This is a genomic window from Microvirga sp. CF3016 (assembly GCF_036314085.1).
GTDB lineage: Bacteria > Pseudomonadota > Alphaproteobacteria > Rhizobiales > Beijerinckiaceae > Microvirga.
The window spans coordinates 1-55,114 of record NZ_JAYGGM010000004.1; the positions used below are offsets into that span (position 1 = coordinate 1).

Annotated in this window: 57 protein-coding genes and 1 tRNA gene (1 of these 58 cut by a window edge); 29 read left to right on the forward strand and 29 right to left on the reverse strand. The window is 63.5% G+C overall.

Annotated elements, in window-relative coordinates; genetic code table 11:
- The first annotated feature begins 932 nt into the window (after positions 1–932).
- From VB672_RS06420 to rnd, 5 genes are all read left to right on the forward strand, one after another.
- A complete protein-coding gene (locus VB672_RS06420; RefSeq protein ID WP_329783350.1) occupies positions 933–1,076 on the forward strand; it encodes a hypothetical protein in 144 nt (47 codons plus the stop codon).
- A 111-nt stretch (positions 1,077–1,187) separates the two neighbouring features.
- Entirely contained in the window at positions 1,188–1,568 is a 381-nt protein-coding gene (locus VB672_RS06425; protein ID WP_329783351.1) for a hypothetical protein, read from the forward strand.
- A gap of 151 nt (positions 1,569–1,719) precedes the next feature.
- Positions 1,720–1,941, forward strand: a complete 222-nt coding sequence (locus tag VB672_RS06430; RefSeq protein WP_329783352.1) for a hypothetical protein — start codon at positions 1,720–1,722, stop codon at positions 1,939–1,941.
- The gene (locus VB672_RS06435; RefSeq protein ID WP_329783353.1) at positions 1,938–4,112 is read left to right on the forward strand and encodes a peptidase domain-containing ABC transporter; all 2,175 of its coding nucleotides are present in this window, start codon (positions 1,938–1,940) and stop codon (positions 4,110–4,112) included. The genes VB672_RS06430 and VB672_RS06435 overlap by 4 nt, the downstream gene beginning before the upstream one ends.
- A gap of 156 nt (positions 4,113–4,268) precedes the next feature.
- A complete protein-coding gene (gene rnd, locus VB672_RS06440; protein ID WP_329783354.1) occupies positions 4,269–5,429 on the forward strand; it encodes a ribonuclease D in 1,161 nt (386 codons plus the stop codon).
- A 239-nt stretch (positions 5,430–5,668) separates the two neighbouring features.
- Here rnd and VB672_RS06445 read toward each other — a convergent pair whose 3' ends face one another.
- The 6 genes from VB672_RS06445 to VB672_RS06470 form a co-directional block, all read right to left on the reverse strand.
- Entirely contained in the window at positions 5,669–6,292 is a 624-nt protein-coding gene (locus VB672_RS06445) for a 2OG-Fe(II) oxygenase (protein ID WP_329783355.1), read from the reverse strand.
- A 126-nt stretch (positions 6,293–6,418) separates the two neighbouring features.
- On the reverse strand, positions 6,419–7,939 hold the full coding sequence (gene ppx / locus VB672_RS06450; RefSeq protein WP_329783356.1) for an exopolyphosphatase: 1,521 nt from the start codon (positions 7,937–7,939) through the stop codon (positions 6,419–6,421).
- 1 nt (position 7,940) lies between these two features.
- The gene (locus tag VB672_RS06455; protein ID WP_329783722.1) at positions 7,941–10,109 is read right to left on the reverse strand and encodes an RNA degradosome polyphosphate kinase; all 2,169 of its coding nucleotides are present in this window, start codon (positions 10,107–10,109) and stop codon (positions 7,941–7,943) included.
- A 146-nt stretch (positions 10,110–10,255) separates the two neighbouring features.
- A complete protein-coding gene (locus VB672_RS06460) occupies positions 10,256–10,948 on the reverse strand; it encodes a DnaA ATPase domain-containing protein (protein ID WP_329783357.1) in 693 nt (230 codons plus the stop codon).
- Entirely contained in the window at positions 10,941–12,056 is a 1,116-nt protein-coding gene (locus VB672_RS06465) for an AI-2E family transporter (protein WP_329783358.1), read from the reverse strand. Before VB672_RS06465 ends, VB672_RS06460 begins: the two co-directional genes overlap by 8 nt.
- Positions 12,057–12,085: 29 nt before the next feature.
- Positions 12,086–12,616: a CDP-alcohol phosphatidyltransferase family protein gene (locus tag VB672_RS06470; RefSeq protein ID WP_329783723.1), complete on the reverse strand. Its 531-nt coding sequence runs from the start codon at positions 12,614–12,616 to the stop codon at positions 12,086–12,088.
- A gap of 200 nt (positions 12,617–12,816) precedes the next feature.
- Here VB672_RS06470 and purM point away from each other — a divergent pair, with 200 nt between their 5' ends.
- Together purM and purN are read left to right on the forward strand one after the other, a co-directional pair.
- Positions 12,817–13,887, forward strand: a complete 1,071-nt coding sequence (gene purM, locus VB672_RS06475) for a phosphoribosylformylglycinamidine cyclo-ligase (protein ID WP_329783359.1) — start codon at positions 12,817–12,819, stop codon at positions 13,885–13,887.
- On the forward strand, positions 13,887–14,534 hold the full coding sequence (purN, locus tag VB672_RS06480; RefSeq protein ID WP_329783360.1) for a phosphoribosylglycinamide formyltransferase: 648 nt from the start codon (positions 13,887–13,889) through the stop codon (positions 14,532–14,534). The genes purM and purN overlap by 1 nt, the downstream gene beginning before the upstream one ends.
- Before the next feature lie 25 nt (positions 14,535–14,559).
- Here purN and VB672_RS06485 read toward each other — a convergent pair whose 3' ends face one another.
- The 4 genes from VB672_RS06485 to ndk form a co-directional block, all read right to left on the reverse strand.
- Complete coding sequence (locus VB672_RS06485) at positions 14,560–15,831, reverse strand: lytic murein transglycosylase (protein ID WP_329783361.1); 1,272 nt, start codon at positions 15,829–15,831, stop codon at positions 14,560–14,562.
- Between the two features lie 65 nt (positions 15,832–15,896).
- Positions 15,897–16,262 (reverse strand): hypothetical protein, encoded by a 366-nt coding sequence (locus VB672_RS06490; RefSeq protein WP_329783362.1) that lies wholly within the window; start codon positions 16,260–16,262, stop codon positions 15,897–15,899.
- 91 nt (positions 16,263–16,353) lie between these two features.
- Complete coding sequence (locus tag VB672_RS06495) at positions 16,354–18,507, reverse strand: molybdopterin-containing oxidoreductase family protein (protein WP_329783363.1); 2,154 nt, start codon at positions 18,505–18,507, stop codon at positions 16,354–16,356.
- 174 nt (positions 18,508–18,681) lie between these two features.
- Complete coding sequence (gene ndk / locus VB672_RS06500; RefSeq protein ID WP_329783364.1) at positions 18,682–19,104, reverse strand: nucleoside-diphosphate kinase; 423 nt, start codon at positions 19,102–19,104, stop codon at positions 18,682–18,684.
- 168 nt (positions 19,105–19,272) lie between these two features.
- Between ndk and VB672_RS06505 the strand changes: the two genes are divergently transcribed.
- Together VB672_RS06505 and VB672_RS06510 are read left to right on the forward strand one after the other, a co-directional pair.
- A complete protein-coding gene (locus tag VB672_RS06505; protein WP_329783365.1) occupies positions 19,273–19,677 on the forward strand; it encodes a DUF2147 domain-containing protein in 405 nt (134 codons plus the stop codon).
- Positions 19,678–19,788: 111 nt separating this feature from the next.
- The gene (locus VB672_RS06510; protein WP_329783366.1) at positions 19,789–20,169 is read left to right on the forward strand and encodes a hypothetical protein; all 381 of its coding nucleotides are present in this window, start codon (positions 19,789–19,791) and stop codon (positions 20,167–20,169) included.
- Between the two features lie 38 nt (positions 20,170–20,207).
- Here the strand turns inward: VB672_RS06510 and VB672_RS06515 are convergent, their stop codons facing one another.
- Positions 20,208–20,915 (reverse strand): glutathione S-transferase N-terminal domain-containing protein, encoded by a 708-nt coding sequence (locus VB672_RS06515; protein ID WP_329783367.1) that lies wholly within the window; start codon positions 20,913–20,915, stop codon positions 20,208–20,210.
- A 187-nt stretch (positions 20,916–21,102) separates the two neighbouring features.
- On the opposite strand from VB672_RS06515, the gene VB672_RS06520 reads away from it, so the two are divergent.
- The gene (locus tag VB672_RS06520) at positions 21,103–21,351 is read left to right on the forward strand and encodes a hypothetical protein (RefSeq protein ID WP_329783368.1); all 249 of its coding nucleotides are present in this window, start codon (positions 21,103–21,105) and stop codon (positions 21,349–21,351) included.
- A 128-nt stretch (positions 21,352–21,479) separates the two neighbouring features.
- Here the strand turns inward: VB672_RS06520 and VB672_RS06525 are convergent, their stop codons facing one another.
- Positions 21,480–21,938, reverse strand: a complete 459-nt coding sequence (locus VB672_RS06525; RefSeq protein ID WP_329783369.1) for a GNAT family N-acetyltransferase — start codon at positions 21,936–21,938, stop codon at positions 21,480–21,482.
- A complete protein-coding gene (locus tag VB672_RS06530) occupies positions 21,935–22,576 on the reverse strand; it encodes a glutathione S-transferase family protein (protein ID WP_329783370.1) in 642 nt (213 codons plus the stop codon). Before VB672_RS06530 ends, VB672_RS06525 begins: the two co-directional genes overlap by 4 nt.
- A gap of 107 nt (positions 22,577–22,683) precedes the next feature.
- Between VB672_RS06530 and VB672_RS06535 the strand changes: the two genes are divergently transcribed.
- Together VB672_RS06535 and VB672_RS06540 are read left to right on the forward strand one after the other, a co-directional pair.
- Entirely contained in the window at positions 22,684–23,094 is a 411-nt protein-coding gene (locus tag VB672_RS06535; protein WP_329783724.1) for a DUF4345 domain-containing protein, read from the forward strand.
- A gap of 205 nt (positions 23,095–23,299) precedes the next feature.
- Positions 23,300–24,712, forward strand: coding sequence for an adenylate/guanylate cyclase domain-containing protein (locus VB672_RS06540; RefSeq protein ID WP_329783371.1), 1,413 nt, complete (start codon positions 23,300–23,302; stop codon positions 24,710–24,712).
- 81 nt (positions 24,713–24,793) lie between these two features.
- Here the strand turns inward: VB672_RS06540 and VB672_RS06545 are convergent, their stop codons facing one another.
- The 4 genes from VB672_RS06545 to gatB all read right to left on the reverse strand — a co-directional run bounded on the left by VB672_RS06545 (position 24,794) and on the right by gatB (position 27,815).
- Entirely contained in the window at positions 24,794–24,979 is a 186-nt protein-coding gene (locus VB672_RS06545; RefSeq protein ID WP_329783372.1) for a hypothetical protein, read from the reverse strand.
- Positions 24,980–25,144: 165 nt separating this feature from the next.
- Positions 25,145–25,651 (reverse strand): GNAT family N-acetyltransferase, encoded by a 507-nt coding sequence (locus tag VB672_RS06550; RefSeq protein WP_329783373.1) that lies wholly within the window; start codon positions 25,649–25,651, stop codon positions 25,145–25,147.
- Positions 25,626–26,282, reverse strand: a complete 657-nt coding sequence (locus tag VB672_RS06555; protein WP_329783374.1) for an SGNH/GDSL hydrolase family protein — start codon at positions 26,280–26,282, stop codon at positions 25,626–25,628. The genes VB672_RS06550 and VB672_RS06555 overlap by 26 nt, the downstream gene beginning before the upstream one ends.
- A gap of 57 nt (positions 26,283–26,339) precedes the next feature.
- A complete protein-coding gene (gatB, locus tag VB672_RS06560) occupies positions 26,340–27,815 on the reverse strand; it encodes an Asp-tRNA(Asn)/Glu-tRNA(Gln) amidotransferase subunit GatB (protein ID WP_329783375.1) in 1,476 nt (491 codons plus the stop codon).
- A gap of 356 nt (positions 27,816–28,171) precedes the next feature.
- Here gatB and VB672_RS06565 point away from each other — a divergent pair, with 356 nt between their 5' ends.
- A complete protein-coding gene (locus VB672_RS06565; RefSeq protein ID WP_329783376.1) occupies positions 28,172–28,492 on the forward strand; it encodes an LPXTG cell wall anchor domain-containing protein in 321 nt (106 codons plus the stop codon).
- A gap of 152 nt (positions 28,493–28,644) precedes the next feature.
- Positions 28,645–29,172 carry a hypothetical protein gene (locus VB672_RS06570; RefSeq protein ID WP_329783377.1) on the forward strand — a complete coding sequence of 176 codons (528 nt, stop codon included), beginning with the start codon at positions 28,645–28,647 and terminating at the stop codon, positions 29,170–29,172.
- A 5-nt stretch (positions 29,173–29,177) separates the two neighbouring features.
- Here the strand turns inward: VB672_RS06570 and VB672_RS06575 are convergent, their stop codons facing one another.
- The 5 genes from VB672_RS06575 to VB672_RS06595 all read right to left on the reverse strand — a co-directional run bounded on the left by VB672_RS06575 (position 29,178) and on the right by VB672_RS06595 (position 33,331).
- Complete coding sequence (locus VB672_RS06575) at positions 29,178–30,098, reverse strand: DMT family transporter (RefSeq protein WP_329783378.1); 921 nt, start codon at positions 30,096–30,098, stop codon at positions 29,178–29,180.
- A gap of 121 nt (positions 30,099–30,219) precedes the next feature.
- A complete protein-coding gene (locus VB672_RS06580) occupies positions 30,220–30,528 on the reverse strand; it encodes a hypothetical protein (protein ID WP_329783379.1) in 309 nt (102 codons plus the stop codon).
- The gene (gene gatA / locus VB672_RS06585; protein ID WP_329783380.1) at positions 30,525–32,039 is read right to left on the reverse strand and encodes an Asp-tRNA(Asn)/Glu-tRNA(Gln) amidotransferase subunit GatA; all 1,515 of its coding nucleotides are present in this window, start codon (positions 32,037–32,039) and stop codon (positions 30,525–30,527) included. The genes VB672_RS06580 and gatA overlap by 4 nt, the downstream gene beginning before the upstream one ends.
- Before the next feature lie 107 nt (positions 32,040–32,146).
- Complete coding sequence (gene gatC, locus VB672_RS06590) at positions 32,147–32,434, reverse strand: Asp-tRNA(Asn)/Glu-tRNA(Gln) amidotransferase subunit GatC (RefSeq protein WP_329783381.1); 288 nt, start codon at positions 32,432–32,434, stop codon at positions 32,147–32,149.
- Between the two features lie 195 nt (positions 32,435–32,629).
- On the reverse strand, positions 32,630–33,331 hold the full coding sequence (locus VB672_RS06595; protein ID WP_329783382.1) for a metal-dependent hydrolase: 702 nt from the start codon (positions 33,329–33,331) through the stop codon (positions 32,630–32,632).
- Between the two features lie 130 nt (positions 33,332–33,461).
- Between VB672_RS06595 and VB672_RS06600 the strand changes: the two genes are divergently transcribed.
- The 6 genes from VB672_RS06600 (at position 33,462) to VB672_RS06625 (ending at position 38,671) form a co-directional block, all read left to right on the forward strand.
- Positions 33,462–34,727: an ABC transporter substrate-binding protein gene (locus VB672_RS06600; protein ID WP_329783383.1), complete on the forward strand. Its 1,266-nt coding sequence runs from the start codon at positions 33,462–33,464 to the stop codon at positions 34,725–34,727.
- 2 nt (positions 34,728–34,729) lie between these two features.
- Positions 34,730–35,701, forward strand: a complete 972-nt coding sequence (locus tag VB672_RS06605; protein WP_329783384.1) for a carbohydrate ABC transporter permease — start codon at positions 34,730–34,732, stop codon at positions 35,699–35,701.
- Positions 35,698–36,522: a carbohydrate ABC transporter permease gene (locus VB672_RS06610; protein ID WP_329783385.1), complete on the forward strand. Its 825-nt coding sequence runs from the start codon at positions 35,698–35,700 to the stop codon at positions 36,520–36,522. Before VB672_RS06605 ends, VB672_RS06610 begins: the two co-directional genes overlap by 4 nt.
- Positions 36,523–36,540: 18 nt before the next feature.
- Positions 36,541–37,674, forward strand: a complete 1,134-nt coding sequence (locus tag VB672_RS06615; protein WP_329783386.1) for an ABC transporter ATP-binding protein — start codon at positions 36,541–36,543, stop codon at positions 37,672–37,674.
- A gap of 217 nt (positions 37,675–37,891) precedes the next feature.
- Positions 37,892–38,452 carry a Holliday junction resolvase RuvX gene (gene ruvX / locus VB672_RS06620; RefSeq protein ID WP_329783387.1) on the forward strand — a complete coding sequence of 187 codons (561 nt, stop codon included), beginning with the start codon at positions 37,892–37,894 and terminating at the stop codon, positions 38,450–38,452.
- Positions 38,453–38,597: 145 nt separating this feature from the next.
- Positions 38,598–38,671, forward strand: a tRNA-Gln gene (locus VB672_RS06625).
- A 269-nt stretch (positions 38,672–38,940) separates the two neighbouring features.
- Here the strand turns inward: VB672_RS06625 and VB672_RS06630 are convergent.
- Complete coding sequence (locus VB672_RS06630) at positions 38,941–39,144, reverse strand: hypothetical protein (protein WP_329783388.1); 204 nt, start codon at positions 39,142–39,144, stop codon at positions 38,941–38,943.
- 852 nt (positions 39,145–39,996) lie between these two features.
- Between VB672_RS06630 and VB672_RS06635 the strand changes: the two genes are divergently transcribed.
- Positions 39,997–40,902 (forward strand): calcium-binding protein, encoded by a 906-nt coding sequence (locus VB672_RS06635; protein ID WP_329783389.1) that lies wholly within the window; start codon positions 39,997–39,999, stop codon positions 40,900–40,902.
- Between the two features lie 248 nt (positions 40,903–41,150).
- Here VB672_RS06635 and VB672_RS06640 read toward each other — a convergent pair whose 3' ends face one another.
- Positions 41,151–41,624 carry a hypothetical protein gene (locus tag VB672_RS06640; RefSeq protein ID WP_329783390.1) on the reverse strand — a complete coding sequence of 158 codons (474 nt, stop codon included), beginning with the start codon at positions 41,622–41,624 and terminating at the stop codon, positions 41,151–41,153.
- A 1,025-nt stretch (positions 41,625–42,649) separates the two neighbouring features.
- Here VB672_RS06640 and VB672_RS06645 point away from each other — a divergent pair.
- Positions 42,650–43,858, forward strand: a complete 1,209-nt coding sequence (locus VB672_RS06645; protein WP_329783391.1) for a polysaccharide lyase family 7 protein — start codon at positions 42,650–42,652, stop codon at positions 43,856–43,858.
- A gap of 41 nt (positions 43,859–43,899) precedes the next feature.
- On the opposite strand, the gene VB672_RS06650 is transcribed toward VB672_RS06645, so the two are convergent.
- Positions 43,900–44,226, reverse strand: a complete 327-nt coding sequence (locus VB672_RS06650; RefSeq protein ID WP_329783392.1) for a hypothetical protein — start codon at positions 44,224–44,226, stop codon at positions 43,900–43,902.
- 771 nt (positions 44,227–44,997) lie between these two features.
- On the opposite strand from VB672_RS06650, the gene VB672_RS06655 reads away from it, so the two are divergent.
- The 4 genes from VB672_RS06655 to VB672_RS06670 all read left to right on the forward strand — a co-directional run bounded on the left by VB672_RS06655 (position 44,998) and on the right by VB672_RS06670 (position 50,129).
- Positions 44,998–46,743 carry a cache domain-containing protein gene (locus tag VB672_RS06655; protein WP_329783393.1) on the forward strand — a complete coding sequence of 582 codons (1,746 nt, stop codon included), beginning with the start codon at positions 44,998–45,000 and terminating at the stop codon, positions 46,741–46,743.
- 216 nt (positions 46,744–46,959) lie between these two features.
- The gene (locus VB672_RS06660) at positions 46,960–47,940 is read left to right on the forward strand and encodes an ABC transporter substrate-binding protein (protein WP_329783394.1); all 981 of its coding nucleotides are present in this window, start codon (positions 46,960–46,962) and stop codon (positions 47,938–47,940) included.
- 143 nt (positions 47,941–48,083) lie between these two features.
- Positions 48,084–48,809, forward strand: coding sequence for a Crp/Fnr family transcriptional regulator (locus VB672_RS06665; protein ID WP_329783395.1), 726 nt, complete (start codon positions 48,084–48,086; stop codon positions 48,807–48,809).
- Positions 48,810–49,778: 969 nt separating this feature from the next.
- The gene (locus VB672_RS06670) at positions 49,779–50,129 is read left to right on the forward strand and encodes an STAS domain-containing protein (protein WP_329783396.1); all 351 of its coding nucleotides are present in this window, start codon (positions 49,779–49,781) and stop codon (positions 50,127–50,129) included.
- On the opposite strand, the gene VB672_RS06675 is transcribed toward VB672_RS06670, so the two are convergent.
- A complete protein-coding gene (locus VB672_RS06675; protein ID WP_329783397.1) occupies positions 50,121–50,384 on the reverse strand; it encodes a DUF6894 family protein in 264 nt (87 codons plus the stop codon). The two genes, VB672_RS06670 and VB672_RS06675, sit on opposite strands and share 9 nt — an antisense overlap.
- A 241-nt stretch (positions 50,385–50,625) precedes the next feature.
- Between VB672_RS06675 and VB672_RS06680 the strand changes: the two genes are divergently transcribed.
- A complete protein-coding gene (locus VB672_RS06680) occupies positions 50,626–50,880 on the forward strand; it encodes a hypothetical protein (RefSeq protein ID WP_329783398.1) in 255 nt (84 codons plus the stop codon).
- A 147-nt stretch (positions 50,881–51,027) separates the two neighbouring features.
- A complete protein-coding gene (locus tag VB672_RS06685; RefSeq protein ID WP_329783399.1) occupies positions 51,028–51,477 on the forward strand; it encodes a PilZ domain-containing protein in 450 nt (149 codons plus the stop codon).
- A 10-nt stretch (positions 51,478–51,487) separates the two neighbouring features.
- On the opposite strand, the gene VB672_RS06690 is transcribed toward VB672_RS06685, so the two are convergent.
- The gene (locus VB672_RS06690) at positions 51,488–51,775 is read right to left on the reverse strand and encodes a hypothetical protein (RefSeq protein ID WP_329783400.1); all 288 of its coding nucleotides are present in this window, start codon (positions 51,773–51,775) and stop codon (positions 51,488–51,490) included.
- 368 nt (positions 51,776–52,143) lie between these two features.
- Positions 52,144–53,154 carry a threonine-phosphate decarboxylase CobD gene (cobD, locus tag VB672_RS06695; protein ID WP_329783401.1) on the reverse strand — a complete coding sequence of 337 codons (1,011 nt, stop codon included), beginning with the start codon at positions 53,152–53,154 and terminating at the stop codon, positions 52,144–52,146.
- 11 nt (positions 53,155–53,165) lie between these two features.
- On the opposite strand from cobD, the gene cbiB reads away from it, so the two are divergent.
- A complete protein-coding gene (gene cbiB / locus VB672_RS06700) occupies positions 53,166–54,152 on the forward strand; it encodes an adenosylcobinamide-phosphate synthase CbiB (protein WP_329783402.1) in 987 nt (328 codons plus the stop codon).
- Here cbiB and VB672_RS06705 read toward each other — a convergent pair.
- Positions 54,139–55,114, reverse strand: partial view of a cobyric acid synthase gene (locus VB672_RS06705; RefSeq protein WP_329783725.1) — the 3' portion only. 470 nt of this gene lie beyond the right edge of the window; the window shows 976 of its 1,446 coding nt (coding positions 471–1,446); its start codon lies off the right edge, out of view; the stop codon is at positions 54,139–54,141. The two genes, cbiB and VB672_RS06705, sit on opposite strands and share 14 nt — an antisense overlap.

A 55,114-nucleotide genomic window follows, 5' to 3' on the forward strand; every position in this document is an offset into this window, starting at 1 on the left:
ACACCGACTTCTTCGTCATCTGAGGCAGCCTGCTCGGGCTGTATTCAACTCACTCCCCGTCATCACCTCCCCGGACTTGATCCGGGGACCGTGCCGGTGATCCCGATCTTGTGGAGCGCCGCACCTTTCCGATCGGGATGGCCGGCACAAGGCCGGCCATGACGTCGAGGGTATGGCTGGGCCTGTCCCGGTGGGCCCGCTTCCAACACCCTCTTACCTCATCCTGAGGAGCAGATGTCAGTCTGCGTCTCGAAGGAGCGTTCAGCGGGCGCTGGACACGCCTCGTCCTTCGAGACGGTGCTAAAGCACCTCCTCAGGATGAGGGCGGTGTTCCTTGAAGAGATGGATGGCTGATACGGATCCCGGATCACGTCCGGGGCAGCCATGACAAGGGTGGAGTGCCATGTCCCGCTGACGTGCGGAGAGTCTCGAGGCCGCGCCCGGGCATGGATGCGACATCAGCCTGAGGCCGTGCAGCAGGCTTTTCCCGCTCCCCTGCCCTTGGCCTCGCGCGTCTCGTGCCGGAACGTTCAATGGATCGTCAGGCCGACCACCGGACCCATGAGGTTCGTCAGGCTGACGATCAGCATGAAGGCCGTCAGGGTCACGCTCAGGAAAAGAGAGGCGATGAAGAGGGCCTGCATGGGTCACCTGTCATGGATATGAGGGGAATTCTGTCCTGTTCTAGGCGTCCCAACAATCGTCCCCCCGGGAGTACCCCCTTCTCGTGTGCGCCGGAGCACATCCGCCAAGGGCGGCCCCCTCTCGCAACGGAGCACCCTTCGTCCGCCGCGGACTTTTCTGCATCGCCCAAGCCGTCAGCGAGCCCGTCAACCATCGAATCGGCTCACGAGGGTTTGAAGCTTGGCCTTAACACAGGTTAACGCCAGCCTGCCCTGTCTTCTCTAGAACCGTTCTAGAATGAGGGGATCATGAAGCGGCGGCCCGAGGATTTCGTCGATTATCTTTTCAGGTTTCTCGTGATCGCAAGCGGGGTCCTCACCGCAATCCTCCTGGTTTCGGCCCTGGCCCGATTGCTGGAGGCGGACGCCGGCGGCCTCGGCCAACAGCCCTGATGTCCCGGCGGCACCGAAGAGGCCTCCTCTTGCTTATTTTCCAACGATTTTCTTTGATTTCGGAGGCCTGAAATCCTTGCAGAACAAAGGGTGAATTCCCATATTCTTCCTATGGTTACGACCCTTGCCACATCCCTGTTGAGACCGGCCCGGAACGCTCCCGTGGAGGAGCGGATCGAGGGCAATTGGCACGTCTATCCCTTCGAGGGCGCGCTGGAGCTCGACTATATCGATCAGGCCGGCAATGCGAGCCGGCGCTGGGTGCTGGCGCGCGAGCTGAAGGTGGGGCCCGGCAAGATGCTGCTCGGCGGCATCGACATCCTGACCGACGACGGCTATCGCGGCTTCCGGGTCGACCGGATCCAGCGCCTCGAGGATGCGGAGACCGGCCTCGTGGTCGAGCACAACATCCTCGACTGGCTCATGACACGCGCCGAGCGTCAGGCGAAGGCGCGCAAGAAGCATCTCGCCCGCATTCAACCCAACGCCTGACCTGCACCGTCCCGTTCTGGCGCCCGCAGAACGGCCGCCCCCGTTCCGTAAGCTTCACCTTGCGCTACCCTGGCCTTTCTGACACATAACGTCATAACGTTTTGCGCAGGGAGTCGCGGTGGCTCAACGGCCCTTATTCCGTCCACAGGCCATGACCAGGGCCACGGACGAGCACGCGTCCGTGTCGTTTCCGGCTGCGCCCCTCTCCTGGCAGCTCATCGGTGGGTTCGCCGTGGCCTGCGCCGCGGCAATCATCCTCTTCCTCGGAGCAGTCGCCTATGCCCGCAAGGACGTTGCCGGCGGGGCTCTTGTCGCGGCGGGCGGCGCGGTTCGCGTGGTCCCGAAGCGCAGCGGCGTCGGGGGGCGGATGTGAGGTTTTTCGCCCGGCTCGGCTCTTTCGGCACGCCGCGCCTGCCGGCGATCATCCAGTCGGAGGCGGCCGAATGCGGCCTCGCCTGCCTTGCCATGATCGCGACCTATCACGGGCGCGAGGTCGATCTCGCGGCTTTGCGGCGCCTGTTCTCGGTTTCCCTCAAGGGCGTGACCCTCAAGGACGTGCTCGCCATGGGCCAGCGGCTCGGCCTGACCGGACGCGGCCTGAGACTCGAGCCCGAGCAGCTGGAACGGATCGCACTCCCCTGCATCCTGCACTGGGACATGAACCATTTCGTGGTGCTCAAACGGGTCGGCGGCCGAACGATCACCATTCACGACCCGGCTTCCGGCGTCCGGACCCTGACGCTCGACGAAGTCGGACGCCGCTTCACGGGCATCGCCCTGGAACTGACGCCGACCGCCTCCTTCGAGCGCAAGAAGGAAACGTCGCGCCTGCGCCTGACGGCCCTTTGGGACGGGATGCGCGGGGTCGGGCGGGGGCTTGCACAGGCGCTCGTCCTGTCGGCGGTGCTGCAGGCGGCCGTGCTCGCCGCTCCGTTCACCATGCAGCTTGCCGTCGACGGGGCGGTCATGCAGGGCGATCAGGGTCTGCTCGCGGCCCTCGCGCTCGGCTTCGGGCTGCTCACGCTGATCCGCATCGCGGCGGATTGGCTGCGCTCCCAGGTGCTGCTGTTCCTGGGCGGCGCACTTCATTTCCGGATGGGCGCCAATCTGTTTCACCACCTCGTGCGGCTTCCCTTGAGCTGGTTCGAGAAGCGGCATGTCGGCGATCTCGTCTCGCGCTTCCGTTCGGTGGAACCGGTGCAGCGGCTGGTCTCGGACGGCCTTGTCGCCGCCCTTGTCGATGGGGTGACGGCGATACTCACCCTCGTGGTGATCCTGGTCTACAGCTCAACGCTGTCGGGCATCGTGCTCGGGGCGCTCGCCCTCTGCATCCTCCTGCGCCTCGCCTTCTATCGGGCCCTGCATCAGCGTCAGGAGGAAGTGATCGAGGCTGCGGCCCGGGAGCAAACCACCTTCATCGAGACCGCACGGGCCATCCAGAGCATCAAGATCTTCGGGCGCGAGGCCGACCGGGAGGCCCTGTGGCAGAACCGCCATGCGGAAACGATCAGCTGCAGCATCCGGTACGGCCGCTTCACCATCGGCTTCAAGAGGGCGAGCGATCTGATCCACGGGATCGAGAACGCGCTGGTGCTCTATTTCGGGGCTCGCACCGTCATGGCGAACGAGCTCACCATCGGCATGCTCTGCGCCTTCCTGGCCTACAAGGAGCAGTTCCTCGGCATGGCCACCAACCTGATCGAGACCGGGATCCAGCACCGCATGCTCGCGCTCCATCTCGACCGGCTGTCCGACATCGCCCTCGCCGACAGGGAGCACGAGCGGGACCGCGAGAGCCCTGGGACGCGGCAAGTCGCCGGCGCAGTGGACCTGGTAGGGGTCAGCTTCCGCTACGCGGATACGGAACCGGAGGTTCTATCAGGCGCGTGCCTGCAGGTTGCGGCGGGCAGTTTCGTCGCCATCACCGGACCTTCGGGAGCGGGCAAGACCACGCTCCTCAAGATCATGCTCGGGCTGTTCAAGCCGACGCAGGGCTGCGTGCTGATCGACGGCACGCCGCTCGAGCATTTCGGCGTCCAGGATTTTCGCGCGCAGATCGGCGTGGTGATGCAGGACGACCAGCTTCTGTCAGGCAGCATTGCGGAGAACATCTCCTTCTTCGACGCAAACCTCGATCTCGCCTGGGCACGCCAATGCGCGGCGGTCGCCGGGATCGACGACGAGATCATGGGCATGCCCATGAACTATGACACGCTCATCGGCGACATGGGCACCACCCTGTCGGGCGGACAGCGCCAGCGGGTGCTGCTGGCGCGGGCGCTCTACCGGCGGCCGCGGATGCTCTTCATGGACGAGGGCACCTCGCACCTCGATCTCGACAAAGAGCGCGAGGTCAACCGGGCGCTGTCCCGGCTGAAGATCACCCGCATCGTCATCGCCCACCGGCCCGAGACGATCCGCGCGGCGGACCGGATCGTGGTTCTGCGCGACGGCCGCCTCTCTGCAGCTATGGACAGGGGTGCCCTCGCCTTCGCCGAGGCGGCCCGCCCGTCGCTGGGCGCAGGTGGATTCCAGCGGGCATGACGGCATCGGCCGGCGGTCTCCGACCCGGCCGTCGATCTGCAACAACGATGCGCTGGCGCAGCGATGTCCTCCACGGCTTTACCTTATCCTCCGACAATCTGCGGATCCGGCGACGGCGGACTCGCGGGCCCTTTCCTGATGGGTTATGTACGCTTCATGGACCTGATCACCTCCACCGACGCCCTGGCGGCCGTCTGCAATCGTCTCAGCCAGCATCCGTTCGTGACCGTCGATACGGAGTTCCTGCGCGAGACCACCTATTACCCGAAGCTCTGCCTGATCCAGGTGGCGAGCCCCGACCCTGCTGAAGCCTCCCTCATCGACCCGCTGGCGGAGGGCATCAGCCTGGAGCCCTTCATGGCCCTGATGGCCGACAGGAGCGTTGTGAAGGTCTTCCATTCGGCCCGGCAGGACCTGGAGATCATCTGGAATCTCGGCGGCATCGTGCCCGAGCCCCTCTTCGACACCCAGGTCGCCGCCATGGTGTGCGGCTACGGGGACTCGGTCTCCTACGAGCAGCTCAGCAACGATCTCGCCAAGGCCAAGATCGACAAGTCCTCCCGCTTCACCGACTGGTCGCGCCGCCCCCTGACCGATGCGCAGCTCACCTACGCGCTCTCCGACGTCACCCATCTGGTGAAGGTCTACGAGGCGCTGCTGACCCAGCTGCAGCAGAACGGCCGCCTCGAATGGCTCGCCGAGGAGATGGCGATCCTCACCTCGCCCGAAACCTACCAAGCCGATCCGGACAACGCCTGGCGCCGCCTCGCCGGACGCCTGCGCAAGCCGCGGGAGATCGCCGTCCTCATGGAGGTGGCCGCTTGGCGCGAGCGCGAGGCTCAAGGACGCGACGTGCCCCGCGGACGCATCCTCAAGGACGATGCGGTGATCGACATCGCCACCGCCGCTCCACGGAGTGTGGAGGCCCTGGGGCGTCTGCGCACGATCCCCAACGGCTTCGAGCGCTCCCGCACCGGCGGCGAAATCCTGGAGGCGGTGGAGCGGGCACTGGCGCGCGATCCCGCCACCATCCCCATGCCGGAGCGCAGCCGCGGCCGCGCCAATACCGGCTCCGTGGTCGACCTGCTGAAGGTCCTGCTCAAGGCCGTGGCCGAGCAGGAGGGCGTCGCGCCCAAGATCATCGCCACCGTCGAGGAGCTGGAAGCCATCGCTGAGAGCGACGATGCCGACGTCCCCTCCCTGCACGGCTGGCGGCGCAAGCTGTTCGGTGAAAGGGCGCTCGCCCTGAAGAACGGTCAGCTCGGCCTGGTGCTCGAGCGCGGGCGTGTGAAGATCAGGGGGATTGCCGAGGCCTAGGATCGTCGTAGGTCATTTGATCACGTCATAGCCGCCAATAACTTGATCCGAGGATCAGTCCCGGCCATCCCTCGCTCGCACCCTCCACCGATGGTCGCTCTCCCTTTGCCGACTATCGTTTCCCTCCCCGTCATGGCTGGGCTTGTCCCGGCCATCCCAATCCTAAAGGCACGGCGCTTTGCGCCATCGAGATCACCGGCACAAGGCCGGTGATGACGTGATTCCGAAGGAGGCGGTGCTCACCGCCCGAAGATCCCCTTGAAGACCTGGGCGAGCTTGTTGTGCTTCTTCTTGCGGTCCACATCCGCCTGGCTCTTGACCCAGGCGATCTGGACCACGCGGCGTTCGCCGGCAAAGGGCAAATGGCCGTGCCAGGAATGGTCCGAGCGCAGGAAGGCGAACATGGTGCCCATGGTGGGGGGCACTTCGAGCTTGTAGCGGTCGTAGTTCTTGTCGTCGTACAGCACGCGCAGGCGCCCGCCCTCGTCCTGCTGCCACGCGTCGTTCATGTAGACCAGCATGGTCATGACTTTCGAAGGGCCATCCGTGTGGATGGCGCCGTATTTCGGCTGCGACTTCCTCATGATGGTGGTGAGGCGCGGATAGGGATGCAGATCGATGCCGAACTTCCTGGACAATTCCTGGGTCAGCTCCGGACCTTCCAGCTCGTCGATGAGCTGCTTGAACCGACCCTGGAGCTGGACCTCGTCCACGGTGAGGTAGCCGGGCTTGTCGATGGCCGGGAAGTCGCGGCGAAGATCCTCGATCGCGTCAGGCTTCAGCAGGCTGGAGGCAAGAAGGTAGTCGTAGGGCTCCGACGAGCGTTCCGCATTGCGGACGGCCCCGAGGTCGATCAGCTGCATGGGCGTCCCCTTGGGCTTCGACATCCTATGCACGTACGTTACCCAGCCGAGTCAGGGTACAAATTAACACATGTTGGCTTTGCTTGCGAAGCACCGGTCGAGGCCTTAACGCCCGACGACCGGGCGCTATACGATCTCGATCACCGCATCCATGTTGAGGAGCTTCCCGAGGCCCCGCAGGCGGCCCGTCAGCCGCTCGTTGGCCAGCGGCTCCAGATGCACGGGCAGGCGCAGCACGATCTGGCCGTCCCGGGCCGTGAGGGGCGCCTGCGGCAGGACGCCTTCCATGGCGACGGAAATCGGATAGGCGATGCGCATCAGGGCCGCGAGCAGGCGCGCGCGCTCCAGGAGGCGCGGGCCGGCGAGCGTCTTGATGCGCGAACTCACCTTGTCCGGTGAGAGGCCTTCGTGGCGGAAAAAGATCGACAGGGCGAGATAGGCGCGGCCCGGATGGTCGAGCCCCGCGAAGGCCCCATAGGCGATGAGGTTCAGGCTCTGCTCGCCCCGGTAGTCGGGATGCGCCCGCCAGCCGATATCGGCCAGCAGGCAGGCGGCCCGGCGAAGGCGGGTGTCGTATTCCGTCTCCGGCAGGCCCAGGCTCTTGATGAAGACCTCGGTCCACTGGCACAGCTCCACCCCGTGCCGCGGCGAGCGGGAGCGCAGGAGGTTGAGATCGCTGGCGGCAGCGAGCAGCGGGTCGCGGTCGCGTGTCTCCGGATCGAGCCGGTCGAACAGCACGCCCTCGCGCACGCCGAAGGCCGAGATGGCGACCTCGATCGGTTGCCCGAGGCGGATGATCTCTTCCAGGACGATGGCCCCGTAGGCGAGCAGCGGGCGGCGGGCTTCCGAGACGCTCTCGATATCCTTCAGGGTCTTGGAATCGGCCTCTTCCACGAGTTGCAGGAAGTCGAGGCCGTCATCGGGCTCGATGATGTAGCCGTGCATTACGTGCAGCGGATAGTCCCGTGCCGCCTGATGCAGCCGCGCCAGGGCGCGCCACGTGCCGCCGACGGCATAGAAGGTGCGGCCATGCAGGTTTTCGAGATATTCGGGCGCGCGCTCCAGGGTGTCGCGCACGATGCGCTGGGCCCGCTTCAACGAGCCGCCGCTGAGGTCCTGCAGGGCGAGGCCGCCGAGAGGCATGGTGACGCCCTGCCCCACCTGCGAGCCCTGCACCTCCACCAGTTCCAGACTGCCGCCGCCCATGTCGCCGACGATCCCGTCCGGCTCGTGGAAGCCCGCAATGACCCCGAGCGCGGACGCGCGCGCCTCCTGCGCGCCGGAGAGCAGGCTGATCGGCTGGCCGCAGGCCCTGGCCGCCGCCTCCAGGAAGGCCGGGCCGTTGGAGGCATCGCGCGCGGCAGCGGTCGCGAGCACGAAGATCTCGGAGACATGCATCGTGTCGCAGAGAACCCGGAACCGGGCGAGCGCGCGCAGGGCCCGGTCCACGGCCTCGTCGTCGAGGCGGCCGGTGGTCGCCACATGGCGCCCGAGGCCGCAGAGGACCTTCTCGTTGTAGATCGGCGTGACGGCCCGGGAGAGGCCCTCATAGGCCACGAGGCGCACCGAGTTCGACCCGATATCGATGATGGCCACGGGGCGGCCGATCTTGAGCCGTCCCTGAGCCTCCTGGCTTACGGCCTGCATGTCAGCGCTGCCCGCGCTTGGCGAGCGCTTTGGGACTGGAGGTCTTGAGGGATTTGCCACGGCCGGACAGACTCGGATTTGTCATGAAATACTTGTGGGCGTTGAATGGTTCCTCGCCCTTGGCCGGCACCACCCGCTGGCTCGAGCCGTCGGGAAGCACGGTCCAGCTCTGCTCGTTGTCGAGCAGATTGGCGAGCATGATCTGATCGAGCACCTGCTGGTGCACCGTCGTATTGACGATCGGCATCAGGGCCTCGACGCGGCGGTCGAGGTTGCGCGACATGAGATCGGCCGACGAGATGTAGACATGGGCCTTGGGATTGGGCATCCCATGACCATTGCCGAAGGCATAGATGCGGGTGTGCTCCAGGAATCGCCCGACGATGGATTTGACCCGGATGTTCTCCGACAGGCCCTTGATGCCGGGACGAAGGCAGCAGATGCCGCGCACGATGAGGTCGATTTGCACGCCGGCAGCAGACGCATCGTAGAGCGCGTCGATGATGTCGGGATCGACCAGCGAATTGCACTTGCCCCAGATCGCGCCGGGCCGCCCCGCCCTGGCGTGCTCCACCTCCTCGGCGATGTGCTGGAGCAGACGCTTCTTGAGGGTCAGTGGCGAGACCGCCATGCGCTCCAGTTCGGCCGGCTCCGCATAGCCGGTGACGTAGTTGAAGATGCGCGACACGTCCCGGCCGATCACCGGATCGGCGGTGAAGTAGGACAGGTCCGTGTAGATGCGCGCCGTGATCGGGTGGTAATTGCCCGTGCCCACATGGCAATAGGTGATGAGCTGACTGCCCTCGCGGCGCACCACCATCGACAGCTTCGCATGGGTCTTCAGCTCGATGAAGCCGAACACCACCTGGGCGCCGGCGCGCTCCAGATCGCGCGCCCAGCGGATATTGGCCTCCTCGTCGAAGCGGGCCTTGAGCTCCACGAGCGCGGTGACGGATTTACCGGCTTCCGCAGCCTCCGCGAGCGCCGCCACGATGGGCGAGTCCGACGAGGTGCGGTACAAGGTCTGCTTGATCGCCACCACGTTCGGATCCCGCGCGGCCTGGCGCAGGAACTGCACCACCGCGTCGAAGGATTCGTACGGGTGGTGGACGATGATATCCTTCTCGCGAATGGCTGCGAAGCAATCGCCGCTGTGCTCCCGGATGCGCTCGGGAAAGCGCGGATTGTACGGCTTGAACTTGAGGTCGGGACGCTCGAGCGCCACGAGTTGGGACAGATCGCGCAACCCCATCATGCCCTCAACGACGAAGACCTCGTCGCTGGACACTTCCAATTCCTCGGCCACGAAGAGACGCAAGTCCTCCGGCATGGCCGTCTCGACCTCCAGGCGGATCACGCTGCCGCGGCGGCGCTGCTTGAGCGCCGTCTCGAACAGGCGCACGAGATCCTCGGCCTCTTCCTCCACCTCGATGTCGGAATCGCGGATCACCCGGAATGCACCCTGCCCCTGCACGTCGTAACCGGGGAACAGGCGGCTCGTGTAGAGCACGATCATCTGCTCCAGGGGGATGAAGCGGGTCGCGCCGGTCTCGGCGAAATCCGGCAGGCGGATGAAGCGCTCGGCGCGCGACGGAAGGCGGATCAGTGCGTTCAGCACCTTGCCGTCGCTCTGGCGCACCAGCTTCAGGGCGATGGAGGAGCCGAGATTGGGGATGAACGGGAATGGATGTGCCGGATCGATGGCGAGCGGCGTCAGGATCGGGAAGACGTGGCTGAGAAAGTAATCCTCGAGCCAGGAGGCCTCCGCCTTCGTCAGGCCCGCTCCTTCGGTGAGGACGATGCCCTCTTCAAGGAGGGCATCCCGCAATTCGCGCCAGCGCCGCTGCTGGTCCGAGGCGAGGTGCGAGACGGCAACGGAAATCTTCGCCAGCTGCTCCTGAGGGGTCAGTCCGTCCTGCGAGCTGGTGGCCACGCCGGAGCGCAGCTGGCCGATCAGACCCGCGACGCGGACCATGAAGAACTCGTCGAGGTTGTCGGCCGAGATCGACAGGAAGCGCAGCTGCTCCAGGAGCGGATGGTTGCGGTTCGATGCCTCCTCGAACACCCGGCGATTGAACTGCAGCCAGGACAGTTCCCGGTTGATGAAGCGCTGGGGGAACTTCCGCAGCACCGCACCGTCGAGTTCGATGTCCGGCGGAGCCTTCGGCAACGGGGCGTCGCTGACGGTCTCCACCTCTTTCAGAGCTATTGCGCTGCGCACTTCGTTCTCCGCCGTTTCGTCCTTCGGCGACCGTTTTGCTCTGGGCTTCGTGACGGTTTCACGACGGTTCGATAACGCGGCGTTGGTGTCAGGCTTCACTCGCTCTCATCCATTTCCTGTGCGGCACCAAGGATCTCCGCCGCGATCGCCCGTGACACGCGCCGCCCCCGGCTCAGGGCCTCCTTGTCGAGGAGCGCCACGAGCTCGGAAGCCCTCGCCAGCGACCGCTCGATCCGCAGAGCAATATAGTCGACAACGGAGGTGTCGACCACGAGTTGCCTATCGACGAAAAGCTTCACCAGAACGGCTTTCAGGAGCGCATCGTCCGGCGCCTCCAGCGATACGCTCGGCGCGAGACGCAGGCGCGACAGGAGATCCGGCGTGTGCAGGCCCCAGCGGTCGGGCGGCGTCTCGCTGGTGATCATAAGCGAGGCCTTCTTCTCACGGGCGAGGTTCAGGAGGTGGAACAGGGCCGCCTCGTCCCGCTCGCCGCGGTCCATGTCCTCGATGGCGAGCGCGCCGTTCGAGACGAGATGCGGGACCTTGTCCTGGGTGATCCCGGAGGCATCGATGGTCCAGGCGCGGGCGTTCGTGGCCCAGATCGAGGCGAGATGGCTTTTGCCGCTGCCGCGGGGTCCCACCAGCAGCAGGATCGTGTCCGGCCAGTCCGGCCAGTTCTCGATGAGGCCGTAGGCCTGCTCGTTCGACGGGCTGACGAGGAAATCCTCGGCGCCGAAGCGGGGATCGAGCGGGAGATCGAAGGCGAGCTGCTTGGGCGTCTCAGGCATCGAGATCGACCTTCTCGGGCTCGACCTTCGGTTTCAGGATCACCGGTTCCGTGCCGCGATAGAGGGGGCTTGCCAGATACTGCCGCAGGGCAAAGCGCGCGATGACGCCGATGGCAGCCGCGAGCGGCACCGCGAGAAGCAGCCCGACGAAGCCGAAGAGAGCCCCGAAGGCCACGAGGGCGAACATGAGCCAGACCGGGTGCAGGCCGACGGATTCGCCCACCAGTTTCGGCGACAGGATGTTGCCTTCCACGAACTGGCCGAAGATGAAGATGCCGAGTGTCGCGGCGATCATGGTCCAGTCCGGCCAGAACTGCACGATGGCGACGCCGACGGACAGGATGAGGCCGGTGAGCGAGCCCACATAGGGAATGAAGCTCAACAGGCCGGCCATCATGCCGATCAGGGCGCCGAAATTGAGCCCGATCAGGGCAAGGCTCACCGCATAGAACGTGCCTAGGATGATGCAGACCAGGGCCTGCCCGCGGACGAAGCCCGCGATCGCCCGGTCGATGTCGCGGGCGATGGCCCGGATCGTCTCACGGTGCTTGGTCGGCATCCAGGAATCGACGGTCCGCACCATCCGGTCCCAGTCGACGAGCATGTAGAAGGCGACGACCGGGGTCACCACCAAGAGGGAGAAGATGCCGAGCAGCGCCTGCCCGCCGGACCAGAGCCCCTGCACAAAGGCGGCGATCCAGGCGACGCCCTGGCTGATGAGATTGCCGACGGAGGGCGGAGCCGCGGGCAGCGCGTCCTCGAGCCCCAGCTTCTGGACCAGCGGTCCGAGCTGCTCGGCCCCCAGCTCCTGAAGCCTCGTCACGTAGCCGGGAAGCCTTTCCACGAAGGCCGCCACCTGCTGGGCCGCGAAGGGCACCAGGATCATCAGAGTGGTGATGAAGACCAGGACGAAGAGGACAAGGATCAGGAGACTGGCGCCCAGACGTCCGATGCCGATCTTCTGCAGCCGGTCGGCCAAGGGATCAAGCAGATAGGCCAGGGCGAAGCCGGCCACGAACGGCAGGAGGATGCCGCGCAGGACGAACAGCAGCAGGACCGCGACGACCAGCGCCGCTATCCAGAACCCGATCTGCCTTTGGACCGTCATCGGTTCCCCATACCTTATCTTTTTGGCCATCAGGTGGTCATGTGCCGCAGCCAGCCCCCGAGATAGGCACCGGCGGAGGCTATGGTCAAGGTCGCGACCAGCACCATGGCAACCTCCTCCAGCCCCGCGAGATCCACCCCGAAGGCATTGGCCGCGAGCGCGAAGGCCGCAAAGGCGATCTGCGCCGCGGTGTTGAGCTTGCTCACGAGGAGAGGCTTGATCTCGACCGGCCGACTCATGACCCAGGACAGGAGCACCGCCGCCACGATCATCACGTCACGGGACACCACGATGATGGCGAGCCAGCTCGGGATCGCTCCCACGATGGCGAGCGTCACGTAGATCGAGACCAGCAGCGCCTTGTCGGCGATCGGGTCGATGTAGGCCCCAAACTCGCTCCTCATATCGAATTTGCGGGCGATGAAGCCGTCGATTGCGTCCGAAACGCCTGCCACCACGAAGAGCACGAAGGCCACGCTCCACCGCTGCTGCATGATCATGACGATCACGATGGGCACGATGATGAGGCGGCCGATGGTGATGATGTTCGGAATGGTCATCGGGGCGATGATGGCCGCTTGGGCGGCGGAGTTCAATCGTCGGGTCGCAAGGTGGGGATAACGGGCCGCCTCTTCTGTCATTCCGGCCTCGCCAGAGCCGAGCCGGAATGAGAGTGAACGCAGGTTTCGCAAAATGCGAAGTTCACCCCTTGCCTCCCGCCCCCTCTCGCCTTACTGCCCGAGCCAACACGGGGTGAGCCATGACGACCGAGAAGCAGACGAACGGCCTGACCTATGCCCAAGCGGGCGTCGACATCGACGCGGGCAATGCCATGGTCGACCAGATCAAGCCCCTGGTGCGCTCGACGCGCCGGCCCGGGGCGGACGCGGAGATCGGCGGGTTCGGCGGGCTCTTCGACCTCAAGGCCGCCGGCTTCAAGGACCCGATCCTGGTGGCCGCCAACGACGGCGTCGGCACCAAGGTGAAGATCGCCATCGACACGGGCATTCACGACACCATCGGCATCGACCTCGTGGCCATGTGCGTGAACGACATCATCGTGCAGGGCGCCGAGCCCCTCTTCTTCCTGGATTATTTCGCCACCGGAAAGCTCTCCCCCGAGGTCGGCGTCCATATCGTCAAGGGCATCGTCGAAGGCTGCCTCCAGGCGGGCTGCGCGCTGATCGGCGGCGAGACGGCGGAAATGCCCGGCCTCTATGCCAAGGGCGATTACGACCTCGCGGGCTTCGCTGTCGGCGCCGCCGAGCGCGGCACCCTGCTGCCGAAGGACGTAGCCGTCGGCGACGTGCTCATCGGTCTGCCCTCCTCCGGGGTTCATTCCAACGGCTTCTCCCTGGTGCGCCGGATCGTCGAGCATTCCGGCCTCGCCTGGGATGCGCCGGCTCCCTTCGCGTCGGGCAAGACCTTGGCCCAGGCCCTGCTGGAGCCGACCCGGATCTATGTGAAGGCCCTGCTGGAGGTCCTGAAGGGCGGTGACGGCATCAACGCGCTCTGCCACATCACAGGCGGCGGCTTCCCGGACAACATCCCGCGCGTCCTGCCCGACGGGGTCGGCGTGCGCCTCGATCTCGGCGCGATCGCCGTCCCGCCGGTCTTCGGCTGGCTCGCCAGGACCGGCGGCGTGGCGGAAGCCGAGATGCTGCGCACCTTCAACTGCGGTATCGGCATGATCGTCGTGGCCTCCGCCGACAAGGCCGACGCCGTGATGGAGCGTTTGCGTCAGGCGAGCGAGAAGCCCGTGCGCATCGGGGAAACCATCGCCCAGGTCGGCGGCGAGCGCGTCCAGACCTCGGGCGCCTTGAAGCTCTGATGCTCCGCCGCCGTGTCGCCATCCTGATCTCGGGCCGCGGCTCGAACATGGTCTCGCTGATCGAGGCTGCGCGGGGTCCGGACTTTCCGGCCGAAATCGCCCTCGTCCTGTCGAACCGCCCGGATGCGGCAGGACTGGAGCGGGCCAAGGAAGCCGGGATCGCCACCTGCGTGATCGACCACAAGGCTCACCCGACCCGGGAGGATTTCGAGCAGGCCATGGACGCTGCCCTTGCGTCGCACGACATCTCGTTCATCTGCCTTGCCGGCTTCATGCGGGTGCTCACCGACTGGTTCGTGGAGCGCTGGTCGGGCAGGATGGTCAACATCCACCCCTCCCTTCTGCCCCTGTACCGCGGCACCCACACCCATCGCCGGGCGCTGGAGGACGGCGTGCTGGTGCATGGCTGCACGGTGCATTTCGTGGTGCCGGAGCTCGATGCCGGCCCCATCATCGCGCAGGCAGCCGTGCCGGTGGTGCCGGGCGACACCGAGGAGAGCCTTGCGGCCCGTGTGATCGTTCAGGAACACAGCCTCTACCCGCAGGCGTTGCGGATGATCTGCGACGGGACCGCCCGGCTGGAGAACGGGCGCGTCGTGTTTGCACGCGGATGGGACGCGAGCGGCGCGCTGCTGTCGCCGGGGTGAAACACGTGATCCGCCAATGGCGGGTTCAGCGGATCGCCTGGACGAGCGCCCCGTCGGGGAAGCAGGTCTCGGCGCGGCGGTTCTTGATCTGCCATCGGCCGACCGCCGTGCGCGTGGCAAAGCCGACCAAGCCGTCCACCTTCCCGACATCGTAATCCTGCCCCTTCAGCCGCTCCTGCATGGCCTGGATGTCGCCACGCCGCAAGGAATCGACCGGCTGCCACCGCCCTGCGAATCCCGAGGCGCCTCCCATGCGATCAGCGAGGTTGCCGATGAACAGCGCATAGAGATCGGACTCGTTGTACCGCTTGAGAACGTAGAAGTTCTCGGACACCAGGAAAGCCGGCCCGAGGCGGCCCGCGGGCATCACCAGGAAGGCGGTCGTGTCGCTGCTCCATTCGGGCACCGCTTTGCCGCCGACCGGCTTCAGGCCGAGCTGCCGCCACTCCTGCATGGGCCTGCCCTGACCCGGACCTTCGAGCGTGCAGGAAACAGCCTCCGGCAGGCTCACCTCGAAACCCCAGCCGACCTCCGGCTTCCAGCCGTGTTCACGCAGATAATTCGCAATGGATGCCAGGCTGTCCGGCACCGAGAGCCAGATATCCCGCCGCCCGTCCGCGTCGGCGTCGACGGCGTATCGCAGGAACTTCGAAGGGAGAAGCTGCGGTTGCCCCATGGCTCCCGCCCAGGACGACAGCAGGGTCTCGCCGGAAAAATGATCCTCCTCGAGGATCACCAGAGCGGCCAGAAGCTCCGGATAATAGAGGGCGCGCCGACGTCCCATGAACGCCTGCGTGGCCAGAACCCTCAAGGCCGGGTGCTGCGCCTTCACACGGCCGAAATGCGACTCCCGCCCCCAGATCGCCACGACGATCTCCCGTGGCACGCCGTAACGGCGCTCGATGCCGTCGAGAGCGGAGCCCCATCGCCGCAGAAGTTCGCGACCGTCCTTCGCCAGAGATGCGAGCTGGGCCTCGACGAAATAGAGCCCCGGGCTCCGGAACTCCGCCTGACGTTGATCATCAGGCGGCGCCGCACGGCCCGGCGGCATAAGCTCCGGGAGCTCCCAGTCGAGCCTGAGCATCGGCAGGCTTCGCTCGAACGTTGCCCGGGAAACGCCCTGCTTCTCGGCATCGGGCCAGACCGTCTGGGCGAGCCAATCCCGAAACTGCGCCTCGGTGGCAGGACGTGTGTCCTGCGCCTGGAGCGTTGAGCCTCCCGGCACCGGAACGGCGCATGCGAGAACGGCCGCCAGAGCGACGGCCGGGAGGCGGGTGAGGTGGACCGACACAGGCATGGCGGACAATCTAGGGCATCAGACCGAGGCCGCCAAAGAACCGGGAAGTGGTGCCTCCAATCCCGTCAAATCCGCGGGCGCGGCAGCTTGCAGGCGTCGAGGGCCGAAAGCGCCTTTGCGCGGGCCGTGTCGTTGAACACGCCAGTGTCCCGGTAGGCCTGGAGCTCGTCGGCGCTCAAGGACCGCATGGTGCGACCGGCATAGCAGTCGCAGCTGCGGCTCAAGGATGCCTCGCTGACGCCGCTCTGGAGACGGGCTTGCGTGACGGCGCAGGCCTGGCTGACGCGGGAGCGCAGCTGAGACACGCTCTCGGTCTTCAGCGCCGGGTCGGGCTGGTACTGGGTCGGCGTGTTGGACGCGGCCGCGAAGGCGGATGTGGTGCTCACGGAGACGGCGGCTGCCAGGAGCAGCGTGCGGAGGGTCGAAGTCATGGATGGCTCCCCAGAGATGAAATCACGTTCGGCGTCTAAGAATAGGCTTGGCCGTTAGGGATCAAGGGGGAGCTGCAGATAGGCTTAAGACTTAGCCAACAACCGCCTCGGCACGATGGTGCTTGCGGGCGATCGGCAGTTCCAGCCTCGGGTCGAGATCGGCCTTTTCCAGAGCCACCCGGTTGTCATGGAAGGCCGCGCCGCCATAGGGCGCCACCTGATCGCCGCCGGTGAGCGTGTTGATGCCGCGACCGAAAGGATGGGCGGCGTTGGGCCAGATCCCCTCGGCGATGAGCACGCCGCGCCGCACGCCATCGAAGAGCTTGGCGCGCAGATAGACCTCGCCGCGATGGTTCCTGAGCTTCACCCAATCACCATCGGCGATGCCCTGCGGCTGCGCATCGAGCGGATGAATCATCACCTCGGGCCGACGCTCCTTGTCGAGGGAGGTCGGGGTTTCCGTAAAGCTGGAGTTCAGAAAGTTCCGCGCCGGGCTCGTCGCGAGCCGGAACGGATGTTCGTCCGTCGCCGCCTCGATCACGCCCCAGTGGTCCGGGAAGGCCGGCATGGTGGCCCAGGGACCCATCGGGCCGTTGTTGTAGGACGGAACCTTGGTCCAATCGGGCTTGAAGCGGAACTTGCCGTCCGGATAGCCGAAACCTTTCAGGAAATGCGCCTCCTCGAAAGGTGGCTGGGCATCGAAGTGAACGTGGGCTTCCAGGTTCTCCAAGCTGCCCCATCCGGAGTTCCGAAGCGTCCAATCGATGATTTCGCGCGGCTCCATGACAAAGCCGCGATGCCGGGCGTCGAGGCGCTGCGCGAGGCCGCGGAAGACCTCGTGGTTCGAGCGGCACTCGCCGGGCGGCTCGATGAGCTTGGGCCCGACCTGGAAATGCTGGTGCCCGCCGCCGGAATAGAGATCGTCATGCTCCATGAACATGGTCGCGGGCAGCACGATGTCGGCCATGAGGGCCGTCTCGGTCATGAACTGCTCGTGGACGCAGATGAAGAGATCCTCGCGGGCGAAGCCTTGCTTCACCAGCTCCTGCTCCGGCGCGACGGAGACCGGGTTGGTGTTCTGGATCAGCATCGCCTTGACCGGCGGTCCGTTGTAGAGCGCCTCGACGTCACCGGTGAGGATGCGGCCGATCTGCGACTGGTCGAGAATGCGGATCGACGGATCGATGGCGTCATGCCCCTCGATCAGCGCCTTGTTCCAATGGAAGATGCCGCTGTTCGAGTGGAGAGCCCCGCCGCCCTCGTATTGCCACGCGCCGGTCACGGCCGGAATCGACAGCGCGGCATGCATGTTGACCACGCCGTTGCGCTGGCGCGCGAATCCGAAACCGAGGCGGAAATAGGTGCGCTTCGTGGTGCCCACGAGCCTGGCAAAGCCTTCGATCTCCTCCACAGACAGGCCGGTGATGGCCGAAGCCCAGGCGGGATCGCGGGTCTTGAGATGCTCCTCCAGCTCGCGTGGGTGGTCGGTGTAGCGCTCGAGATAGTCCCAGTCCGCCAACCCGTCGCGGAAGAGCACATGCATGACCGCGCAGGCCAGCGCTCCGTCGGTTCCGGGACGCAGGACCAGCGCCATGTCTGCCTGCTTCAGGGTGGCATTGTTGTAGATGTCGATGGCGACGATCTTAGCCCCGCGTTCCTTGCGGGCCTTCATCGCATGGGTCATCACGTTGACCTGAGTATGGACCGCATTGGTGCCCCAGATCACGATGCAGTCGGAGGCCGCCATCTCGCGCGGATCGGCGCCCCGCAGATGCCCGGTTCCGGCCACGTAGCCGGTCCAGCTCATGGCCGTGCAGATGGTGGAATACTGGCCGGAATACTTCTTCACGTGGCGCAGGCGGTTGATGCCGTCGCGCATCACGTAACCCATGGTGCCGGCATAGTAATAGGGCCAGACGGATTCCGACCCGAACTCCCGCTCCGCCTCCAGAAATTTTTGGGCCACGATGTCGAGGGCCTCCTCCCAGGAGATCCGCTCGAACTGGCCCGACCCCTTCGGGCCGGTACGCCTCAACGGATAGAGAAGCCGGTCCGGGTTGTGGATGCGCTCGGCGTAGCGCGCCACCTTGGCGCAGATCACGCCGGCCGTGTAGCTGTTGCTCTTCGCCCCATGCACCCGTCCGATGGTTCGCCCGTCGATCACCTCCACCTCGAGGGAGCACACGGAGGGGCAGTCGTGCGGACAGACGGAGGCGCGGCGTTCGATGCGGGGAGCTTGGTTCATGGCGGGTGCATGATGAGGGAAAGGCCGGAAAATGAAAAGGCCGCCCGAAGGCGGCCTTCTCGACTTGGTGTCATTCCCGGCCTGAGCGTAGAGAAGGGGAAGGGAATCCACTCACCCGCTCTGACCTGGATCCCCTTCCCGGCCCTGCCGGGCCGCCGGGGATGACAGAGATGTTTAGCCGACGATCTCGTTGCCCGAGAAGAACTGGGCGATCTCGATCTTGGCATTGTCCAGGCTGTCGGAGCCGTGGACCGAGTTCTCGCCGATCGACTTGGCGTAGAGCTTGCGGATCGTGCCCTCGGCGGCGCTCTCCGGGTTGGTGGCGCCCATGATCTCGCGATAGCGCAGGACCGCGTTCTCGCCCTCGAGAACCTGAACGACGACCGGGGCCGAGATCATGAAGTCCACGAGCTCGCCGAAGAAGGGGCGCTCCTTGTGGACCGCGTAGAAGGTCTCGGCCTCGCGGCGGCTCATGAGAATGCGCTTCTGCGCCACGATGCGAAGGCCCGCCTTCTCGATGACGGCATTGATGGCGCCGGTGAGGTTCCGCTCGGTCGCGTCGGGCTTGATGATGGAGAAGGTGCGCTCGGTGGCCATGACAACTCGCTTTGATCGGGGATGGGAATTGATGAAGTGCGGCGCTTATAGCGGCGAGCCCCTTGAGCCTCAAGCGCCTTTTGCCGCGCGTGCTTGGAAAGCTTAACCGCCTCCCCTAGTGTTCTCTTCAGATCGATCCGGCGAAGATCGACAATGAGGGACTTTCCCATGAAACAAGCTATCCTGGTTGCCTTCGGCCTTGCCCTGCTGACCGTTCCGGCGCAGTCCCAGTCAGCCGATCCGAGCGGGACTTGGCTCACCCAGAGCGGCGACACCCGGGTCAGGATCGCCAAATGCGGCGCCGCTCTCTGCGGCACGATCGTATCCTCTACCTACGAGAAAGATACGAACAACTCGGACCCGAAGCTGCGGGACCGCAACATCGTGGGCGTCCGGATGATCTGGGACGCCAAGCCGGAGGGCGACGGCTACAGCGGCCAGCTCTACAACCCTCAGGACGGCAAGACCTATACGGGCAAGCTCAAGGTGATGAGCCCGACCACCCTCCAACTCTCCGGCTGCGTCCTCGGCGGCCTGATCTGCCGCTCGCAGACCTGGACGAAGGCGAATTAAGGCTCGAGATCACGAAACCTCAATTGCAGTCTTGGGGAAGTCTGTGCTGTGGACATTAGGGATCTATCCCTGGTTCGCTCGACAGCCTTAATGATACATGATAACAGTATCATGAGCTTGTATTCGGGGCTTTCCATGGCAAGGCTGTTCTTGGCTCCTTTCCTGATTGTGGTAAGTGCTGCCACCGCTCAAGCGGCAGAGTGTACGAAAGCTCTGAACCTTCGCTGGGAAGAAGCAATGGCAGAGGCGATGCAGCTCAGGCGCCTCCTGCTCAAGGTCGGGCCCAAAGATCCTGATCGGGAATTTCTGTGCAGGATCGTCAAAAATGCCACTGAGCTGCTGGTCGTGGGGAAAGAGTATTTTCCGGCGTGCGATCCTCTGGATGAGGACGGCCGCCGTATCACACTCTCGAAGATGGAGGCGATGCTAGCGAAGACCGATCCCTCCGTCTGTTCGAAGACGGGAAGGGTCGGACCGGGAAAGAGAACATAATTCTCCTTTCACAGTCCGAATGACATTTTTCAAGGAAGCTAGCGCGCCCTTTGCCCAAACAGCACGGCCTGGACCTTCGGATCGGTCAGGTCGGTCTTCTCGCGATCCTCGGAGCTGACCCCGATGCCGCGCTGGACCGCCGGGCGGGCGAGCACGGTCGCCAGCCAGCGCTTGGCGTGCGGGAACTCGTCGATGTTCTGGCCCTGGCGCTCCCACAGCTTCGCCCAGGGGGCAATGGCCATGTCGGCGATGGAATATTCGCCGGCCACGAACTCCCGATCCGCGAGCCGCTTGTCGAGCACGCCGTAGAGGCGGTTGGTCTCGTTGGTGTAGCGCTCGATGGCGTAAGGCACCTTTTCCGGCGCGTAGATGCGGAAATGGTGCGTCTGGCCGAGCATGGGGCCGAAGCCGCCCATCTGCCAGAAAAGCCATTGATCGACCTCGACCCGCCGGCGCTCGTCCTGCGGGTAGAACCGGCCGGTCTTGCGGCCGAGATATTGCAGGATGGCGCCGGATTCGAACACGGAGATCGGGTCGCCGTCCGGCCCGTCGTGGTCCACGATGGCGGGCATCTTGTTGTTCGGCGAGATCGCCAGGAACTCAGGCGCGAACTGGTCTCCCTTGCCGATATTGACCGGGTGGATCGCGTAAGGCAGCCCGCATTCCTCGAGCATGATGGTGATCTTCCATCCGTTCGGGGTCGGCCAGTAATAGAGATCGATCGGTTTCTGCGCGGCAGCCGCCATGGATTGCCTCTCCTTACGTAACGCACGGATCCGTGCTGAACGTTAAGACATAAGATCGGGACTGGCACCAGCGCCTGCAATGAAATTCCGTGGAAAGGGCGCATGGCTGACCTCGAGGCCTTGCATGTTCCAATATTTCATTATGAAGTGTTCGGAGCGCCGAAGAGCGCCAATGGGGGATCCGAACATGAAGCTTCTCGTCAATTCCGCGCTCGCTGCCGCAATGGCCTTCTCCTTCGCAGGCGCCGCTCATGCGACAGAGATGAAGCCGAAGAAGGAGCCGACCGCCGCTCAACTCGCCGCCCGCGAACGCATGGCCAAGTGCAGCGCCGAATGGAAGGAAGCCAAGGCCGGCGGCAAGCTCGCGAAGGATGCCAAGTGGCCGAAGTACTGGAGCGAGTGTAACGCGCGCCTGAAGGGCGGCATGAAGGCCTGAGCCCCATCTGAATGGTCCGCCTGTCGTCACCGGGCTTGTCCCAGTGATCCTGCTTGTGTGAAGCGCCGCGCTCGTCCGATCGGGATGGCCGGCACAGGGCCGGCCATCACCCTGGACTCGGCTGGCGTTCACAGCTTCTTCTTGAATCCTTCGTGGCTGCGGGCGAAGCCGAGGCGCTCGTAGAAGCGGTGGGCGTCCTTGCGGGTCTTGTTGGAGGTCAGCTCCATCGCTCTGGCCCCTTGCCTGCGAGCGTAATCCTCGGCAAATGCCATCATCTGCGCGCCGATGCCGCCCGAGCGCCGGGCCGCTTTCACCTTCACGCTCTCCACCTTCACGCGCATGGCGCCGCGTCCGGTGAGGTTGGGGATGAAGGTGAGCTGGAACGTGCCGACGACCTCGTTGCCGTCGAGGGCCACGAACAGCCGATTGTCGCGGCTTTCCTGAATCGCCGCGAAAGCGGCCTCATAGGCGGGCCGCGTCTCCGGCGACCAGACATCGCCGTGCGAGCCCAGCTCGTCCTCCTCGTGCAGGCGGATGATCGCTTCCAGGTCGCCCGCCTGCGCTTCGCGGATCGAGAGAGCGCTCATGCGGCGGCCCTGGATGCCATGGGCAGAAGTTCCGTCCGCGCCTTGTAGCCGGGCAAGGCCTCGATGCGCGTCGTCCACGCCTTGAGCTGGGGATAGTCGGCAAGCTCGATGCCCGCCTCGCCGGCGAAAACCGCCACCCCATAGATGTCGATGTCGGCGACCGTCACGCCTTCCCCGACCAGCCAGGCGCGGCCGGCGAGATGGCTCTCCAGGACCCCGAGCGCGTTCCTGGCGGCCTGGATGCAGTCATCGACCACCTCGGGAGCCGCTTGGCGGAAGCCGGCCTTGACCACGCGGGCCTTGTACAACGGCGCCGCGAGACGGTCGAAATCCCAGTACATCCACTCGCGCACCCGCAGGCGCTCGTCGAGATCGGCGCCGCCGAAACGGCCCGTCATGTCGGCGAGATATTCCAGGATCGCCGCCGACTGGCACAGATGGCGCCCATTGTTGTGGTCGAGCAGCAGGGGCACCTGGCCGTAGCGCTGCCGCGACAGGTGCGAAGGCTGCTTATGCTCGCCTTGCATCATGTTGACATGCACGTAATCGAACGGCTCGCCCATGAGCGACAGGGCGAGAGCCACCTTGTAGGTCGGCCCCGAATAGGCAAACCCGTGCAGTTCGAACCGTGCCGGCATGATGCGCTTCCCCGCGTGAGAAAATTCTGTGGCCCGCGGACCCTAATCGATTGTCTCGCGCACGAAAAGGAGCAGAATCCCATTGATTGGGGGATGCCATGGCCAACATGGAACGCGAGCGGAAACTGTTGCAGCAGAGCGTGGCCGTCGTCGCCACCATTCCCGTTGCCACCGGCCTTTATGGCGTCCTGTTCGGGCAGGCGCTCACGGGCGATGCGGTCAGCATCTCGGCGGAAAGCCATTTCCGCTTCATGTCCGGCCTGCTCCTCGGCATCGGCCTCTGTTTCTGGAGCACCCTGCCGTCGATCGAGATCAGGACCGGCCGCTTCCGCCTGCTCACCCTTCTCGTGGTCATCGGCGGCCTGGGCCGCCTGATCGGACTGATCCTCACCGGGCTGCCGTCCTTCTTCATGGTCGGCGGGCTGATCGTGGAGCTGATCGTCGCGCCGGTTCTGTGCCTGTGGCAGACGCGCGTCGCCAATCTCTACGCGGAGGAATTCGGCGTCGCGGCGGATTGAGCTCGAACGCAGAAATGTCTGACAGGCGCTCCACCTGCCCTCACATTGCCGGAATAAGGGCCTATGCTCATCCGTGATAAGGATTCGTAGCCAAGGCGTACCATCGTGACATGTACCGCCTGGCAGCCCCGATGGACGGGCGAGCGCCTGCCTGGGCGCTCAGTCCTGTCACCGGCCCGGGCGTTTCTCCCAAGAAGGCTGCACCATGAGTGAAGACGAGAAATTCCTCGCGATCCTGCGGCAATCGGCCGATGTCGACACCGATGTGGTCGATGCCGTCGAGCGCTTGATCCGCGAGGCGCCCGACCCAGAACTGAATCACATCAACGTTCTCGCCTTCGCGGCGAGGAACGGGCTCGATGAAGATCGCGTCGTTGCGGCGTTTCTCCATGCCGCCCGGCTCGGATTGTTCGAGATGTCCTGGAGTGTGCTCTGCCCAGGCTGCGGTGGGGTGCTCGAGGCGGGAATGAGCCTCAAATCGATCAACCAGGACGAATACAGCTGCGCCCTCTGCGCCGCCGGGTACGAGCCGACCCTCGACGAGATGGTCGAGGTCACGTTCACTGTAAGCCCGCGCGTACGCAAGATTGCGGCCCACGACCCCGACACCCTCCCGATGTACGAATACATGCGCCAGATCTTCTGGGGCTCGGGCGTCGACCTACCGGAAAACTTCGACCAGCTGATCGACGAGATCGTGCTCGATGCAGTCGAACTCCCGCCTGGCGAACGCGCGATCCTGTCCCTGCAGCTTCCGGCGGAATTCGTGATCGTCATGGACCCGGTCACGCATGCCGCCCAGTTCATCGACGTGAAGGGCGAGCCCACCCGCGAGCGCCAGAGCCTCTCGCTCGTCCTCAACGAGAGTCACCCGCAGAACGAAACCCTGGTCATGCAGCCGGGACCATTGCGGATCTCTCTGGAAAACCGCACGAACCGCCGCGTCCTGCCAGCCGTCTGGGTCGCGAGCGACCCGCTGCATCACCTGCTGGAGCAACGGCGCCCGTTCCTGACGGCGAAGCGCCTGCTCACGAACCAGACCTTCCGCGATCTCTACCGCACCGACACGCTCGACATCGATCAGCGCCTGAAGATCACCAGCCTCACCTTCCTGTTCACGGACCTGAAGGGATCGACGGAACTCTACGAGCGCGTCGGCGATCTCGTCGCCTATGATCTCGTGCGGGAACATTTCCGCGTTCTCAACGAGATCGTCGCGGCCGAGGCCGGAGCGGTGGTCAAGACAATCGGCGATGCCGTGATGGCAACCTTCCCGACACCGGATCACGCGATTTCGGCGGCCCTGCGCATGCGCGAGGCGATGCGCAGCCTCAACGAGCAGCGCGGAAGCGAGGACCTGCTGCTCAAGATCGGCATCCACGAGGGACCGTGCCTCGCCGTGACGCTGAACGACCGGCAGGATTATTTCGGCCAGACGGTCAACATCGCGTCCCGTGTGCAGGGGCTTGCCGTCTCGCGTGCGATCTTCGCGACCGACTCCGTGGTCGAGAATCCGAAAGCCTCGCAGATCATAGAACGGCAGGGCCTGCAGCCGACACTGCAGAAGACGGCACTGCGCGGCATCAACGACGAGTTCCTCGTCTACGAGATCCCGTGACCGATCAACCCGATATTCGCCGAGATTGATGGCGGAAGGGCACAGAGCGACTGTGTCCTTCCGCACGACTTGTGATCATCGTCAATCGCGTCCGCTCACATTCTCACCGATGTCCTTGAGCAGATGAGGACTGAGCCTTGCGCGAAGGGACGATTGCAGTTCGGAGTGAATGAGGGATTTTCTGGAGGTCTGGCCGCGCTCGCGCACGGTCGGGATCAGATCAATGCGAACGGTCAACCAGACGAGGGAAAGCGTAATCTGCTTCATCGAAACCTGCAGCGTTATTGAAGGAAAGGGTTGCGGCGTGGGTGCATGGAGCAAAAATATCGGCCATGTGACGCCTCCTTCGGCTGAGGTTGATGAAAAAGCGGCTGAGGGATCAGCCACCGGATCAGAATACCCGATCTTCCGTGGACTTACCAGACACGAATCCTAAAGCTCCTTCTCGAACCGATATTCCGCCGATCTGGAAATATCGGTGAGCTGGCGCTGCCCGTCGATTTGCGTGTAGCCCCATCGCTTGTAGAGCCCGTGCGCGGTCGTGAAGCGCGTGTCGGACCATAGGACCATGCGCTCCGCGCCCTTGGCACGAGCATGGCTCTCGGCTCGGCGCACGAGCAGGGCGCCGAGCCCCTGCCCGCGCCGGTCGGAGCGTACGTAGAGCCGGTGCAGTTCCGCCGTGCCCTTCTCGGGAAAATCCACGGCCACACAGGCGCAGACCCGTCCGCGCTCGTCCTCCACGGCCCAGAAGGCACCGTCGGTCTGGGCATAACATGAGCCGGGCGTGCGCAGGTCCGGCAGATCGTCGTGCGGATCGACGAAGCAGCCCGGATATTCCGCGTAGCACAGCGACAGGAGCCCGAAGAGATCCTGCGCGTCCGCATCGACGACAGGCCGAATGTTCGGCTGATCTTCAATTTTTCTGACTGCTTCCGTCATGGCCCCTCTCTCTCGTTATTGTAGTGATCGTCGTTTCGAGCGATTCTCGCAGCAGACGATAAGCCTGCGCCGACAGGTGGACGCCGTCGGTCGTCATCCCCTCTCTCGCCGCCCCATTCTCATCCGCAAAGGCGTTCTGCAGGTCGACGATGCCGGCCGCGCGGCCCTCGGCGATCCGCAGGATGCGGCGGCTCAACGACGCTACGGCGTCAGGGGAATAGAAGCTCGTCAGGCGTCTGGATGGCTCGATGGGCGGTGGTGTCAGCACCACGACGGGAACCTGCGCGTCGCCGAAATGACCGACGATCCGCTCGAAATGCTCCGCAACTTCGTCGAGGGCAGTCTCGGTGCAGTCCTTCTTGGCATCGTTCGTGCCGACGAGCAGCACCGCAATGCTGGGCTCCGCCGAGTTGAGAAGCAGCGGCACCCGCGGTTCCAGCGCCTCGGTCCAGATGCCTGAGAAACCCGCATTCAGCACGGGCAGCGCGCCGATGCGGTTCCAATAGAACCCTTCCACGATGGAATCGCCAAGGAACAGCAGCCCGCCCGGACCTACGGCCGATTTGTGCGCACTGATCACGATGTCGCGAATCAGCCAGTGCGGAGCGAAGGGATTGGGCTGCGAGGTCACGGGGAGCGCCTTGCAAAGGCCCGGCGGACTTGATCCGCCAGGAGGAGCCGAATGGCCCTACTCGATCCCGAGCTTAGCTTTAAGGATCTCGTTGAGAGCCTGCGGGTTGGCCTTGCCGCCGGTGGCCTTCATGGTCTGGCCCACGAACCAGCCGAGCAGCGTGGGCTTCGCCTTGGCCTGCTCGACCTTGTCCGGGTTGGCGGCGATGATCTCGTCCACGGCCTTCTCGATAGCCCCCATGTCGGTCACCTGCTTCATGCCGCGCTTTTCCACGATCTCGCGCGGATCCCCGCCTTCGGTGAAGACGATCTCGAACAGGTCCTTGGCGATCTTGCCGGAGATCACGTTCTCGCCGATGAGCTCGATGATGGCGCCGAGCTGGGCTGCCGAGACGGGTGATTCCGTGATGTCCTTGCCTTCCTTGTTGAGGCGGCCGAAGAGCTCGTTGATCACCCAGTTCGCCGCGGCCTTGCCGTCGCGGCCCTTGGCGACTTCCTCATAGAAGTCGGCGGAGGCGCGCTCGGCCACCAGCACGCTGGCGTCATAGGGCGAGAGGCCGTAATCGGCCATGAACCGTGCCTTCTTCTCGTCGGGCAGTTCCGGCAGGTGCTGGGCGAGATCGTCCACATAGGATTGGTCGAACTCGAGCGGCAGCAGGTCCGGATCGGGGAAGTAGCGGTAATCGTGGGCCTCTTCCTTGGAGCGCATGGAGCGGGTCTCGCCCTTGCCCGGATCGTAGAGGCGGGTCTCCTGATCGATCGTGCCGCCATCCTCCAGGATCGCGATCTGGCGCCGCGCCTCGACTTCGATAGCCTGGCCGATGAAGCGGATGGAGTTGACGTTCTTGATCTCGCAGCGGGTGCCGAACTCCTCGCCGGGACGACGGACGGATACGTTCACATCGGCGCGCAGGTTGCCCTTGTCCATGTCGCCGTCGCAGGTGCCGAGATAGCGCAGGATCGTTCGCAGCTTGGTCACGTAGGCGCGCGCCTCGTCGGCCGAGCGCAGGTCCGGCTTCGAGACGATCTCCATCAGGGCCACACCCGAGCGGTTGAGGTCGACGAAGCTCAAGGTGGGGTGCAAGTCGTGGATCGACTTGCCGGCATCCTGCTCGAGATGCAGGCGCTCGATGCGCACCGTGATGGTCTCGCCGGTCTCCGGCACGTCCACGATCACCTCGCCCTCGCCCACGATGGGGCTCTTGTACTGGCTGATCTGGTAGCCCTGAGGCAGGTCCGGATAGAAGTAGTTCTTGCGGTCGAAGGTGCTGCGCAGGTTGATCTCGGCCTTCAAGCCCAGCCCTGTGCGGATCGCCTGGCGCACGCACTCTTCGTTGATCACGGGCAGCATGCCCGGCATGGCCGCGTCCACGAGAGAGACGTTGCTGTTGGGATCGTTGCCGAAGGCCGTCGAGGCGCCGGAGAACAGCTTGGCCTGGCTCGTAACCTGGGCATGGATTTCCATCCCGATGACGATTTCCCAATCGCCTGTCGCGCCTTTGATGAGCTTCTTAGGGTTGACCGGAGCGTTCATGAACCTTGCGCCTTTAATCTCTCGCCTTTGCCAAAGCATCGGACCCAAATGTGGATTTGCACGTTTGGGACCCATCCGATGCCTCCTCTATAAAGGAGAGCATCGTTCGTGCGGACCCGAAGGGCCGCGTCAGCGAAAACCGGGTCCACTTCTCCGCGCGATGCTCTGCCCGGAGTACGGGCGAGCCTCAAACGGGTCAACCCCTTTCAAGATGAACGGCCGTTCAGAGTGCTTACCCAATCGTTAAGATTAGAAATATTTTATGCACAGATTTCGAAAATAATTGCCACGCTCGCGTGAAACCCTATCCGACATGACGCGTTGTTCGGGAGGTAAAACGGTCAAGGAGTTTCAAAATGGCTATGGATCCCATGGATCGCGAACCGAATGTCTACAATCGCGAGACCAACGTCTACGATAACACGGGACGTGGTTCGAACACACTTGCTTACGTGATCGGCGGACTTGTTGTCGCGCTGGGCCTGCTGGCCTTCCTCTTCTATGATGGCGGCAGCAACGAGCCGAGCACCACCGGCAGCACCGGCACCCAGACGGAAAGCTCTTCGCCGAGCACTGGTTCCGGCGCGACCGGCGGTTCCTCGACCGCTCCGGCCACCCCGACCTCGCCGGCCACCCCGGCTCCGGCCGCTCCGTCGGCTCCGGCCAACCCGCAGTAACATCGCGTCTCGCGTCAACACTGCGCAGGATGGGTCTGACCTCAGGGTCAGGCCCATTTTTCGTCGGCGGCCCCGCCCGCTCCCGTGAGGAACCAACCGGGCGAACGAGCGGTTACGCTTGGAGAAATCCCGCATCGATCAGGAGCACCGAGATGGCGAGCAAATCCAGCTTCACCCCTGAGGAATGGTCCCGCCTCGTCGCGAGCCCTGTGGTCGCCAGCATGGCGATCACCGCTGCCGATCCGGGCGGGCTCTGGAGCCTTCTGCAGGAATCCATGTCGAGCGGCTGGGCGCTCCTGGAAGCGAAGCAGGATGCACAGGCCACCCCGCTCGTGAAGGCAGTCGCCGACGACATCGCCAACGCCGAGACGCGGAACGCCGTCCGGGAATCCTTCCAGGCCCAGTTCAAGGGCAGCCAGTTCGCCGACGTCAAGCGCAAGGCCATCGAGGAGCTTCATGCGGTCTCGGGCCTGCTCGACGCCAAGGCTCCCGACGAGGCATCCGCCTTCAAATCCTGGCTGTGGAGCGTCGCGCAGAAATCGGCGGAAGCCGGCAAGGAAGGCGGTTTCCTGGGGTTCGGCGGTGTGGCCGTGAGTGATGCCGAGAAGGCGACGCTCGCGGAAATCGCCACGGCGCTCGGCAATCCGGCGGGGTCCGGCGCCGGGCTGGCCGAGACCTAATCTTCTTACGCGACCCGAATGGCCTTTGTCCGCGTCCCCTGCGGCATCGTCATGAAGGCGACGCCGCCCAGAATGCAGAGAAGCCCGATCCAGGCCGCCTCGCTGAGGCTCTCACCCAGGAAATAGGCCCCGATGGCGATGCCGATGGGTGCCCGCAGATAAGCCTGGGCCGTGGTACCGACCGAGCCGAGGGTGCGGATCAGGCGGAAATAGATGACGAAGGCCATGGCGGTCGAGAAGACGGCCAGCCCGACGAGCGCCACGATCGACGCCTCCGACGGCACCAGGGTCCAGGGCCGGTCCACGATCAGGCTTAAGGGCAGCAGGATAATCGCCCCCGACAGGAGCGAGCCCGCCGCCGGCGCCATCGGGTCGAGATTCTTGAAGTTGCGTCCGAAGATGGCGGCTCCCGCATAGCAAATTGTGGCCAGCACGACGGCGAGTTGCGCGGCGAGCTCCTGGCCCACATGGGTGAGGGCCTGTCCTCCGACGATGATGCAGGTTCCGGCAAGGCCGAGGACGACCCCGGCGAGTTTACGAAGCGACGTCGCCTCGTGCCGGGACCAGAGCCAGGTGATCAGGAACGTGAAGACGGGCGTCATCGAGTTCAGGATGACGGCAAGCCCCGCATCGATGGACTTCTCCGCCCAGGCGATCAGCGTGAAGGGGATGACGCTGTTGAGGCAGGCCTGAACCGCGAAGTTCCGCCAGCTCGCCCCATCCCGCGGCAGACGGATCCCGCGCCAGCGCATGATGAGCACGAGGATTCCACCCGCGATCAGCGTGCGGGCGGCGATCAGGGTGATCGGCGGAATCGTGTCGATGCCGATCTTGATGAAGGTATAGGACGAGGCCCAGAGTGTTGCGAGGGTGGCGAGGAGCGCGAGCTCGATGGCATGATTGGTCTTGGGGAGGCGCGTCGCCATGGTGGAAGATCCGTGTCGTGCGAGGGGGAACAGCGGCCCGAACCTGACACAACACAGGAAGAAAGTCGCCCCAAGACGCTTCGGCAACGATCGAAGTGTTGTCGCCGCGAAACCGGGGCTTTCAGCGTCTCGCCACCCGCCGGGCCGCAAAGGCAGCACTCGCCCAGAGCAACGCTGCCACGAAGCGGACCGGGAACAGGGTCAGCGCGTCGGAGCGCACCGGGGCTATCCAGGGCAGGCCTAGGCTGCTGACCGCCCAGGAGAAGAGCGCCGACACGGCAAGCGCCGCCATGCCGATGATCAGCACCTTGCCGAATTGGTCGGCCTTCCAGCCGAGCCAGACGGCGATGAGGATCAGGACAGGATCGAAGGCGGCGGGCAGCCAGTCCCAGAGATGGATGACAGGAACGGTGGGGTGCACGTCTCTCACGCCCACCAAGCCTGGGGCAGCCTGATGCGGCCGGCGGAATCCTCGATCACCTGACCGGCGGCGAAGAGGGTCTCCTCGTCGAAGGCACGGCCGATAAGCTGGAGGCCGAGCGGCAACCCTTGCGCATCGAGCCCGGCCGGCACGGCGATGCCCGGCAGGCCCGCCATGTTCACCGTCACGGTGAAGATGTCGTTGAGGTACATCTCGACCGGATCGCCCGAGCCCTTCTCGCCGATGCCGAAGGCGGAGGACGGGGTGGCCGGGGTGAGGATCGCGTGGACGCCCTGGGCATAGACCTCCTCGAAGTCGCGCTTGATCAGGGTGCGCAGCTTCTGGGCGCGGACGTAATAGGCATCGTAATAGCCGGCAGAGAGGACATAGGTGCCGATCATGATGCGGCGCTTGACCTCGCGGCCGAAGCCGGCGGCGCGGGTCTTCTCGTAGAGATCGACGATGTCCCGGCCGTTTTCGCGCAGGCCGTAGCGCACGCCGTCATAGCGGGCGAGGTTCGAGGAGGCCTCGGCCGGGGCCACGATGTAATAGGCGGGCAGCGCGTATTTCGTGTGCGGCAGCGACACCTCGACGATCTCGGCCCCGGCGGCGCGCAGCCATTCGGCGCCCTGGTGCCAGAGCTGCTCGATCTCGGGCGACATGCCGTCGACCCGGTATTCCTTCGGAATGCCGATCTTGAGGCCCTTCACGCCGCGCGTGACGGCCGCCTCGTAATCCGGCACCGGAAGGTCGACGCAGGTGGTGTCCTTGGGGTCGGGGCTCGCCATGGAGCGCAGCATGATGGCCGAGTCCCGCACGGTGCGGGTGATCGGGCCGGCCTGGTCGAGGGACGAGGCGAAGGCCACCGTGCCCCAGCGGGAGACGCGCCCATAGGTCGGCTTGATGCCGACCGTGCCCGTGAAGGCGGCCGGCTGGCGGATCGAGCCGCCCGTATCGGTCGCGGTGGCGCCGAGGCAGAGATGGGCGGCAACCGCCGCCGCCGAACCGCCCGAGGAGCCGCCGGGCACCAGATGGGTGCCCTCGATGGCCCCGGACGCGCCGGCGCTCACGTTCGAGCCCTCACGCCGCCAGGGCGACACCACGGGCCCGAAGGCGCTGGTCTCATTGGAAGAGCCCATGGCGAACTCGTCCAGGTTGAGCTTGCCGAGCATCACGGCGCCGTCGTTCCAGAGGTTCCGGGTGACGGTGGATTCATAGGGCGGGGTGAAATTGCCGAGGATCTTCGAGCCAGCCGTGGTGGTCACGCCCTCGGTGCAGAACAGATCCTTGATGCCGAGCGGAATGCCCTCGAGCGCCCCGCCCTCACCCCGGGCGATCCTCTCGTCCGAGGCCTTGGCCATGGAAAGCGCCTTCTCGGGCGTCTCGACCAGATAGGCATTGAGCGCCCTCGCCTTCTCCATGGCGGCGAGATGGGCCTGAGCGAGCTCGGTGGCCGAGAAGGTCTTGGCCTTCAGGCCGTCGCGGGCTTCGGCGATCGTGAGATAGGTCAGTTCGGTCACGGGACTGGATCTCTTCTTCGGCGCCGAAACGGCGCCATCATCTTCGCGGGATCCCCGGCTCGCGCTGCGCTTGCCCGGGGATAGTCTCGGAAAAGGCGGCTTGCCTTCTACTCGACCACCTTGGGCACCAGGAAGAAGTTGTCTTCCGTGGCGGGAGCGTTCTGGACGATCTTGTCCGGATAGCCGCCGTCGGTCACGCCGTCCTGGCGCTTCTTCATGACCATGGGCGTCACGGAGGTCATGGGCTCGACGCCCTCCACGTCCACCTCGTTGAGCTGCTCGACGAAGGAGAGAATCGCGTTGAGCTCGCCCTGGAGATGAGGCACCTCCGCATCCGTCACGGCAATGCGCGCCAGATGGGCGATGCGGCGGACCGTTTTCTCATCGACCGACATGAATGGTCATACCCCTTGGAAATTGCTTGCGCGGCCTATAGCACCCGCCCGCGCCGGGGGGCAACGTTGGATGTGCCGGCAACCCTCGCGATGTTCGACGTCATCCCGGACGAAGCGCGGCGAAGATCCGGGATCGGCTACAGAATAGAGCGCTGCTTCCCTCCCCTTGTGGGGAGGGGTGACCACGGCGGAGGGCTAAACCGTCACGCCCACGGTCTTGTGCGGCACCACCACCTGGACGCCCTTGCCGTCGAGCGCCGCGACGAAGCGGTCGGCGTTGGGCACCAGCGGCGGGAAGGAGGCGTAGTGGCACGGAATCGCCGCTTTCGCCCCGGTGAAGTATCGCTCGACCGCGAGCGCCGCGACCTCGGGGCCCATGGTGAAGCGGTCGCCGATGGGCACGATCACCACGTCGGGCCGATGGATCTCGGCGATCAGGGCCATGTCGCCGAATATGTCCGTGTCGCCCATGTGGTAGATCGTGGGCTCACCCGGCGCCTTCACAATGATGCCGTTGGCGCTGCCGAGCGGGAAGTTCACATCCATCTCCACGAGGCCCGAGGAATGGTCCGCCCGCACGAGGGTGACGGTGAAGCCGTCCTGGTCCGTCGTGCCGCCCGTGTTCATGGGATCGACGTTCTCGACGCCCTGCTTGGCGAGATACATGCAGAGCTCGAAATTGGTCACCACCTTGGCGCCCGTCGCCTTCGCGATGTCCGCAGTATCGCCCACGTGATCGCCATGGCCGTGGGTGAGCAGAATGTGGGAAATGCCCTCGGTGATCTTCGCCCTGTCACCCTCGAAGGCCGGATTGCCGGTGAAGAACGGATCGATGAGCACGGCCTTACCGGCAAAGTCGAGCCGGAAGGCGGAATGACCGAACCAGGTGATTTTCATGGATAAGCCCTCGTTTTCGGCAAGATGAGATGGGGCGGCCGCGCCGCCCGACCACGCCCGACAGGAACAAAACGATCAGTGGGGCTTTAAGAAGCTAAGCAATAAACATCAAGTCTGCAGGAGGATAGCCATGTCCCGCCTCATTGCCAGCATCGCCGCAGCCGTCGGGCTCCTCGCATCCACCAGCGCCTGGGCCGTCGAGATCTCCATCTCGTGCAGCGCCCTCGGCAAGGAATACGAGATCTGCAAGCAGGGCACCGACGCTTGGGCTAAGAGGACCGGCAATACGGTCAAGATCGTTTCGACGCCGAACTCCGCCACCGAGCGCCTCGCCCTCTTCCAGCAGCTTCTCGCCGCGGGCGCCGGCGACATCGACGTGTTCCAGATCGACGTTGTCTGGACCGGTACCCTGGGCAATCACCTGCTCGACCTGACCTCCAAGGCGCAGGGCACGATCGGCGACCATCTTCCCGCCATGGTCGAGACCAGCCGCGTCGAGGGCAAGCTGATGGCGGTGCCGTGGTTCGCCGATGCCGGGCTGCTCTATTATCGCAAGGACCTGCTCGACAAATACAAGCGCCCCGTGCCGCAGACCTGGGCCGACCTGACCGAGACCGCGCGCCTCATCCAGGAGGGCGAGCGCAAGGAGGGCCGCGGCGACTTCTGGGGCTATACCTGGCAGGGCCGCGCCTATGAGGGATTGACCACCAACGCGCTCGAATGGATCGCCTCCCATAACGGCGGCACCATCGTCGACGAGAAGGGCGAGGTCACCATCGAGAACCCGAAGGCCGTCGAGGCCTTGAAGACGGCCGCCGGCTGGGTCGGCACAATCACACCCGAGGGCGTGCTCAACTACACGGAAGAGGAAGCGCGCGGCGTCTTCCAGGCCGGCAACGCCGCCTTCATGCGCAACTGGCCCTATGCCTGGGCACTGGCTCAGGGCGGCGACAGCACCATCAAGGACAAGGTCGGCATCGCGCCCCTGCCGAAGGGCGGCGCGGACGGTCGCCATGCGGGCACCCTCGGAGGCCAGCTCCTCGCCGTCTCCAAATATTCGAAGAACGCCGAAGCCGCGACCGATCTCGTGATGTACCTGACGAGCGAGGCCGAGCAGAAGCGCCGTGCCGTCGAAGGCTCCTTCAATCCGACCATCGTGTCGCTCTACGGCGATGCGGACATCGCCAGGGCCAATCCGTTCATCGGCGATCTGGTGGACGTGTTCAGCAATGCGGTCGCACGTCCCGCCACGGTGACGGGCCAGAACTACAACAAGGTCTCGACCGAGTTCTTCAATGCGGCGCACCAGGTTCTGTCCAAGCGCTCCGAACCCGCGCAGGCGCTGGGACGCCTCGACCGTGACCTGAAGCGGATCAAGCGCAGCGGCTGGCAATGAGCATGAGCGGTGCCGTCGCTGAAGCCGGCATCCCCGTGCAGGGCCAAGTTCAGGGACGCCGCTCGTCCCTGACGCGCTCGCGCATCAGGGCGGCGTGGCTGTTCATTGCGCCGAGCCTGATCGTCGTCGCGCTCATCGCAGGCTGGCCGCTGGCGCGGACGATCTGGTTCAGCTTCACCGATGCCGACCTCAACAACCTGAGCGACTACGAGTTCATCGGCCTCGAGAACTATCTCGCCCGATACGATGACGAGTGGTTCGGGATCCTGACCGAACCGGATTGGTGGCATTCCGTCTGGAACACCCTGTGGTTCACCGTTGTCTCGGTCTCTCTCGAAACCGTGCTCGGCCTCATCGTGGCGCTGATCCTCAACGCGGCGTTCCCGGGCCGCGGCCTCATGCGGGCGATCATCCTCATCCCCTGGGCGATCCCCACCATCGTGTCGGCCAAGATGTGGAACTGGATGCTGCACGACCAGTTCGGCGTCATCAACGATCTCCTTCTCCGCATCGGCCTGATCGCAGCGCCCGTCACCTGGACGGCCAACGCCGACACGGCGCTGTGGTCCGCCGTCATGGTGGATGTCTGGAAGCACACCTCCTTCATGGCCCTGCTCATCCTGGCGGCTCTTCAGATGCTGCCGCAGGACATCTACGAGGCCGCGAAGGTGGATGGGGTCTCCCCCATCCGCGTCTTCTTCCGTGTGACGCTGCCGCTCATCAAGCCGGCGCTGCTCGTCGCGGTGATCTTCCGCTCCCTCGATGCCTTACGAGTGTTCGATCTCATCTACGTCCTGACGTCGAACTCGAAGGACACGGCCTCCATGTCCGTCTATGCGCGCCAGCAGCTCGTCGATTTCCAGGAGGTGGGGCTGGGTTCCGCAGCATCGACCCTGATCTTCCTCATCATCGCGCTGGTCGTGGTGATCACGCTCGCGGCCGGGCGCGTGCGGCTCGGGGAGGATCCGCGATGAGGCTTCTCGCTCGGACCGGTTTCTGGCTGCTCGTGATCGTCATCGCGTTCTTCGCGCTGTTTCCATTCTACTATGCGATCGTATCGTCCTTTCGCTCTGGCAATGACTTGTTCTCGGTGGTCTACCTTCCGGAACGCCTCGATCTTTCGAACTACGTCGCCGTGTTCGAGCGCCAACCCTTCGGCCGCAACATCCTGAACTCGGTCGTCGTGTCGGGCTCCGTGGTGGCTCTGTCGCTGGGATTGGGGATCACGGCGGCTTACGCTTTCGGGCGAATCGCCTTTCGCGGCCGATCTCTGCTGCTGATGACCATCTTGGCCGTCTCCATGTTTCCGCAGGTCGCCGTGCTCGCCGGCATGTTCGAGCTGATCCGCAGCTTCGGCCTCTACAACACCCTGCCTGGCCTCATCCTCGCCAATCTCATGCTCACCCTGCCGTTCACGATCTGGGTGCTCACCACCTTCATGCGCGAGCTGCCGAAGGAGATCGAGGAGGCGGCCTTCGTGGACGGTGCGACCCCATGGATCGTGGTGCGGCGCGTGTTCCTGCCGCTCATGGCGCCCGCCGCCGTGACCACGGGCCTTCTCGCCTTCATCGTCTCATGGAACGAGTTTCTCTTCGCCCTCACCTTCACGCTCACCAACGAGCGCCGCACCGTACCGCCGGCCATCGCCCTCATGAGCGGCTCGACCGCCTATGAGCTGCCCTGGGGCACCATCATGGCCGGCTCCGTCATCGTGACCATTCCGATCATCGCCCTGGTGCTCGTGTTCCAGCGCAAGATCGTGGCGGGGCTCACGGCAGGCGCCGTGAAGGGGTAGTTCAAGGAATGCTGTGCCATGGCTGATGTCGTCCTCAAGAACGTGCAGAAATCCTTCGGTCGGGTGAAGGTCATCCACGGGGTCGACCTCGACATCCGCGACGGGGAATTCGTGGTCTTCGTCGGCCCGTCCGGCTGCGGGAAATCGACCCTGCTGCGCCTGATCGCGGGGCTGGAGGACATCACCGCGGGCGAACTCTTCATCGGCGGCGAGCGCGTGAACGAGCTCGTGCCCGCCAAGCGCGGGATCGCCATGGTGTTCCAATCCTATGCGCTGTATCCGCACATGAATGTCTACGACAACATGGCCTTCGGCCTGGAGCTGGCGAAGTCCTCGAAAGCGGAGATCGACCGCAAGGTGCGCGAGGCCGCACGCATGCTGCAGATCGACACGCTCCTCGACCGCAAGCCGCGGCAGCTCTCCGGCGGGCAGCGCCAGCGCGTCGCCATCGGCCGCGCCATCGTGCGCGACCCGAAGGTATTCCTCTTCGACGAGCCGCTCTCGAACCTCGATGCGGCGCTTCGCGTGCAGACCCGTATCGAGATCGCCAAGCTCCACACCGATACCCGCGCCACTATGATCTACGTGACCCACGACCAGATGGAGGCGATGACGCTTGCCGACCGGATCGTGGTGCTCAACGCAGGACGGATCGAGCAGGTCGGCACGCCGCTCGAGCTCTATCACCGCCCGGCCAACCTGTTCGTCGCCGGCTTCATCGGCTCGCCGCAGATGAACTTCATCGAATGCCAAGTGGCGGGCGTCGGGCCGAACGAGGTGCTGGTCAGCCTGCCCAGCGGCGGCACCCTGTCCGTTCCTGCCATGCCGGACAGCGTCCGGCCGGGCGAGGCGGTAACCCTCGGGGTGAGGCCCGACCATGTACGCGTGAGCGCTCAAGGGTCACTGACCGGCCGGGTCGAGCTGGTGGAGGAACTGGGCGAGAACCATCTTCTCTATGTGAATGTGGGTCAGGGCCGCCGCCTGACCGTTCGCGAGCCGGGCGATGCCCGGCATGAGGCCGGGTCGACCGTCGGCCTCGATCTCGCCCGCGAGTTCTGCCACCTGTTCACGCGGGCTGGCGAGGCCCTGCCGTCTCGCGCCGGAACTAGCCCGGCGCCCTCGTCGCCCGATCTGACGAGCAGCGTGGCATAAAGTACTCACTCTTGTCGTGACCGTCCCAGGACTTGATCCATGGATCAGTCCCGACCATCCCGATCCTGTGAAGCGCCGCCGATCAGTCGATCGAGATCACCGGCACGAGGCCGGTGACGACGTGATGGGCATTGGAACCATTTCACACGTCAACTCGACGCCGGGCGACTTCCCCTATACTGGCTGGGATCCGGCAGGCGCGACGAGGAGACGGGCCATGATTTCAAATGACGACGAACTGGTCGCCTTCGTCGACGGCCTGGCGCCGCGGGCGCGCCTCATGGGCCTCGATCTCGGGACCAAGACCATCGGGCTTGCCCTGTCGGACGTGGAGCGGCGGATCGCAACGCCACTCGAGACGATCAAGCGGGTGAAGTTCACCCCCGATGTGGGCCGCATCAAGGACCTCGCCGCGCGCTACGAGGTCGGCGGCTTGGTCTTCGGCCTGCCGCTCAACATGGACGGAACGGAGGGGCCGCGCTCTCAGGCGACCCGCGCCTTCGTGCGCAACATGAAGCCGCTCCTGCCCCTGCCGGTGCTGTTCTGGGACGAGCGCATGTCCACCATGGTGGTGACCCGGACCCTCCTCGACGCGGATGCCTCCCGGGCCAAGCGGGCCGATGCCGTCGACAAGATGGCGGCCGCCTACATCCTTCAGGGCGCCCTCGACCGCTACGAGCGGATCGCCGCCGATGCAGAGGCGGCCGAGGACGAAGCCCGCCTTCGATCCGGCCTTGGGGTGGACACACCCCCGGGCGGCGGCGCTTTGGACGCATAGCCAAGGCTCCGATCCGGCCCGATTTCAAGGCTTGACGAGGCGCCAAAAGCCCCCTATCTCAGCGCCAACCGCGACGCCGGCTTCAAATCCTGCCTGACAAGCTGAAAGATGCTTAAGAAAAGGCGCAGGATTTCAATGGCTTCGTTGGGGGATAGTTTAATGGTAGAACAGCGGACTCTGACTCCGTTAGTCTTGGTTCGAATCCAGGTCCCCCAGCCACTTGAAATAATTGAGAAATTCTAATTTCAAGCAGTGTACCGGCAAGGCCGCGTTGCAGTTTCCTCCACAATAGCGCGATGATATTGAAGATCGACCCGGGATCTGCAGCATCACAGGTTCGATGGCTGCCACCGATCGCGGCAGTTGCATGGCATGATTGTCTGTCATCTTCCTGGAATCGGTCACCAGACTCGTGTTCTCATATCGCGAAGCTCTTCCCGTCAGGGTTGGCGAATCCTGCCAGCCCCAAGGCGGCTGAATTCATGATCTCACCACTGAAGAAGTAAGCACAGCACTACCTCTTCGGAGCGATAGGCAATACCGTTGCGGTATGCTACTTGTTCGAAGCGAGTATGCGGGATGCGTGAATGGCAACGAGGCACATAGAACGAGCCGGAACCAATTGGCGTGAATTCAGGCTTGTAATCGTCCTTGGCGCGGTGGTCGGAATAGCGTTCGGCATCGTAACGCATGCGTTCTCTCCCGAGCCCGTCATCGTGGTGGCGAAATCGAAGGCACGCCTGTAGCTCCAGCCTCGTGTCGGTATGACTACGCCTGGAGGAAGCAGAGTTTCCCTATCGATCGATTTTTTCGCAAACTGTCACTTACCCGACAGACGAATGGGTGTGCGATCGCTAAACAAGGACAACCGGCCTTGACTTGCCCCTACGGGCCGGCACTTGGAGCGCCCCTTGAGACGACGGGCGCTCTTCTTTTGATCCCTGTTCTGCGGATCTGATCCCATCCAGCCTTGCTTGCATTCGCGTCGTGAAGGCTTAGCGGCTCTTTCGCGTCCGTTTGAGCCGGTTCGAGCTCGTGGCAGCAATAGCAAACGAGAGCGGGAGACCGCGACAGGGACATTGGGGCACGAGAGGCTGATCGATCAAGCCAACAGATGTGTCTTCATCTCAACTTCAATCGAAACGGTGCAACATGGCAAAAAGACACTGATCTTTCGAGAGATGGGTTGGGCCATCGCATCGAGCGTTTCATCGCTTCGCCACGGGAGTGATTGGAGTCTTGATTCAGGTCGAGACAGAAGTTCGATGTGATCGCCGCACTCCTCCCGCGATCACATCAGCGGGAGTAACGGAGACAGTTCCCATCTCTTTTCATCATATTGCACCGCGATAATACCTTTTGATTAGGAACAAAGGATTACGCGAGAAATTCATAGGCGATGGAAACGATAAAGAACAAGCCTACGCTTGGAGTGGCCTGCACTTCACAAATAGAACCTTAGCCTCGCACAAGCTCGACTTTACTCGTCGTTTTCTTGTTTGCCATGCGTATTCACATAAACCCTCATAGCAGGACCATAACCAATGGCCATTTACAACGGAACGGCAGGAAACGACAGGATCGGCGGAACCAGCAACTCCGACACGATCAACGGATTGGCGGGCAATGACATCCTGCTCGGCCTTTTAGGGCGGGACAATATCTTCGGCGGCGATGATTTCGACCGCATCGATGGGCAGGACGGAAACGATCTTCTCAGTGGCGGAAATGGAATTGACTTCATCGCGGGTGGCGACGGTCGAGATCGAATCTTCGGCGACGACGGCAGTGACCAGCTGATTGGTGAACTCGGTAACGACACGATCTTTGGCGGTTTGGGAGACGATTACGCAGCTGGCAATCCAGGCAACGACCAACTCTTCGGCGGTGACGGCAACGACTTCCTCGTCGGCGAAAGCGGGCGAGACCGTGTGCGCGGAGAAAATGGCGATGATTTCGTCGCTGGCGGCGATGACAACGACACCGTCAGCGGCGGCGATGGGGACGATCTCGTGGATGGGGACCTCGGGAACGACGAGCTTTACGGCAATGCCGGAGTCGATGTCCTGTTCGGTGATCGGGGCGATGATTACCTGAGTGGGGGAGCTGGTGCCGATGCTCTTTGGGGAGGCTTGGGAGCGGATCGGTTCGTCCTTCAAGATACCACGGATACCGGAACCACCGAGGCCGACGCAGACTATATCGGTGATTTCTCGTTTGCCAGTGGCGATCGCCTCGATCTAAGGAGGATCGATGCCAATGAAGGCCAATCGGGAAATCAGGCCTTCACATTCATTGGCACGGACGCGTTCACGGCGGCAGGTCAGCTCAGATACACCGTTAGCGCGGGCGACACATTCGTTAGCCTGAACACGGACGCGGACACAGATGCGGAAGCCGTTATTCACATCGAGCAACTGCGTGCGAACGCGAACTGGTTCCTGCTCTAAAAATACGGCGGATATCCTCTGGCCCGTGACTTCCCGACGTCACGATATGGCCTTCTGATGCGCTAAGACATCACAGCAGGAGCGCCACTGGATCGTAAGGGCGCTCCTGCTTCTTGTTCAACGTCAAGATGCCTTACGGCAGTCGAACTTGAGAACAAGGAGCAAACATCACATGAAGAGAAGCGTGGGCATTTGCATTGTCACAGAATGGCCACGTATCGATCTGCCATGACGGCATGTGCCAAGGCTCAACTGGCTTGGACGGGTTCAAAGGTGCTCCTGAGTGGGTGCGGATTCCAATCTCGATCGCGAACCCGCGTCGCCCCTGTCTGCCTGGACCACCTTAGCTCGAAATGCTTGGCCGCGTCTTCGTCCTTGAATCCAACCACGCCCCAGCCGCTGCGGAACTGATGAAAGTCGTAAGGGGCACCCTCCCCTTCGAGCCAGCGGATGACTTGAAGCCGAAGCGCCCTCCTGCTGTCGTTCCAGACGTCCCAGTCATGGACGAGACAAACATAAGGCCAGAGCCTGGCATAGGCTTCGATTTCGTAGCAGGTCGACGAAGCCAGCTCCTCATCACGGATCGTCGCAACGATGCCCCTTTTGATTGCCTCCAGATCTGTCACGTCTCCCTCATCTTCGAAGTTGCGCACTGCAATCGGGCTGGATGTCAGCACCGCAGAATCATAGACATACCTCACCAGGGGTAAACGAAGGGTCATTTAGGCGGTTCCGGCAATAGGCCAATTGCATGGCGGGGCACTTGCCCTAGAGGCTCGGAACTCAGGCTTTTTTCGGGCGGACTGAATGTCCCTTGGACCACGATCCGAGCAGCGGCGGCACCACAGAATGGTCCCACAACGTCCGAAGCGAAGCCGCATTCCCGCCAAGGTTAACTTTTAGTTAAGGATCTCCCGTAGGGGCAAATACGGGTCGGGGCCGCGTCTGAATCCATAAAATGGATCAGGCGCGGCTATTCTCGTCCACTCGCCGTTGGCATGCCCCGGGCGGGAATGCTCCAGAGAACACCGTTCCCGGACCGACGCGTTTTCCGCCGGCCCCCGCAACACATCCGTTCGCGGGCAGCCTCGTAGCCTTGCGAGCGAAGCGATGCCTCCGACGGGGTAGCGCCTATCCTTTATCTCTCTTGCCGCCTTTGAACGCTGATCATCACACGCCGTTTTCCCCGCAAGGTGGCTAAATTCAACCGTGTGAGTTCGAAATGCGTTTGTTGTCGCTTACGGTGTTCACTTTCACTGTCCTTGTCTCCCTGGACGCGTCATCGGAGCCCGGAAAATGGGCTTCGACCACGGAGGGAAAAGCCCGATGGGATGCTTGCTACCGGGAAACGAGACTGAACTACAAAACCTACAGCCTCTCGCTCGCCGACTACCGACAATCGATCAAGGCAGCCCGTCAGGCTCATATGAGAATCTGCATGACTCGAGCGAATCCGCCTGCTCCCGTGCAGATCGCCGTACCGACCGATCGGAATCCGGAAACGGCCCTCGTCAGCTGGGCCCGCAATCCCTGAGCAATTTCTGACGGCGAACCGGATCCGTTTCGCCGTCAGGGAACACGACACATCGAGAAGAGAGCTACTTCCACGCCAAGGAAAATTGCTCTAGCTTGCCGGAGCAAGCCATCAGGGTAATTCTGTTGCCTCAGTAACCATGTCCAATGGACAGACAGGCTGGAACAATCCTGATGCCCTAAGCTGCATGCTTTCGGATTCGGTGTGTTCTCCATGGCTCTCAACCCGCAGGCTGCTCCAAGTCGCAACTTCAACCTGTTGAACTGGAAGATCGGCCTCCCAGTCGACGTGACCGGGGGCTTCACAGGCAAATCGCGTGAGGTGAAGAGCCTCACCGGGTACGAGCATCAGAAATACTTCTATACCGCCGAGGATGGGGCCATGACGTTCATGGCTCCCGTGGAGGGTGCCACCACGAAAGGCTCCAAGTTCGCCAGATCCGAACTGCGCGAGATGAGTGGCACGGAACGAGCGGCCTGGAGCCTCGCCACAGGCGGCGTCATGTCCGCCACGCTGAAAATTGATCATGCTCCGATCAAGTTCAACGGCATGCCCGGCCGGATCGTCGTGGGACAGATCCACGGCCAGGATGACGAACTCGTCCGTCTCAACTGGGAGAATGGCAAACTCTATTTCGTCAATGATCAGGCGGGTTCCTCCAACAAGGAAACGAAGTTCTATTTCCACAATGCCGAAGGCAAGCAGCCGTACGTGTCCCTGAACGAACGGTTCTCCTACACGATCAGCGCGAAGGCAGATCAGCTCGTCGTGACCATCAAGGCAGACGGCCAGACCTATAAGTCGATCAGCAAGATCAACAGCGTGTGGCAGTCGGATGCCTTCTACTTCAAGGCCGGTACCTATCTGGGCGTGAACGAAACTCAGGGTACCGGCTATGGGCAAACCTCGTTCTACGCCCTGTCCATGTCACACAAGGACGTGTCGAAGGCGAGCCTCCGGAAGGCTTCCGCAACAGCATTCGGAGGCGATGCCGGCGACAACACGCTGCACGGAAAAGCCACCGACGACACCCTCAATGGCGGCTCCGGCAACGACGTTCTCTATGGCGGCCGGGGGAAGGACGTTTTCGTGTTCAACGCCAAACTGGGGACACCCGCAACAGATCGCGCGTTCAACTTCGACACGATCAAGGACTTCAGGTCCGCCGACGACACCATCTGGCTCGACAACAGGATCTTCAGAAAGCTTGGTCAAGCGACGTCTTCCAAGCCGGTTCAACTGCAGGAAGAATTCTTCGTCCTCGGCTCGCGCGCGAAAGACAAGGACGACTACGTTCTGTACGACAAGACCTCAGGCGTCCTGTCTTACGATCCCGATGGATTTGGCACCAAGGCTCCTGTCGAATTCGCGCGACTGAAGCAGGGCACGGCATTGACGCACCAAGACCTGTTCGTCGTTTAGGGCCGGCGAGATCACCGGCATCCCGCAATGCATGGTGCAGCCTAGTCGCGAGAGGCTGCCATTTCCCTCGAACCCCTCGACGGCTCAAGTCGGAGCCGGCGCTCCAAGTCTTCGATCTGCCGGGCTACGGCGTTCAGGTTCGACCGGACGACGAACAGGTCCGAGGCAGACACTCCGGACGGACTGATCGGTTTGACCGGATCGAACTTGGGTTCCTGCTTCCGGCCATGATCGATCTGTCGGCCTTCTCCGATCATCCAACGCCAGATGGCGCGAATAAGCCACGCGATGAGCAAAAACAGCATAAGCCCAGCAGCGAATCCAATGCCGAGCGTCACAACAGAGCCGAGTTGATCGCTTCCGTCCATCAATACCCCCAAAGTCCAGTGGCGGGCATCCGTAGTCAAAAACTCAGCTTTTGTCAGAGGAAAAATAAGACTCGAGAAACGAAGAGGCTCGACCGGCAAAATAGGACATACGCGAGGCCGGTCGCCGCGGAACGGACCCTGCTCGTTATAACAGAGCTTGGAGCACAATTAGGGCGGATCGACGTCTCTGGACGCTCGCCTCAAGCCGGAAGTGCCAAGGAGATCCGAGGGGGTAGCGGGTTCTAAGTAAGAGGTGGTGGCGGCGATAGGCGGCAAACGGCTTTCGGACAGCACAGACCAAAATTATACTTTTGATGTACGTAGAAGCCGCAAAATTCGGCTTGCCCGATCATGAGCGCGTGAATAACCTCCCTCGACAAGAAAAAGGGCCGCAAGAATGCGGCCCGAAGTTTAGGGAGGAAACGCCCAAGAAGGGCGAGCAGCATGGCAACGCCAATCACCGTGCTGCATTGCAATAAAGTACTTTGTGCATTGAAAAGCAGCAAGCACAAACGGGCAGCATCGCTGCCTTTCTCTTTTTCTGTAGCTCTCTTGCCACACTCGGCGCGCCTCCTCTCGAAAGATCGAAAGGGGACACGGGAACAAATCACTGGCGGGGCACCAAGCCCGGCCTCATAATCGACAGCATGCGGCCGCTTTGGATCGAGGGCTTTCGATGACCGCTGTGCCTTCCGTCTTGACGCATCGCATGCATCCTGCCCTCACGTTTCCGGTAGACCTCGGGCGAGAGTGGCCGAGGCGCATCCTGCTATGACCAAGCAGCGTCTCCGGTTCAGCGGGCTGTTTCAAAAATATTTTCTCGTGCTGTATCTCGCCGTGGTCCTTCCCCTCGCGACCAATGGCGTCAGCGAGGCTTGGTTCAGCTATCGCGACCAACGGACGACCCTTGACCGATTGCTGGCTCTCGAGGCGAAATCCGCGGCCGCGAAGATCCAAGGCTTTCTCGACGGCATCACCAATCAGCTCGGCTGGCTGATCCAACTTCCCTGGACCGAAGAGCCCGACGAGCGGCGGCGGATCGATGCCCTGCGCCTGGTGCGGCAGGTGCCTGCAATCGTCAGCCTGACCTTGGTCGACGGCGCCGGGCGCGAACGGCTGTACGTGTCGCGCATCGGTCTGAACCGTGTCGAGAGTCGTGTGAACCGCTCTGCCAACGAGGCCGTCTCCGGAGCCCGTTCCGGCCAGCTCTGGTATGGCGAAGTCCGCTATTATCGCGATTCCGAACCGTATCTGACGGTTGCGATGTCCGGCAATCGCCCATCCGTCGGCGTGGTCGTTGCCGAAGTGAACCTGAAGCTGATCTGGGACGTGATCTCGGCCATCAAAGTCGGAGAGACAGGCTACGCGTTCGTCCTGGACGATCCGGGCCGGCTCATCGCTCATCCGGACATCAGCCTCGTGCTGCGAGGAGCGGACGAGGCCACGCTCGCGCCGTTTCGGGCAATTCGGGATCTGATCAGACGCACCGGGTCGGATGTTGCCACGGGCCAGGATGGTGAGGGGCAGGCCGTTACAGCCGCCGTCGCCCCGGTCGCCGGTCCTGACTGGACGGTGGTCGTCGAGCAACCCCTGTCGGAAGCCTTCCGGTCCATTTACGCCGCGCTCTGGAGAACGGGAGGCCTCCTTCTCGCCGGTGCCGTCTTCGCAGGCCTGTTGGCCTATGTCCTGGCAAGCCGGATGACCGAACCGATCCGGAGGCTCGAGGAAGGAACCGAACGCATCGGCGCCGGACATTTCGAACACCGTATTCACATCGGAACGGGCGATGAGTTCCAGCGCCTTGCGGAGAGCTTTAACACCATGGCGGCCGAACTCGCCGTCTCCCAGGAGCGGCAGGAGCGGATCTCCAAACTCAAACGGTTCCTGGCCCCCCAGGTCGCCGAACTTGTCGACCGCAAGGGCGATGACGGCGTGCTCGAGGGCCGCCACACCGAGGTGGTGGTTGTGTTTTGCGACCTGCGTGGGTTCACGCCGTTCTCGGCGAAAGCAACGCCTGACGAAGTAATGAACGTGCTCTCGGAATATTACGAGGCTCTTGGCCTGATCATCACGAAATATGCCGCGACGCTGACGAGCTTCTCGGGAGATGGCCTGATGCTGCTGCTCAACGCTCCCGTTCCGATCGAGGAGCCGGCTCTCCGGGCGCTCGACATGTCGGTGGAGATGCAGCAGAGCGTGCAGCGGCTCATCGTGCGCTGGAGCGAGCGCGATCATCGGATCGGGTTTGGAATAGGCCTTGCCATGGGCCCTGCCACGGTGGGGCGGATCGGGTACGAAAGCCGGTTCGACTATACCGCCATCGGTACCGTCGTGAACCTTGCGGCCCGCTTGTGCGCCTCGGCGGCGGATGGAGAAATCCTAGCGGATGTCGCCATCGCCGAGGCCGTGGAGGGCAAGCGCGACATAGTCACATTGGGCATGCGTCCCATCAAGGGATACGACGAGGAGCTGCCCGTGTACGGCATGCCCTTCGAGGAGCCGCCGCACGCAGGCTGAACTGGTGTCACAAAGCACAAACGCGGCATAGCGCCGCTGAGCGCCAGGGCCGGAATAGGCGGAAATTCCGCTCCATTTCGGGATGCAAGCATTAGGGTTATCATGCCCCGGGCCTGTCGGGTTCATATGAGCACATCGAGGTGACTGCGCGATGGCTGCTGGAAGCAGAACGGACTTCGGACTTCGACTCCTCTCGCGCCTATGGACGCGGATTGCATGAGGCGGCGTGATATTCTCACCATGATCGGCAGTGCGGCAGCACTGACGCTCCCATTGCGCGCTCAGCCGCTGACGGTGCCCCTGATCGGATACCTTGGTCCGGAGACGCCGGAGCCTTTCGCCAGCCGCCTCAAGGCCTTCCATGAAGGCCTGGCCGAGAGCGGATGGGTCGATGGTCGCAATGTGGCGATCGAGTATCGGTGGGCGCGCGGCCAGTACAATCGACTGCCTGCGCTCGCGGCAGACCTGGTCAGCCGGAAGCCCGCCGTCATTGTCGCGGCAGGTGGCGCTCCCGCGGCCCTCGCGGCGAAAGCGGCAACCGCCACGACGACGATCGTCTTCGAGATGGGCGGCGACCCTGTAGCGCTCGGAGTCGTGGACAGCCTGTCCCGGCCAGGAGGCAACCTCACGGGCGTATCGAGCCTGAGCGTGGAAGTTTCCCGCAAACGCCTCGAATTCATGCACGAGCTGCTCCCGTCCGCGACCGCCTTCGCCGTTGCTGCCAACCCGACGAGCCCGACCGCCGATTCCCAATTGAAGAACCTTCATGCGGCAGCGGACGCTCTGGGGGTGCGCCTTCACGTTCTGACCACCAGCGACGAACAGGAGTTCGACGCAATGTTCGCGTCGGTCTCTCAGCTCGGTGTCGCAGGGCTCGTGTTTACGTCCGATCCCTATTTCGCATTCAGAAGCCAGCGCCTCTCCGCGCTGGCTTCTCGCTATGGCGTTCCTGCCATCACGCAATCACGCGACTTCCCGAATGCAGGCGGCTTGATGAGCTATGGAGGGGATTTCACCCAATCGCATCGCCGTTCCGGGATCTATACCGGACGGATACTCCACGGCGAGAAGCCCGCCGACCTGCCGGTTCAACTGGTCACGAGAGTGGAACTGTTCCTCAATTTGAAGGCCGCCAGCCGACTCGGTGTGACCGTTCCGCCATCGCTGATCAGCAGCGCGGATGTGGTGATCGAATGAAGACTTCGAGTGTGCGGCCGGAGACTCGTTTGCATTAACTCCGACGGATCTGTTCCCGCAAGCACGCCGCTACGGAGCGTATTCAGCAGCCTTGGCGCACCGGTTGTGGTAGAATGGCCCCTGTTCAGAACAGGACCTTCGCCATGGCACAGGTTCAGATGAACAGCCCTCACCGATCCAATCGGCTCCTGGCCGCTCTGGGTGAGGAGGATTTCGGGTATCTGGAGCCACATCTGAACCTGATCGAGCTTCAAAGAGGCCAGGTCGTCTATGAGGCGGGAGAAGCGATCCGTCATACCTACTTCCCGCATAATGCCGTGGTCTCTCTCGTTACCGTCATGCTGGACGGGAAATCCGCCGAGATGGCCACTTTCGGATGCGAATCCCTATTCGGCCTTGTCAGCGCCTTCATCTCCCGCAACTCGTTCGGACGCTACATCGTCCAAATATCAGGAACAGCATCCCGCATCGAGCTCGACCTGATGCACGATGCCTTCAGGGCACGTCCCATGGTCCAGCAGCTTGTTCTGAGCTTTACGGAGGCTCTGCTGGCGCAGACGCTCCAGAGCGTTGCCTGCAACGCCACGCACGGCGTCGAGGCCCGCTGCTGCCGCTGGATCCTCAGCACGCGCGATCGCTGGGGCTCGGATGAGTTGCCCCTGACGCATGAATTCCTTTCGGAGATGCTCGGCGTCCAGCGCTCGACGGTCAGCGCCGTCACACGCTCCCTGCATGAAGCCGGTCTCATCAATCAGAGCAGAGGCGCTATCACCATCGTCGATCGACGAGGCCTCGAGGAAACGGCCTGCGAATGCTACGACATTATCCGCAAGAAATTTGCACAACTCCTGCCCGGCTCCATCGAATAGAACCTTCGGACGAGACGGTTGACATGCCGGCCTGCCGCCACAGGTAAGACTGCCTGTGTCGCCCCTGCAATCGAGCCGTGCCTTGACCAAGCGAACGCTCAACCGCACCGCCCTGCCGGACCATGTCATCGACAGGGGGCTGATCGCCGCGGCCGTGGCAGCGGCCCTGACGGCGTTCCTTCTTTGCTGTCAGCTCCCGTGATGGGATTGGGACCATCTGGCGGTCGAATTCATCCGTGGCGGTCACACATCGATGATGCTCCTTCTCTTAGCTGGCGCATCGTGTGAAGAACCGGGTCCACTTTTCATTGGCGTGGCCCTACAGAATCGCACAATGCGCTTTGGTGGTAGATTTTCGCGTCACAGCCCATGAAAAACTCCATTCGTCAAAGTGACTTTTTGAACTTTAGTCGCAGCTGAGAGTGCTGTCCCGCAATCCTCCATAAAGGATGGAGCGAAAGTAGTTCCTCTTTTGCTCTGCCTTGCTCCCGGGGACATGGGTTATCTGATCGGCTATACTCTCCAAGTGAGCCAATACTCACCATGTGAGCAGTGCCGATGCGTCGTTTGACCCATGCTATACTGGCCTTAACTGTCCTCGCCTCAGGCAGCGTCTCTGCACAGGAAGGAAACTGGGCGTCCGCTCCTGACGGAAAAGCCAGGTGGAACGCCTGCTACAAGGAAACGAGGCTGATCTATCGGACCCGGAACCTGTCGCTTTCCGATTACCGGTCCGAGATCAAAGATGCCCGCAGGGCCCACATGCATCTCTGCATGACCAGAGCCAATCCTCCTGCTCCCGTGGTCGTGGCCACCCCCCTGGGCCAGCACCCGGAGAGCGCCGTGGCGAGTTGGGCCAGCAGCCCATAGGAGCGAGGCAGCGACTGGCCGGCCCTTCCTTCTTAGGATCGAATTCTGAGATACGGCGTTAGCCATACGCTGCTTGGATTAATCCTAAAGGGGAAACGCATGAACATCGAGTTGGCCACGCAGGACGCGGGAACAGCCCTGGTCAACATCCAAGGCCGCTTGGATGCCGCAGCGGCGCCCACCTTCAAGCAGCAGATCACGTCGGCAATTGCTGACGGCAATGTCAGACTTGCGCTGCATCTCGCTCATGTGTCGTTCATGGACAGCACGGGCCTCGGAGCCCTCGTGGCGGCGTTGAAGGCTGCGAGGAAGGCCAATGGCGATATCAGCATCGTGGCTCCCAGCAGTCAGGTTCAGAAGCTGTTCCGCCTGACGGCGATGGACCGGGTCTTCCGGATCTTCGAAACCCACGACGAGGCCCTGCGCCAGCTCAGGCCGGGTTCACAGTGACGATTCGGTCTGATCGAGAGATGTGAGCCCGAGATCCGCGCATGGGATGATCAGAACGGGGCGGAGATCCTCGCCGACGATTTCGATCATGATCTCGCTGCCGTAACTCGGGGACATTCCGGCCCAGCTTTTCAGGAGCTTTTCAGCCACCTTCAGGGCTTCGATCCTGGCGGCCGCGATGTCCGGCAACTCGATACCGCTCGGATCCTCATCGATGCCGAAATGGCTCCTCACATCAATGTAATAGCGGGGCACGACTCATCGCCTCGGCAACTCTGGATTGGATGGACCGTTTCCACCCTGATCTTCACCTATGTTAATCGACGATGGCCGATCTCGGAATTCATGCTGAATCCCCGCCCACTATTTCGGGCAAGCGTGATCCTTTCTGAAGTCACAGGGTTGTCGTTTGATGGTATAGCTCCCCTTTTCCTGGCGCTCGGCAAATCGGATTCCCACCCCGAAGCTGCCAGTCCACCCCCTTTCAGGAGTTTTGATGCTTTTGCCTTGGATGAAACTTGCGACAGACACCACGATGCTGGCCTTTGAGGCCCAGATGGTGATCTGGACCCGCCTGTCCCGAGCCGCCATGGGCCAGGGCTCCCCGGCGGAAAATCTGCTCATGGTGACGGAAAAGGTCACCGCCTTTGCCGAGGCGGCAGCGACGCTCGCAGCGGGTGGATCGGCCCACAAGGTCGTTAAAGGATACCGCAAGAAGGTCCGCGCCAACGTGAAGCGCCTGAAGCGCTAGTCGCCTCGGTACTCGTGCTATTTTCTTCCCGCGTGCCTTTTGCCTTCACGACCATCCGCTGACCGATTTAATCCTGTTCACGGGATTTTTGCTCTGCGCCGGTCGATTGGTGCTATTTTCGGCACAAGCGCGTCGAAAGGTCCATTCATGCGAGATCGTCGCCAGAGCGAACGTCTCCCCTCGATCCTCGAGGGCCGGATCGTCCTCGGCCAAGAAGCGCCGAGGCTCCAATGCACCGTGCGGGACATCTCTGCGACAGGGGCCCGGATCTGGCTGCCGGCTGCGATCGAGCTTGCGCCGGAATTCGATCTGGAGATCCCCGTCCTGGAACAGATCATGCCGGTTCAGCTCATGTGGTCGAAGGGAAGGACCCATGGGGTCATGTTCCTGCAGGAACTTCAGGGGCAACCGGACGGCATGTCCGAAAGCACTCTCGATGATCTTCCGCCCTCGGAGCCTCAACCCGCCTTGGAAGGCATCCCGAAAGGCTTGGTTGCGCTGACCGATAGCGTACTCGAGGATGCCCGTCGGCATCTTGCCGAAATCCTCGACGTGCCGGCCGACAAGATCAGGTTGAAGCTTGAGATCGACCCCTGAGCGTCGCGCCTCAAGCTCTACGGCTCACGAGACGGTTCCGAATGCCGGCGAAGACGGCCAGCGCCAATGCGCCCGCGAGCGTCGCCCCGAAGAGCTCTCCAAAGATGTGAAGACCTATGCTGTGTTCAGGGAGATCGCCGACGCTCATGTGATGAATATGGTGGGCCGTTGCGAGCCCTATGCCGCCCAAGGCGCCGAGATAGGCGAGCCCCGGCGTGTTCCATTCCCTGATCGTCTTTCTCTCAATGCGCCCAAACGACATAGAACTGCAGCTCCTGTCGACGTTCGTCAGTCTCATGCAGCCTTGGCCTCGCCGATGCCGGGACACTGCGCAACCGCGGGCATCACGATCAGCCAAAAGCCCTCCAAAGCCAAGCCTATGGGAAAATAACATCCTCCGAAACAACTTAACACAAGACAGCAGTTGCATTCGAAAACTTGGCAATACGGCTCTGACGGTCAAGCTTGACCATTGCTATTACGTATTTTCCACTATTTCTTTTTCGACATGAGATGGGTTATAGACTGAACCCATTGATGCGGGGCAATTCACAACAATAGTCACCAAAGATATATTTCAATACTACCGTGCCCGGGGGGCTTAGCACGGATATGGGCCGCGGCTCTGGTTGAAAGATCAGACGCGGCCTTTTCTTTTTCTCGGATTCAACTGGCTTCCTCCGTGAAGCTGGCAAGCGCAACTTCAAGGCGCCGCCAAGCCTCCTCGGAGCCCGGCAGCCCGAAGCGCAGAAGACCGGGATCGTATTGGAAGCGTCGGACCCAGATGCCTTGCCGCCCCAGATGCGAGAACAATTCGGGCGCGCGGCTGCTGCTCATGAGACGGTAAAGGATCGTCCCGCGCACGGGCCGGTCCGAATGCGGGGCGAGCAGCGTGTCGAGGCGGCAGGCATCCTTGGCCCGTGCCTCTTGCGCCGCCCGTTTCCATTGATGATCCCGCAGCGCCCGGCGTCCGACCTCCATGGCCGGGCCTGAGACGGACCAGGGCCCCAGAATCCTTCGCAATGCTTCGGTCACCGCGTTGGCCGCGACGGCAAAGCCGAGCCTTACGCCTGCGAGCCCGTATGTCTTGCCGAAGGAGCGCAGGACAGTGGCATTGTCCGGGAGCACTGGAACCAGTGTCTCGCTTTCGCCGAAATCGGCGAAGGCTTCGTCGACCACGAGCCAGCCGCTGCGCCGCCGCAGACGATCGGCCTGTTCGAGCAATGCCCCCCGAGGGAGCCTGCGACCATCGGGATTGTTGGGATTCACCACGACGAGGATATCCGCATCCCCTACCCCATCGACCGAGGCGACCTCCCCAACCTCATGTCCCGCCCCGCGCCAGGCCTGGGCATGCTCGGCATAGGTCGGCCCGAGGATGGCCACGCGCGACCGAGCGCGCAAGGTCGGCAACAGGCCGATGAGTGCCTGCGTTCCCGGGGCTGCCACCACCATGGCGGGATCGGACGCGCCGTAGGCCTCGGCGGCAGCCGCTTCCAGATCCTTATGGTCGGCAGGCGAAGGCAGCCGTTCGAAGAGGGAGGCTGGCAATGGAGGCATGGGATAGGCTATGGGATTGATCCCCGTCGACAGGTCGATCCACGGCTCGGGCGCATCCGGAAAGAGCCGGCGGGCCTCGTCCAGATCGCCTCCGTGCCAGATCAGCGCCTTACTCATCCGATTCACCTATGACCCCCTCCGATAGCCTGCTGATCCTGAGCCTTGCCCTCGCGGCCGAGGCGGCGTTCGGCTATCCTCACCGCCTTTACACGTGGATCGGGCATCCCGTCACCTGGATCGGGCGGCTGATCAAGAGGCTCGACCGGGACCTGAACCGCGAGGGCTGGTCCTTCGGTCGGCGACGAGCCGCCGGCGTTCTCGCGCTGCAGCTTCTTTTGGCGGTCACGGGCGCAGCCGCATGGGCGCTCGAGGCGGCTCTCCTGTCGTTCGGCCTTGCCGGAATCGCGATCCTCGCCCTTCTCTCCGGCACACTAATCGCCCAGCGCAGCCTGCACGACCATGTGGCGGCCGTATCGAAGGGTTTGCGCGTGGGCGGGCTCGCGGGCGGCCGGACGGCGGTCTCGATGATCGTCGGGCGCAACCCTCAAAGCCTGGACGAGGCCGGCGTGTCCCGCGCCGCCATCGAGAGCCTGGCCGAGAATTTCTCCGACGGGATCGTGGCGCCCGCCTTCTGGCTCGGGCTCGGCGGCCCTGCCGGGGCTGCGCTCTACAAGGCCACGAACACCGCCGACAGCATGATCGGCCACCGCACGCCCCGGCACGAGGCCTTCGGCTGGGCCGCCGCCCGGTTCGACGATCTCGTGAATCTGCCAGCCTCCCGCCTTGCGGCGCTTCTCATCATCGTCGCGGCCGCCTTCACGAGCGGGGCCTCTCCACAGGGTGCGTGGCGAGCGGTGAGGCGCGATGCATCGCATCACCGCTCGCCCAATGCCGGCTGGCCCGAGGCCTCCATGGCCGGGGCGCTCGGGCTGCGTCTTGCCGGGCCACGGGTCTATGGCGACATGCGCGTCGAGGATCGCTGGATGGGCGACGGGCGTGCCGAAGCCCATGCAGACGACATCGACCGGGCGCTCGCCCTCTACCGGACCGCGTGCGCGCTGCTCTTTGCCTTCGCGGCAGGCCTGACTCTCCTTGTCTGGGCTATCGCGCGCTGATGACGAGGAGCCGGTCGCAGTCGAGATGGGCTTCCAGATGGTCGGCGAAGCGGTCGAGAATATCGTCGACGAGGGCCTCGTAAGCGAGATCGCTCGTCTGCGCCCCAAGCAGGGTGAGCCAGCGCGCCCGCTGGCGGTCGTCCGCGAAGAGGCCGTGCACGTAGGTGCCGGTCACGCGGCCATCCGCCGAGACGGCTCCATCCAGCTGCCCGTTCGCCAAGCGGGCGAATGCGCGGGACGATGCGTCCGGCCCTGACGTCTCGCCGATATGCATCTCGTAGCCCGAGAGCGGCGTATCGTCCGCAAGCGTGGTTCCGGTGACGGCCTCGAGCCGCTTCTTCGCGGTGAGCGTCGTCGCCACGTCGAGCAGACCCAACCCCTCGATGGAGCGGCCGGCCTCGCCTTCGATGCCGAAGGGATCGTCGATCCGCCGCCCCAGCATCTGGTAGCCGCCGCAGAGGCCGAGCAGCCGTCCTCCCCGGCGCACGTGAGCTTTGAGATCGATGTCCCAGCCCTGCCGGCGAATGAACAGAAGATCGTCGATGGTGGTCTTGGAGCCGGGCAGCAGCACGAGTGCGGCCTCGGCCGGCAGGGGCTGGCCGGGCTCGACCAGCACCACCTCGACGCCCGGTTCCTCACGTAAGGGGTCGAGATCGTCGAAGTTGGAGATCCAGGGCGTCACCGGGACGGCGATGACGACCGAGCCCTTGCGCGCCTCCCGTCGCAGGCCCAAGCCGTCCTCGGCGGGAAGACGCGCGGCATCGGCGAAATGCGGCACGAGGCCGAGCGCCGGCCAGCCGGTGCGCTCGGCCACGAAGCGCATGCCGCTGTCGAAGAGGGCCGGATCGCCCCGGAAGCGGTTGACGATGAAGCCGCGGACTATCGCGGCATCCGCCTCATCGAGCACCGCCTTGGTGCCGACGAGGCTCGCGATGACGCCGCCCCGGTCGATGTCGCCCACC

Excerpts from the sequence above, each read along its gene's own strand:
- VB672_RS06420 (WP_329783350.1), top strand. The coding sequence starts at position 933 with ATGAAGCGGCGGCCCGAGGATTTCGTCGATTATCTTTTCAGGTTTCTC.
- VB672_RS06425 (WP_329783351.1), top strand. The coding sequence starts at position 1,188 with ATGGTTACGACCCTTGCCACATCCCTGTTGAGACCGGCCCGGAACGCT.
- VB672_RS06430 (WP_329783352.1), top strand. The coding sequence starts at position 1,720 with ATGACCAGGGCCACGGACGAGCACGCGTCCGTGTCGTTTCCGGCTGCG.
- rnd (WP_329783354.1), top strand. The coding sequence starts at position 4,269 with ATGGACCTGATCACCTCCACCGACGCCCTGGCGGCCGTCTGCAATCGT.
- VB672_RS06445 (WP_329783355.1), bottom strand. The coding sequence starts at position 6,292 with ATGCAGCTGATCGACCTCGGGGCCGTCCGCAATGCGGAACGCTCGTCG.
- ppx (WP_329783356.1), bottom strand. The coding sequence starts at position 7,939 with ATGCAGGCCGTAAGCCAGGAGGCTCAGGGACGGCTCAAGATCGGCCGC.
- VB672_RS06460 (WP_329783357.1), bottom strand. The coding sequence starts at position 10,948 with ATGCCTGAGACGCCCAAGCAGCTCGCCTTCGATCTCCCGCTCGATCCC.
- VB672_RS06465 (WP_329783358.1), bottom strand. The coding sequence starts at position 12,056 with ATGACGGTCCAAAGGCAGATCGGGTTCTGGATAGCGGCGCTGGTCGTC.
- VB672_RS06470 (WP_329783723.1), bottom strand. The coding sequence starts at position 12,616 with ATGACCATTCCGAACATCATCACCATCGGCCGCCTCATCATCGTGCCC.
- purM (WP_329783359.1), top strand. The coding sequence starts at position 12,817 with ATGACGACCGAGAAGCAGACGAACGGCCTGACCTATGCCCAAGCGGGC.
- purN (WP_329783360.1), top strand. The coding sequence starts at position 13,887 with ATGCTCCGCCGCCGTGTCGCCATCCTGATCTCGGGCCGCGGCTCGAAC.
- VB672_RS06485 (WP_329783361.1), bottom strand. The coding sequence starts at position 15,831 with ATGCCTGTGTCGGTCCACCTCACCCGCCTCCCGGCCGTCGCTCTGGCG.
- VB672_RS06490 (WP_329783362.1), bottom strand. The coding sequence starts at position 16,262 with ATGACTTCGACCCTCCGCACGCTGCTCCTGGCAGCCGCCGTCTCCGTG.
- VB672_RS06495 (WP_329783363.1), bottom strand. The coding sequence starts at position 18,507 with ATGAACCAAGCTCCCCGCATCGAACGCCGCGCCTCCGTCTGTCCGCAC.
- ndk (WP_329783364.1), bottom strand. The coding sequence starts at position 19,104 with ATGGCCACCGAGCGCACCTTCTCCATCATCAAGCCCGACGCGACCGAG.
- VB672_RS06505 (WP_329783365.1), top strand. The coding sequence starts at position 19,273 with ATGAAACAAGCTATCCTGGTTGCCTTCGGCCTTGCCCTGCTGACCGTT.
- VB672_RS06510 (WP_329783366.1), top strand. The coding sequence starts at position 19,789 with ATGAGCTTGTATTCGGGGCTTTCCATGGCAAGGCTGTTCTTGGCTCCT.
- VB672_RS06515 (WP_329783367.1), bottom strand. The coding sequence starts at position 20,915 with ATGGCGGCTGCCGCGCAGAAACCGATCGATCTCTATTACTGGCCGACC.
- VB672_RS06520 (WP_329783368.1), top strand. The coding sequence starts at position 21,103 with ATGAAGCTTCTCGTCAATTCCGCGCTCGCTGCCGCAATGGCCTTCTCC.
- VB672_RS06525 (WP_329783369.1), bottom strand. The coding sequence starts at position 21,938 with ATGAGCGCTCTCTCGATCCGCGAAGCGCAGGCGGGCGACCTGGAAGCG.
- VB672_RS06530 (WP_329783370.1), bottom strand. The coding sequence starts at position 22,576 with ATGCCGGCACGGTTCGAACTGCACGGGTTTGCCTATTCGGGGCCGACC.
- VB672_RS06535 (WP_329783724.1), top strand. The coding sequence starts at position 22,684 with ATGGAACGCGAGCGGAAACTGTTGCAGCAGAGCGTGGCCGTCGTCGCC.
- VB672_RS06540 (WP_329783371.1), top strand. The coding sequence starts at position 23,300 with ATGAGTGAAGACGAGAAATTCCTCGCGATCCTGCGGCAATCGGCCGAT.
- VB672_RS06545 (WP_329783372.1), bottom strand. The coding sequence starts at position 24,979 with ATGAAGCAGATTACGCTTTCCCTCGTCTGGTTGACCGTTCGCATTGAT.
- VB672_RS06550 (WP_329783373.1), bottom strand. The coding sequence starts at position 25,651 with ATGACGGAAGCAGTCAGAAAAATTGAAGATCAGCCGAACATTCGGCCT.
- gatB (WP_329783375.1), bottom strand. The coding sequence starts at position 27,815 with ATGAACGCTCCGGTCAACCCTAAGAAGCTCATCAAAGGCGCGACAGGC.
- VB672_RS06565 (WP_329783376.1), top strand. The coding sequence starts at position 28,172 with ATGGCTATGGATCCCATGGATCGCGAACCGAATGTCTACAATCGCGAG.
- VB672_RS06570 (WP_329783377.1), top strand. The coding sequence starts at position 28,645 with ATGGCGAGCAAATCCAGCTTCACCCCTGAGGAATGGTCCCGCCTCGTC.
- VB672_RS06575 (WP_329783378.1), bottom strand. The coding sequence starts at position 30,098 with ATGGCGACGCGCCTCCCCAAGACCAATCATGCCATCGAGCTCGCGCTC.
- gatC (WP_329783381.1), bottom strand. The coding sequence starts at position 32,434 with ATGTCGGTCGATGAGAAAACGGTCCGCCGCATCGCCCATCTGGCGCGC.
- VB672_RS06595 (WP_329783382.1), bottom strand. The coding sequence starts at position 33,331 with ATGAAAATCACCTGGTTCGGTCATTCCGCCTTCCGGCTCGACTTTGCC.
- VB672_RS06600 (WP_329783383.1), top strand. The coding sequence starts at position 33,462 with ATGTCCCGCCTCATTGCCAGCATCGCCGCAGCCGTCGGGCTCCTCGCA.
- VB672_RS06605 (WP_329783384.1), top strand. The coding sequence starts at position 34,730 with ATGAGCGGTGCCGTCGCTGAAGCCGGCATCCCCGTGCAGGGCCAAGTT.
- VB672_RS06610 (WP_329783385.1), top strand. The coding sequence starts at position 35,698 with ATGAGGCTTCTCGCTCGGACCGGTTTCTGGCTGCTCGTGATCGTCATC.
- VB672_RS06615 (WP_329783386.1), top strand. The coding sequence starts at position 36,541 with ATGGCTGATGTCGTCCTCAAGAACGTGCAGAAATCCTTCGGTCGGGTG.
- ruvX (WP_329783387.1), top strand. The coding sequence starts at position 37,892 with ATGATTTCAAATGACGACGAACTGGTCGCCTTCGTCGACGGCCTGGCG.
- VB672_RS06630 (WP_329783388.1), bottom strand. The coding sequence starts at position 39,144 with ATGCGTTACGATGCCGAACGCTATTCCGACCACCGCGCCAAGGACGAT.
- VB672_RS06635 (WP_329783389.1), top strand. The coding sequence starts at position 39,997 with ATGGCCATTTACAACGGAACGGCAGGAAACGACAGGATCGGCGGAACC.
- VB672_RS06640 (WP_329783390.1), bottom strand. The coding sequence starts at position 41,624 with ATGACCCTTCGTTTACCCCTGGTGAGGTATGTCTATGATTCTGCGGTG.
- VB672_RS06645 (WP_329783391.1), top strand. The coding sequence starts at position 42,650 with ATGGCTCTCAACCCGCAGGCTGCTCCAAGTCGCAACTTCAACCTGTTG.
- VB672_RS06650 (WP_329783392.1), bottom strand. The coding sequence starts at position 44,226 with ATGGACGGAAGCGATCAACTCGGCTCTGTTGTGACGCTCGGCATTGGA.
- VB672_RS06655 (WP_329783393.1), top strand. The coding sequence starts at position 44,998 with ATGACCAAGCAGCGTCTCCGGTTCAGCGGGCTGTTTCAAAAATATTTT.
- VB672_RS06660 (WP_329783394.1), top strand. The coding sequence starts at position 46,960 with ATGAGGCGGCGTGATATTCTCACCATGATCGGCAGTGCGGCAGCACTG.
- VB672_RS06665 (WP_329783395.1), top strand. The coding sequence starts at position 48,084 with ATGGCACAGGTTCAGATGAACAGCCCTCACCGATCCAATCGGCTCCTG.
- VB672_RS06670 (WP_329783396.1), top strand. The coding sequence starts at position 49,779 with ATGAACATCGAGTTGGCCACGCAGGACGCGGGAACAGCCCTGGTCAAC.
- VB672_RS06680 (WP_329783398.1), top strand. The coding sequence starts at position 50,626 with ATGCTTTTGCCTTGGATGAAACTTGCGACAGACACCACGATGCTGGCC.
- VB672_RS06685 (WP_329783399.1), top strand. The coding sequence starts at position 51,028 with ATGCGAGATCGTCGCCAGAGCGAACGTCTCCCCTCGATCCTCGAGGGC.
- VB672_RS06690 (WP_329783400.1), bottom strand. The coding sequence starts at position 51,775 with ATGAGACTGACGAACGTCGACAGGAGCTGCAGTTCTATGTCGTTTGGG.
- cobD (WP_329783401.1), bottom strand. The coding sequence starts at position 53,154 with ATGAGTAAGGCGCTGATCTGGCACGGAGGCGATCTGGACGAGGCCCGC.
- cbiB (WP_329783402.1), top strand. The coding sequence starts at position 53,166 with ATGACCCCCTCCGATAGCCTGCTGATCCTGAGCCTTGCCCTCGCGGCC.